We start from the raw sequence: 57,671 nt of genomic DNA, 5'->3' as shown, positions 1-57,671 counted from the left end.
GCAGGTAACCCAGTGCCTGTCTCAGCGCGAATACGAAGCGCGTCAACGTATTGAAGAAGACTTTGTCATCTCTACCGCGCGGGTCAGCGAAAAAGAAAAACCGGTGGTGGTGGTGGCGCCGTTCCCGACCGAATTCCAGCTGGAACAGATTGGTAAGCTGGTGCTGGTGGATCGTACCCGCCCCTATATGTTGGAGAAATTTTTTGATGCCCGGCATTTTCGGATTGTTGATGCGCCCATGAGCCAGTCGGATCTGTTCCGGTTATTATGCGATCAGCTTGAGAATGAAGGGGTGGTGGATGAGGCTTTCTTTGCATCCGTGGAGGAACGCGAAGCCATTGTCAGTACCATGCTGGGCGAGGGCATTGCGCTACCGCACTCGCTGGGGCTCATGGCCCGGGAAACGGTCGTCTACACCGTGCTGGCTCCACAGGGTATTCCGTGGGGCGACGATACGGCTTACGTGATTTTTCTGCTGGCAATCAGTAAAAGCGAGTATGAAGAAGCCATGGCAATTTATGACCTTTTCGTCACGTTTATGCGTGAGCGGGCGATGACGCGCCTGCGCGACAGCACTGACTTCAGCAGTTTTAAAACCGTGGCGCTGGACTGTCTGAGTCGGCTGTAAGTAGGGGCAAGGTGGGCTGGATAGCGTCCAGCCCGTTATCAGTGTTTCTTTGCTAACAGGCGGGGGATTTCGCGCAGGCACCAGGCTTTCGCTTCGCCCATACTGTCACGACGCCAGGCCATGATGATGTCCACCTCGCGAGAATATTCCGGGCTGACGACCCGTAACCGCCCCTCCGCGATATCCTGCTCTACCATGTTATAGGGCATGGTCGCCACGCCTAAACCGGCCAGAAGCGCACGCCGCTTATCGTCCATTGTACTGACGGTCAGGCGTTGCTGTTTATCCAGCAGCTGTACGGTCAACACCGGCCTTTCGCGTGCGGTATCGGCCACGGCAATCCCCCGATATTTTACCCGGGTGACCTCTGAAAGCGGCTCGGGTTCGTTATGAATAGGATGGTCAGGGCTGGCGACATAAACGCTGACGATGCTGTAGAGTTTGCGGGTATTGATCTCAGTTGAGGCGCGAAAGTGCATATCCGGTGCGATAACGATATCTGCCCGCCCCTGTTCCAGCCTTTCCCAGGCACCTGCCAGCACTTCTGTCATAATGGATATCTGGGTGTTAGCCTTGTCAGCCAGCTTTGTAACCAGCGGGAACAGCGCATCGGTAGGGACAAGGGCTTCGGTCACGATGGTTAACTGCGTTTCCCAACCGCGCGCCAGCGCTTCGGCATCGGTCGTGAGTTTGTCAGCGGCTTCCAGCAACACCCGACCGCGCTCAAGCAGCATGCGTCCGACATTCGTAAACTTTGTGCGATGGCCAGAGCGGTCAAACAGCACCACATCCAGCTCCTCTTCCAGTTTCTGCATGGTGTAACTGAGTGCCGAAGGCACGCGCCCTAACTCATCGGCGGCGGCGGCAAAACTGCCCCGGCGATCGATAGCATCCATCACACGTAAAGCTTCAAGGGTTAACGCACGGTCTTTTGCCATCCTGGTTCTCTGTCAGGAAATTTGAATATGCCCGGCAGATTAACTGGCTAACAATCCGGCGTCCAGACTTTTACCATAAGGGAATCATACCCGTCGTCGATTCTTGCCGACGGATGCAGGAGGTAAACAATGATAACCACACGCAGTGCATCCGATTGTGGTCAGGCTGATTATGGCTGGCTACAGGCACGCTATAGCTTCTCTTTTGGCCACTATTTCGATCCCAAATTAATGGGTTATGCCGCTTTACGTGTTTTGAACCAGGAAGTGCTGGCCCCCGGCGCGGCGTTTCAGCCGCGCACCTATCCTCAGGTGGATGTGCTGAATATTGTCCTGCAGGGTGAAGCGGAGTACCGCGACAGCGAAGGCAATCACATTACCGTCGGTGAAGGTGAGGCACTGCTGCTCTCTGCCCAGCCGGGCGTGAGCTACAGTGAACTGAATCCCAGTAAAGAGCGCTCACTGACCCGCATGCAGCTCTGGCTGGCGGCCTGCCCGGAACGGGAAAACCCGCGTATGCAGAAAATCAGCCTGACCGCAGGAACGTGCTCGCAACTGGTGGCTTCGCCGGATGGCCGCGACAACAGCTTGCAACTGCGTCAGCAGGTCTGGATCCACCAGCTTGAGCTGGCGGCTGGCGAGCAGCATCTGGTGCCGCTGCATGGCGCGCGCGCCTATCTGCAGTCGATCCATGGTTCGCTTGAAGCCTCTGCAGGTGCATCGCATCAGGAAACGCTCGGCTGTGGTGATGGCGCGTTTTTGCAGGAAGAGCAGCAACTGTGGCTGGCTGCCATCACACCGACGCGGGCGCTGGTAATCGATATCCCTGTCTGACGCGCTTCTGCTGGCGTGGCGTTGTGGCGGTATCACAACAGTGGATATCCGCGCAGAGACGGATAGCCGACAGCGAAGGGCGAAGTGGTTTGCGTCAGCCTGGTCATGGGATCAGACGCCAGAAACGAGAAAAGCCGTCCCTGAAAGGGGACGGCTTTTTTATTCGCGCGATTCAGGCAGGCAAGACCACCCCGACCTCCGCGTTATTTCACCATGGTAAAGGCCGTGGTGACGTGTTTCACCCCGCTTACCCGGCTGGCAATATCCGCAGCGGCTTTCGCTTCTTCCGGCGTGACCAGACCCAACAGGAACACCTCACCGTTTTCAGTGGTCACCTTCACGCTTGATGATTTCACCTGATCGCTGCCCAGCAGCTGCGAGCGGATCTTCGTGGTGATCCAGGTGTCAGCGGAGGACGTACCCAGGCTGACTTTCGGCCCAATCCGAATCTCGTTATAAACTTCGGTGGCACCGTCAACGCCCATGGCGATCTGTTTCGCGCGGTTAGCGACTTCCTGATTCGGTGCCTGGCCGGTCAACAGAACCTTGCCCTGGTAGGCGGTGGCAATGACGCGGGCATCGGTTTTGATTTGCTGATCTTTAGCCAGCGCATTGCTGACGCGTAACTCCAGCGTGCCATCATCAACCTGCGTGCCCACAGAGCGGGGATCGGTGGCGGTTTTGGTCGCGACAGCGGCACTACCGGCCACCACCGCGACGCAGCCTTGCAGCAGCATGGCGGTTAAAACAATGGCTACAGCGTTCAATGCTTTCATGGGTGCTCCTTCCGTCATTCCTGGTGGGGAAACAAGGTGTTATCAATCAGATCGCACAAACAGTTGAGTGTTAACATATGCATCTCCTGAATGCGAGCACTGCGATGTGAAGGAATACGAATTTCCACATCCTGCGGTCCCAGCAATCCGGCTAATTCTCCCCCATCATAACCGGTAAGCGCAACGATCGTCATATCGCGCGTAACGGCGGCCTCGACAGCCTTGACGATGTCACGCGTATTGCCGCGGGTCGAGATGGCGAGCAGCACATCACCGTTTTGCCCGAGCGCGCGCACCTGCTTGGCATAAATCTCATCATGCAGGCGGTCATTACTGATCGCAGTCAGCATGACGTTATCCGCACTTAAAGCCAGCGCAGGCAGGCTGGGGCGTTCGGTTTCAAAACGATTGATCATGCTGGCGGCAAAATGCTGTGCGTTGGCGGATGATGCGCCGTTACCGCAACTCAGTATCTTGTTACCGTTGAGAAGGGACTGCACCATGGTCATTGCTGCACGTGAGATGGCATCAGGTAATGCCTCAGCCGCAGCGATTTGAGTTTGGATACTTTCAGTAAAACACGCTTTAATTCTTTCCTGCACACGACCACCTGGTTCTAAACGTCTGCATTAAAGGCATTGGGCAACCATTCGAGCGCCGGGCCTGTAATGGCGATGATGTCGAAACGGCAATTCACTGTTTCAAAACTGCCGCCGCGTTGCGCCAGCCAGAGAGAGGCAGCACGCAGCAGCTTGTGTTGTTTCTGTCGGGTAATGCTGGCCAGACTGCCGCCGAATCGTGCGTTACGGCGGTAACGCACTTCGACAAACACCCAGCATTGGTTGTCTCGCATTATCAGGTCAAGTTCACCTGCGCGATAGTACACATTGCTGGCGACCCATGTTAACCCCGCCCGCTCAAGATAGCGGCGGGCGCGTTGTTCATATTCGGCACCTGTACGGCGGCGGTTTAGCTGGCCGGTACGATATTGCCCTGACGATACTGGTTCCATGTCAACTTCCTGTTGATCACGCAATCAGGCGTCGCGCTGAGCTTGCCGGTATTGCCATCAAGAGAGAAGCCAGGCACCTGACGCATCTGATTGAAGTGGTTAGCCAGCGTCCAGGCATCCATCCCCATGGCATACAGGCGCACCAGTGAATAATCGTTGTTAAACGACCGGGCGGCCTGCTGCATCAGGCCTGGATTGGCGCCGGACAGCAGAGGGATATCGCTGTACTGCAGGCCTTCCATTTCCAGACGGAAATCCGGGCCTGCGCCAGCCTGAGCACTACGGGAACTGGCGTAGAGCGCGACATTACTGCGGCTGCCGGTGCGCATGCTGATCATCGGTTTAATCAGCTGCAGTTCATCCTGCGTCGACACGATATAGGCCGCATCTACCGCACCCGATTCGCTGGCTGCCGGTGCGCTGGTTTGAGGGGCCGGTATAGTCAGCCCTGCAACGGACACGTTCTGCGGTTGGGACGCAGAAGGGATAACCACCGGCGTCCCGCTCATGCTGATTCCTGCACCGCTGTTGATGCCCTGCTTAAGCTCTGAAACCGAACCGAAACGCTGCTGGAGCACGGTGCCACCGCCCAGTGACTGCCACTCTTTCGCAAAGGCCGTTGCGACGCGATCGCCCAGGCCATTACGCGGGAGCAACAGCAGCGGCTGGCGCTTACCCTGATCCCAGATATGGTGAGCCGCATCACGCGCTTCATCTTCTGGCGACAGCGCAAAGTAGCACATATTGGGATGGTTCTGGATGTGTTCCGGCTCATTCAGGGCCAGAACGTTCAACGGTGTCTGGCTGTTGGCGACGGTTTCGACGTTGTTTTTCAACAGCGGGCCGACGACCAGTGTCGCGCCATCCTGTTGCGCCTGCTGCATCACCTGGGCGATGGGCTGGCTGCTGGTGTCATAGACTTTAACCTGCGCATTACTGGCCGGTTGCGCCGACGGCTGTTGCTGCTGTTGAGGCTGCTGGGCGGTCGTGGCAGGTTGCTGCGCCATGCCCGTCTGCGTTGTTGCCGCAGGGGCGGCTGAGGGGCTGACAACCGCGTTGGCATCAGCAGGCTGCTGCTGATTCATCGCGATGGGATCCTGTGCGCTGCCCGGCGTTGCCTGGGGTGCCGCCGGGATAACACCGTTCTTCGCGTCGTTGAAGCCTTTCTGGATGGCGCTGGCAAACATCTGAGCCTGACCGTTGAGTGGCAGCAGCAGCGCGATGGTGCTGGTGGACGCTTTGGTGAAGTTCTGCACCTGGCTCAGCTGCGTCGGCAAGGTTTTGGACGCGGGATTGTCAGGATAGCGCGTCTGCCAGTCTTTAATGGCCGACTTAAGCATGTTGGCATCCTGCGCATTGGCGTGCCAGGCGGTCAGCAGATCCAGCCAGCCCTGCAGAATGTTTTCATCGGCATTGATAACCAGCGCGTTCATGTCTTGCTGTGACAGTTGCGTCAGTGCCTGCCAGGTTGCATCAATGTTCTTCTGACGTGCGTCACCCTTCAGCAACGGTTCCTGGGCAATGTAGGCACGGAGCAGGGCCAGAGAGGTTTTCCCCTGTGCGCTGGCGATCTGCAAATCGTAGTAGCGCGCCAGTTGATCCTGAGACAGTTCACTGGTTTTCACCTGGCTCAACAGTTGCTGCGCGTCAGCCACTTTTTGCTGTCCAATCAGCGACTGGGCTTTCAGCAAGCGTAATTCCTGCTGCTGTGTTGAGGACAGTTGATTAGGCAGTTCGCCAATCGCCTGGTCGGCCTGAGGATATTTTCCCTCTTTTAACAAGGCGCGGATTGCGAGTAATTGCCAGTCGGTCTTGCTATCATCGCTGCTTTGCTGCACCTGTTGCAGATAGTAAGCAGAATTATTGGTGGCTGGCCCCTGAATGTCTACGGACTGGCTTTTGGGACCCTGGCCACTACACGCGGCTAAAATCAGACCAGCAAGAAGGACAGGCACAAAGCGTCCTGCTTTATGACGAACGATTTTTGAAGGAAGCATACTGTATCCAGTGATGTTTTTTTCAAGATGCTCAATATTAAATCGGCAATTCGGATGAAACAATGAAACAACTCGATCGGGCAGACATTTCCGCCAGCACGCTTTACATCGTGCCAACCCCAATAGGTAATTTGGCTGACATTACCCAGCGGGCGCTAGCGGTACTTTCCAGCGTCGATCTGGTCGCAGCGGAAGATACACGTCATACCGGACTGTTGCTACAACATTTCGCCATCAATGCGCGACTCTTCGCACTTCATGACCACAACGAACAGCAGAAAGCAGACATCCTGCTCGCCAGGCTGCAACAGGGAGAAAGCATAGCTCTGGTTTCTGATGCTGGCACGCCGTTGATCAACGATCCCGGTTACCACCTGGTTCGCCGCTGCCGGGAGGCCGGTATTCGCATCGTTCCTTTACCGGGTGCCTGTGCAGCGATTACAGCATTAAGCGCAGCGGGATTGCCGTCTGATCGTTTCTGTTACGAAGGGTTTCTGCCAGCCAAAACCAAGGCACGCTGTGATGCGCTGCGGGCCCTTGCCGACGAGCCACGCACCTTAATTTTTTATGAGTCGACTCACCGTCTGTTAGACAGCCTGCAGGACATGGTGACCGAGCTGGGTGCCGATCGTTATGTCGTGCTGGCGCGTGAGCTGACTAAAACCTGGGAAAATCTCAATGGTGCGCCCGTGGCGGAACTGCTGGCCTGGGTCAAAGAGGATGAAAATCGCCGCAAAGGTGAGATGGTGCTGATTGTGGAAGGCCACCAGCCTGATGAAGAGGCTTTGCCAGCGGAGGCCTTGCGCACACTGGCCCTGTTACAGCAGGAATTGCCTCTAAAGAAAGCGGCCGCCCTGACAGCGGAGATTCATGGGGTGAAAAAGAACGCCCTCTATAAATATGCGCTGGATCAGCAGGCGTAAGCCGCCTGTTTTGCCTGCGTGACAGCGCCGGCTAAACGCTCTATAATGCGCGCCGAAGCTGACCAGACAGTCGCCGCTTTGTCGTCGTCCCTCTCTGAGGGAGACGGGCAAAGGGGAGGAAAGTCCGGGCTCCATAGGGCAGGGTGCCAGGTAACGCCTGGGGGGGAAACCCACGACCAGTGCAACAGAGAGCAAACCGCCGATGGCCCAGTAATGGGATCAGGTAAGGGTGAAAGGGTGCGGTAAGAGCGCACCGCGCGGCTGGTAACAGTCCGTGGCACGGTAAACTCCACCCGGAGCAAGGCCAAATAGGGGTTCACATGGTACGGCCCGTACTGAACCCGGGTAGGCTGCTTGAGCCAGTAAGCGATTACTGGCCTAGATGAATGACTGTCCACGACAGAACCCGGCTTATCGGTCAGTTTCGACTTATTCATGCAAACCCCGCGCAAGCGGGGTTTTTGCTTTATGGCGCAGCTATGCAGGCTTTGCTGTCTCCATCAGGCACAGGGGAAAGACGCGCACGACGTTGCCACGGGAGCCACTGTTCGGCGCGAGTCACACAGGATGGTTTGACGATGCCGTGGTAAAAAAATGCGGCAGGGCGGTTCTGTACGGGCGTCCGGGCTATACCCTTTGATCGGGGAAATAAGCGGCCGGTTGCCAGAGGGTGTGTTTCTCAGGCAAATCCCATGCAATTTCTCGCCAATGCCCTATACGCTCATCCGATGTGTTACATGATGGCTTGCCATCTGTTTGGGAGGCAACGGTTTCTCTCGTCTATAGTTGAAGGCAGCTCGCCAGACGTCACTGATTTTACGTTTTGCCCCATTGGGCACGCATTCATTGAATGAAGATTAAAAAAACAGGTGGATCATGGTTACAAGAAGGGATTTATTAACGTATTCCGGGGCGTTTGCTGCCTTATCTGCTTTAGGCATTTCTCCCGGCGCGATGGCAGCAGGTGTGCTCAAACTGGGTAACAGCGAAACATTTAATTTTCAGACATTGATTGCCCGGGCTAAAGCGATGGCAGCCAAACCTTACGAAAAACCCACCGAATTCGATCCGTCATTGTTGTCCAACATCACCTATGACGCCTACATGAAGACCGTGTACAAACCGGAATATGCCCTGTTCAAAAATGCCGGGCGGTTTCCTGTCACCTTTTTCATGGTTAACGGCCTGCACCGCATGCCGGTGAAAATGCACGTAGTGGAAAATAACGCCGCGCGCGAAATCATTCAAAATATTGATTACTTCACCACGACGGATAAAAGCGTCAGGTTGCCGGCGCTGGAAGGAAACGTATTTTCAGGTTTCAGAGTGCTGGCAAGCCAGGACGCGTTAAAAACCAATCCCCAAAATGACTGGATTTCCTTCATGGGGGCGTCCTATTTCCGCGCTATTGGTGAATTAGGGCAGTTTGGTTTGTCCGCTCGCGGTATTGCTCTGAATACCGTCCAGCCCGGTGTGGATGAAGAGTTTCCTGATTTCACGGATTTCTGGTTCGAAGCGCCGAAAGATGACAGCAAAAACCTCACGGTCTATGCCCTGCTCAACGGGCCGAGCATAACGGGTGCCTACAAGTTTATCCTGCATCGTGGCAAAGGCGTGGTGCAGGACGTGGAATGCACGCTTTTCCTGCGTAAGGATATTCAGCGTTTCGGCATCGCGCCTCTGACGTCCATGTACTGGTTCTCAAAAACGGTCAAGGGGGCTGCGACAGACTGGCGTCCCGAAGTGCATGACTCCGATGGTCTGGCAATGTGGACCGGCAGCGGTGAACATCTCTGGCGACCGCTGAACAATCCGTTGCGTGTGGTCACCTCAAGCTTCCACGACGAGAATCCGCGAGGCTTTGGATTACTGCAGAAAGACAGGAATTTTGACAGCTACCTGGATGCTGCGCACTACGAGCGTCGCCCGGACCTGTGGGTCGAACCGCTAGGGAAATGGGGCAAAGGATCGGTACAACTGGTGGAAATACCGACCGATGACGAAATCTACGACAATATCGTCGCCATGTGGGTGCCGGATGCGCCAGCCAAAGCGGGTGATGAACATTATTTCCATTACCGGCTGCACTGGCTGTCCGATGAACCTTATCCCTCAACGTTGGCGCGCTGTGGTGCGACCCGACTGGGACGCGGCGGCGTGCCGGGATCTGACCGTCCGCATGACAGTCGTAAATTCACCGTTGAATTCCACGGTGGCAACCTGAATCACCTGCCGTCAGGCGTTGCGCCGGAAGCCGTGCTGTCGGCCTCGCGCGGGACGTTTGAGAACGTGCTGGTCTCTAAGCTGCCTGATGACTCCGGCAACTGGCTGGCGCAGTTTGATTTGGTGGCGGGGGACGGTGACCCGGTGGAGCTGAAGCTTTATCTGAAAGCGCAGGAAAACGTGGTATCTGAAACCTGGTGTTATCAGTACCATCCGTTTAACTCCCCCGCGAAGCCCTGGCCGGTCGCCTGCGACAAGAAGTAATGTCCTCATCACGCCCACTCACCCAGTGGGCGTTTTTTTCGCGCACTCATCCCCTGTTTTTATCCCTGCTGGCAAGAAAATGCCCAGTATTGCCGGGCAGGGCGCCATCGGTCTGGCGATGCCTGACGAACTTTTCGGTGTCGGTTTCGCCATGGGCGGAGGGCCGGTAGGGTGGCTGCCCTGAGATCAAGGAATCCAGCGTTTACCGTCAACGGTGCGCAATCTGTTGATCCTGACGGTATGGCAGCCTCCATTTTTGCTGGTACCATGACGCCCCATTGTTGTACTCGGGTACCCTTGCGGATGGCCGCGATGTCGCCTGTTCGAGTGAACTCACCTTCGCGGTTATGAACGAACAGGTCGATCAGAAGGGGTGACTAAGTGAAGGCGACATTCGTAAGTGTTTGATTGAAAAGACTCAGCGAAACCAGATGGTTACGGAAAGCGTCAGTGCGTTAGCCTGCGCTGCGTCGCTCAGCGGCAACGTGGACCATGACATTCAGGGGCGGAAAACCGTTTACACGCTCTCTGGCGGCAATATTGATTTGTCCCGGGTTTCGGGTCTCGCTGACGCATAAAGGATAAGTTATGAGTAATTCTGAAAATATTCTCAACCGGGAAAAAGCGTCGATCTGGCGTCAGTCCGATACCACATGGACACTGGGACTTTTTGGTACCGCCATTGGAGCCGGGGTCCTTTTCTTTCCTATCAGAGCGGGCTATGGCGGCCTGATCCCCATTCTGATTATGTTAGTGCTGGCGTATCCGATTGCCTTTTTCTGCCACAGGGCACTGGCGCGCCTGTGCCTGTCCGGCAGTAACGTATCGGGTAATATTACCGATACCGTAGAAGAACATTTCGGTAAAACCGGCGGCGTGGTCATCACCTTTCTCTACTTTTTTGCCATTTGCCCGCTGTTATGGATTTATGGCGTCACCATCACCAACACGTTTATGGCGTTCTGGCAATATCAGCTACTGCTGCCCGCCCTTAATCGTGGCGTCGTCGCGCTGTGTCTGCTGCTGCTGATGGCGTTTGTGATTGGGTTTGGTAAAGATCTGATGGTCAAAGTGATGAGCTGGCTGGTGTTTCCGTTTATTGCCAGTCTGGTGCTGATTTCACTGTCGCTCATCCCGTACTGGAATCGCGCCGTTATCGATCAGGTTCACCTGAATGATCTGGCCTTTACCGGGCATGATGGCATTCTCGTCACGGTATGGCTTGGCATTTCTATCATGGTGTTCTCGTTTAACTTCTCGCCCATTGTGTCTTCTTTCGTGGTGTCGAAACGGGAGGAGTACGAGCCGGAAATGGGCCGGACCTACACAGAAAACAAGTGCAGTCAGATTATCTCCCGCGCCAGCATCCTGATGGTGGCAGTGGTCATGTTCTTTGCCTTTAGCTGTCTGTTTACCTTGTCGCCGCAGGACATGGCGGATGCCAGGGCACAAAATATTCCTGTGCTGTCTTATCTGGCGAATCACTTCTCCAGTATGGCGGGTGAAAAGTCTACCTTTTCCACGGTGCTGGAATACAGCGCGTCGGTCATCGCCCTGGTCGCGATTTTTAAATCCTTCTTTGGCCACTATCTGGGCACGCTGGAAGGGCTGAATGGGTTAATCATCAAGTTCCGCTACCACGGTGATAAAGACGCCGTGTCCCATCGTAAGCTGAACACCGTAAGTATGGTCTTTATTATGGGGTCCACCTGGCTGGTGGCGTATCTCAATCCCAATATTCTTGACCTGATCGAGGCGATGGGTGCGCCCATTATCGCCTCGCTGCTGTGCCTGTTACCGATGTTTGCTATCCGCAGGGTTCCGGCGCTGGCGAAATATAAAGGCCGTGCTGACAACGTTTTCGTGAGCGCGATTGGCGTGCTGACGATTTTGAATATTGCGTATAAGTTTTTCTGACGGGCCGCGCAGCCGTTTTGACCTGACATGTCCCCCATGTCAGGTCTGCGTCATCCGGTTAACCGCGACCGTGAGGTTCATCCCAGTTGAACGCCGGGCCGACAGAGATTACGCCGTGCGGGTTGATGGTTTTATGGCTGCAGTAGTAGTGATGGCGAATATGGGCCAGATTCACGGTCTCAGCAATGCCAGGCATCTGGTAAATATCCCGCAGGAAACCGCTCAGATTCAGGTAGTCACTGATACGGTGACGGTCACATTTAAAGTGGGTGACGTAGACCGGATCGAAGCGCACCAGCGTAGTCCATAAACGTAAATCCGCCTCGGTCAACGTGTCGCCGGTCAGATAACGGTGCTGGCCCAGGATCTGTTCCAGACGGGACAGCGACTGAAAGAGTGCCGTAACCGCTTCATCATAAGCCGCCTGTGACGTGGCAAACCCCGCCTTATACACGCCATTATTGACCGTGTCGTAAATCCAGCCGTTGAGGTCATCAATCTTGTCGCGCAGTGCCGGCGGATAATAGTCGCCCGCACGTGCGCCCACGCCGTCGAAGGCGCTGTTAAACATGCGAATGATATCGGCAGATTCATTACTGACGATGGTATTCTGCTGCTTATCCCATAACACGGGCACGGTCACCCGACCGGTGTAGTCCTTATCCGCGTGCAGATAGAGCTGATAAAGAAATTCATTTTGATGCAGCTTGTCACCGGTTGCCGCCGGGAAGCTGTCATCGAAGGTCCAGCCATTTTCCAGCATCAGCGGATGCACGACTGACACATCGATCATGTTCTCCAGCCCTTTTAACTGACGCATCAGCAAGGTACGGTGTGCCCAGGGACAGGCAAGCGATACATAAAGATGATAGCGATCGCGCTCTGCCGCAAACCCGGCGTTGCCACTCGGTCCGGCGCTGCCATCCGGCGTGACCCAACTGCGCCATGCGGATTCCGAGCGCTTAAAACGCCCGCCGGTTGATTTTGTGTCATACCAGGTGTCATGCCAGACACCATCAATTAACTGGCCCATCTTGTCTCCACTCTCTGTCGTGCAATGAAATGTTCTCGTCTGATTAACCATAGGTGGTGATGCGCGACTGCGACAGCGTTGTGCGCGCATGGCGTCAGACATTTTGTGCCATCGTCTCAACGGCCTCTCACTGAGAGAAGGGTTGATGACGTAAACCGGTAACGATTCCTTTATGATGTCGGACATTCTGCCTGCCCCAGGCATCTCATTCCACCAGCCTGTCCGTGCGGAGAGGCGGAGAAAAAGGAAAGTGCAATGAAAGCCGTCGTCTTTGGATACCATGAAATGGCCTGTACCGGATTACAGGCGCTGCTGGATGCCGGATTCAGTATCAGTGCGTTGTTTACCCATGCCGATCCCGGCAACGCCACACCATTTTATGGTTCCGTTGCTGAGCTGGCGCGTCGTCACGCTATTCCGGTATTTATCACCGAGGAGGTGAATACCGCCGAGTGGCAGGCCCGTATCGCCAGTTTCGACGCGGACTACCTGTTCTGCTTCTCCTACCGTCAGGTACTGAGCGAGGCCATTCTGTCTTCGGTAACAAAAGGCGCCTATAACGTTCATGCCGCGCTGCTGCCAGCCTACCGTGGCCGCGCCCATCTCAACTGGGTCATTATCAAGGGCGAAACCCGTACAGGCGTTACGCTGCACCGCATGATTAAACGGCCAGATGCCGGTCCCATACTGGCGCAGCAGGCGGTGGATATTCTGCCGGAAGATAATGCTCTGGCCTTGCATACGCGCTTAGTGGCAACGACGGGCAAGATGTTGCCGGGCTGGCTTAAGGCGCTGGTGGCGGGCGAGCTGACAGAAACACCGCAGGATGAACGGGCCGCCAGCTGCTGGGGCAGCCGCAAACCCGAGGACGGCGAGATACACTGGCAGGACAGTGCCGTCAATATCCACAATCTGGTTCGGGCGCTGGACTTTCCCTGGCCGGGGGCGTTCAGCTTTACCCGCACGCAAAGGTTTACCGTCTGGCAAACCCGGGTGATGAACGGCGATAACAGCGGGCGTGCGGGTGAGGTTGTATCACTATCGCCCCTGATCATTCGCTGTGGACAAGGGCAACTCGAAATCCTGCAAGGGCAGGGCCCGGACGGTGAATCTGTTTCAGGCCGGGTTCTGGCCAGTCAGCTTGGGCTGGTGGTAGGCCAGCCCGTGAATGCCTGATGGGGCTCGTGGACGGCCTTATGCGGCTAGCCCAGTACCTGACCCGTAAGGTAGCCGACGGTCGCCGAAAAGCTCATTGCCAGCAGGCTCCAGAAGCAGATGCGCATGATACTTTTGCGTACGGGCGCATCGCCCGCTTTAGCTGCCAGGGCACCCAGTAGTGCCAGCGCCAGCAGGGCCGACAATGCAATCGCGGGCAGGGCGAAGGGCCCGGTAATGAGCAGGGCGACAGCAAACGGCAGCACGCTGCCGGAGGCAAAGCTGATAGCGGAAAACAGCGCGGCCTGAAGAGGTTTCGCGCTGCTGAAGTCGGTAATGCCCAGCTCGTCCCGGGCATGTGCGGCCAGGGCATCATGGGCCATCAGTTGCTCTGCTACCTGATGAGCCAGGTCAGCAGACAGCCCGCGCGCCTGGTAAATCGCCGTCAGTTCAACGGTTTCCGCCGCAAAGTCAGCCTCCAGCTCGGCTTTTTCTTGCTGTAGAGAGGCCTGTTCGCTATCTGACTGTGAAGACACGGAGACATATTCTCCCGTGGCCATCGACATCGCGCCGCCGACGATTCCCGCCAGCCCGGCGAGCAACACCGTGTGGGGGGCACTACTGGCTGATACCACGCCTGCCAGCAGGCTCGCGGTTGAGACAATCCCGTCATTAGCCCCCAGAACGGCCGCGCGCAGCCAGCCTGCGTGTTCTATTTTATGCGTTTCACTGTGTTGCATTCGTTATCCCTGTGATCAGCGACCCGACGGGTACGCTTATTTTCATAGTGCGAAAGCAGAATATGCAGCACGCCCATTGCACCGTGGCTGTAGAAATAGATTTCGACAAACGTGGTCAGGAACCTGTGCCAGTGCAGCACTGCATGCGTCAGACCCGGCGACGCGAACGATGTGCTGTTAAGTAAAAACCATAGCGCGCCCGAGCAGGCCACCACAAGCAACGCGCTAACGCCCAGCCCCTGTACGGTGGCAGCGATGCCGCCACTGTGCGCGTCGGGTAATTTCATGCGCGCCAGACAGGCGAGATCGTCCCGAATACCGCGGAAATCCAGCGTCAGCCACGAAAAGTACCAGTGTAAGCCGCGCTGCATGCGCATCCAGATCAGCATAGCGAATCCGGCGACAATCAGTAACAGGCCAGACAGGATATGAAACCAGGTGATCACCGTTTCCAGACTGTGCCCGCCCAGCGCTTCACGTTCGGTGAAACCGGAATTGATGATCTGGGAAAGGATGAGGACGGCAACGAAGAGATGGAGCCGTCGAAAAAAAGGCGCATCGTGATGAGGGAGCCACTGCCTGTAAGGCATGTTCATAGTAATCCTGAAATGAAAAGAACAGGACACTATATTTTCATGCGTAGATTAGGCTTACCTTAAGCGTTTCTCCGCGGTACCGGAGAAGCGGCGAGACGGCAGGCAGCAAAAAAGCAAAACGCACCGGAAAAAGCAGCCGGTGCGTTCAGCTAAAGCGGGATTGCTGGCGGTGAATTAGCGCGCCAGAACACCCTGTGGCTTTTTACTGATCAGGCGATCGATGCTGTACGCGCCCGGTCCAACCAGACCTAACACCAGGAAACCGCCAGCGATAGACAGGTTTTTCATAAACATCAGCTGGTTCACGCCTTCGGCAAAGTTACTGTGAAACAGGAAGGCGGTCAGAATCGTGAAGCCCGCGGTGAACAGCGCGGTGAAACGGGTCAGGAAGCCAAACATGATCGCCAGACCGCCGCCAAACTCCAGCAGGATAACCAGTGGCAACATGAAGCCGGGGACGCCCATCGCTTCCATGTAGTGCTGTGTACCTGCATAACCGGTAATTTTGCCCCAGCCTGCGGTGATAAACAGAATGGTCATCAGGATACGGGCGGCCAACAAACCACTGTCTTCGAATTTTTTCATCATCTACTCCAACGCTATAAGTTTGCAAGGCAGGAATGCCCGCAGTGAATATTCCCGTTGGCCGCCTGATAGCAAACCGCTGGGCTGATAGCTGGAGATGATAGTCGCGAGGCGTGACAGTTGTAAGCGATATAAACTGTCGATGTTATTCAGTAAATCTGACAAAAAAAAGCCAGTCACAATGGACTGGCCTGGTGATGTCAGCGCGGGGGGAAGGTTGACTTAACCATGCGCCAGGTGCTCCACAGGCCAAAGCCGCGCTTGGCCCAGCGCAACAGGCGGTTGGGACTGCGGATGGAGTAAATCGCTAACGCGCTGCTGCCAATGGCCAGATAGCGTTTAAGGCTCAAAAAGGTAAACCAGCCACGGTCGTAAGGTGCCGTGATTTCGAGCCAGCCACGCCGTGCCGCGCTGAGATCAAGGCGCTGTTGCTGAACCTGTTTAAGCAACTCTTCTATACGCGCTTCACGTTCGCGGCGGCTCATTAGCGGTTATCCTCAAGCAAATCACGATCGTTGGCCAGCTCTTTACGCGTATGACGCAGCAGCGTCGACTGGCGTGATTTACGCAGTGTCCAGAGCCCAAAAATCAACGCCAGCAGGAACAGCACGCCGGTGGTGATGGCTATCGCCATAAGACGGTATTGCGCATCGACTGCCCAGATAATCAGCACCATCAGGCTCATCAGGCCAAAAGCAGTAAAAAGCATCGTCAGGCCAAGCATCAACAACATCTGTATCAGATTGGCCTTTTCTTCTTCCAGCTCTGCCACTGCCAGACGAACGCGTGTTTCGACCATACTGACCAGCGTCGTAACGATACGCTGACCAATCGTGATCACCCCTTTAGCTGGTCCGTGGTTCTGCTGTGAATCGGTCATGGTTAACGACGCGAGATCAGCATACCGATAGCGACACCGATCGCCGCGCCAATACCGACACCATGCCACGGGTTATCACGTACATAACCGTCTGCTTTTTGTGCCGCTTCGCGCGTAGTGGCTGCCAGGCGCTCGCCGGATTCACCTAAACGCTCGCGGGAGCTGTCCAGCGCCACGCGCGCTTTATGACGCAGCTTATCCAGTTCACTTTTCGATTTTTCTGTGCCGCTGCTCAGCACTTCTTCCAGCGTATCCGCCAGGTTTTTCAGCTCAGCACGCAAATGTTCCGATGATGTGTCTTTAGACATAAAATACTCCTTTAACATCAGTAGAGTGAATCCGATTAATAGGGCTCCGCCTGTAACTTCTTAAGCTCCTGGCGTGCTTCTTCCAGCTTATGTTCGCGTTTTGCTATCTTGTCCTTATCATGACCTTCATCGCGCTCTTCCTTGAGTTCGCGTTCACGCTCAGCCACTTTCTGTTTCTGCGCGTTGATTTTTTCCAGATGTGAAGCTTTCAGCTTTTTGTCCGTGCAGCCCGCGCGCACCTCAGTAAGGGCGCGCTCAAGGCCGTTTACCCGGCGCTGATTGTTATGCTTCTTCGCCATCTCAATTTCGTGCTGTATGTCCTGTTCTTTTTGCTGGCACAGCGATTCCGCCGCCATCAATGAACCTGAAAGCGAAAACAACACGATGCCCAGCAGTAATTTATTTTTCATTAGGCGTAGTACCTTCCATTGTTGCCTGATTTACATCAACGCGGCGCAACCGCTTCACGGTGTGCGTTGAAACCCGCCTTAGTTTAAGCATAGACATCAGGTGGAAAAAGTCCAAAGATCACCGATATACGGGGAAACGTTCAGCGCGCAGTCGATAAACGCTGAACGTATAAAGAAACGCGCATCAGGCGAGAGAGAGGTGAGGCGATTGATCGTGTTGCGCGACGATAAAGCCCTCAGGCAGCAAGCGACGCAACACTTTTTGCGCGGCCAGGCTCTGCTCTTCATTGTCGAAATGAATAACCAGCGCATCACCTGCGGGTGTGATGCTTTTGATGCGAATACCTTGCGCGCTCAACTGTTGGTATAAATAAAAGCCGTCCGGCATCGGGGCACCCGCATGCGAAACGCGAATCTGTACCACATTTTCATGGCGCATCAGACCGGGCACCAGGCTTATCGCAATCAGCGCGAATGCACCGCCAATCAACCAGGGCCGCCAGTGTTTAGGTATCACCTGTAATGTTTTCATAAACCGGTCCCCCGCTGATTTGCACGGCGCTTGCGCCAGAGAACAACCAGCGAACCGATTAATCCCACCACCAGTAACACCAGCGGCAGCATCATCAGAAAGAACATCAGCTCATCTTCATAACGCCGAAAAATAGGGGTTTTACCCAGCGCGAAGCCCAGAACGGTCAGAATCACCACCCACAGGAAGCCACTCATCCAGTTAAAAAACTGGAAACGGGCATTACTTAAACCGGACAGCCCGGCAATCGTGGGCAGTAAGGTGCGGACAAAGGCGATAAAACGGCCAACCAGTAAGGCGGATAATCCGTGGCGATGAAACAGATTATGGGCCCGCTGATGATAGCGGGCGGGAAGGTGCGATAACCAGTTTTGTACGGTGGGCGTATTGCCGAGCCATCGGCCCTGAATATAGCTGACCCAGCAGCCAAGGCTGGCACCTGTTGTTAAGACCAGGATCGTCAGCGGGAAGCTCATTGTGCCCTTGGCAATCAGCACGCCAACCAGAATCAGCAGACTGTCCCCGGGAAGGAAAGCGGCAGGCAGTAAACCGTTTTCCAGAAAAAGAATCATGAATAAAACGCCGTAAATCGCCCACACCAGTGTTGGATCAGAAAGCGTTTCATAATCCTGTTGCCATAAGGCATGCAGCAGCGCTTGCAAAATTTCCATCAATCATTCCCGAACATCATCGTTGAACATGTCCCACTGGGACTAAAGCGCAGACTGACAGTTAGTTATAAATTCTGGGGTGACCGTCTGAGCATGCATGTCTGGATCCTTCCAGAACTGATTGTTAAATCAGCGATTTGATAAGCCCTTAACGCAAAAGGTAAGAAAAGGGTGATAACTGTAACAAAAATCCAGCTTCGGAGACAGAACTACTCCTAAACGAACAGGAGTTTTACCCTCTCCATTACGATGTAAAAAGGAGTTTTACATGTTCTGACACTATTGCAGATTAACTGACTGTTTTTAGGCCAGATTAGCGCTGAATCGTATCGGCATCAGGTAAGACAACCGGATTTTCGCTGAACATGTAGCGGTCGACATTAAATTCAAAATCGTCGGCGGTGGCGTTAAATAACATCTGCTTAGTATTTTCGAGATGTTGCCACATTGCCAGCTTACTGGCGGCAGGATCTTTGCGGATGAGTGCTTTAAGAATCTGATCGTGATCGTCACACCAGCTGAGAATACTGCGCTGATCGATATGCTCGTGCAGTTTGAGCCAGTAGGGATTGTGTAACCGGTGCAGCCACATTTTTTCGACAATGGCCGCGAGGGCACTGTTCTGCGTGGACTGCGCAATACGAACATGGAAGTGCATATCCCATTCTGAGTCCCTGAAATGGTCCTCCTGACGGGCTTTCTCCTGAATCGCCATCAGGTCGACAATATCCTGACGCGTTACCTGTGTGGCGGCGAATTCGGCGACATTACTTTCAATCAGCTGACGCGCCTGAAGGAGTTCAAAGGGACCAAAGGTGGCGAACTCCAACTGACTGCTGGACTCAGCCACACGGGTTTGCTGCTGGCTGGCTATCACATGAATACCCGAGCCTTTGCGTACCTCAACATAGCCTTCTACTTCCAGCATGATGATGGCTTCGCGGACCACTGTGCGACTGACCTGCATTTCTTCGGCAATCAGACGCTCTGCGGGCAGCTTGTCTCCCACCTGATAAACGCCATTTTCAATGCGCCGTTTTAATTCGCTGGCCAGTTGTTGATAAAGTCGACGCGATTCGGTGAGGTCCATAGCACGATCCAAAGTAACAAGCAGATAAGTTGTTATACCACTTTGCTGTAACTGAAGAAAAGGGCTGGCGCAGGCCAGCCCGGGAGATTAGCTGCGAACGGGCGCAGCCTGAGAAGGCGAATGTGGCGTCTGCAGTTCCGACACCGGTTGATTTTTCAGGACGGTCCAGATGACGATGGCGCCCAGCAAATCAAACACGGCCAGCGCAGCGAACAGGGGACTGAAACCTAACGTATCTGCCAGCGCGCCAACCACCAGCGCAAACAGCGTGCTGGCTGTCCAGGCCGCCATACCGGTTAAACCATTGGCGGTGGCCACTTCATTACGGCCAAAAACGTCAGAAGATAGCGTAATCAACGCGCCAGAGAGTGCCTGATGGGCAAAGCCGCCAACACATAACAACGCGATGGCAACGTACGGGCTGGTGAACAAACCAATGGTGCCCGGGCCTATCATCAATATCGCGCCCATTGTGACCACCATTTTGCGCGACACGATCAGGTTTACGCCAAACCAGCGTTGAAACAGCGGGGGCAGGTAGCCACCCAGAATACAGCCAAAGTCAGCAAACAGCATGGGCATCCAGGCAAATAGCGCGATCTCTTTCAGGTTGAAACCGTAAACCTTAAACATAAACAGCGGGATCCAGGCGTTAAAGGTGCCCCACGCAGGTTCGGCCAGGAAACGCGGCAGCGCAATGCCCCAGAACTGGCGGTTACGCAGGATCTGCAGTGCCGACATTTTGGTCGTGTTACCTGTCTGATGCTGCAATTCCTGACCTGAAATGATGTAGTTACGTTCTTCGTCGCTCAGCTTGTTTTGCTGCTTAGGATGCTTGTAGAACACCAGCCAGCACAGCGCCCAAATCATGCTCAGTACGCCTGCGATGATAAACGCCATTTGCCAGCTGTGCGCCACAATAGCCCACACGACCAGCGGCGGCGCGACCATGGCACCAATGGATGAGCCCACATTGAAATAGCCCACTGCGACGGAGCGCTCTTTTGCCGGGAACCATTCGCTACTGGCTTTGAGCCCGGCGGGGATCATGGCTGCCTCGGCGGCACCGACAGCGCCACGCGCCAGGGCCAGTCCGCCCCAGCTGCCTGCCAGCGCGGTCGCGGCGCAGAATGTGGCCCACAGTACGGCAAAGACCGCATAACCGACTTTGGTGCCTAGCAGGTCGAGCACATAACCCGCAACGGGCTGCATCACGGTATAGCAGGCGGAGTACGCCGCCACAATGTACGAGTATTGCTGGGTGGTGATGTGCAGCTCGGTCTGTAAGGTTGGCGCTGCTACGGCAATAGTGTTACGCGTCAGATAACCCAGTACCGTCCCCAGCGTCACCAGGCCAATCATATACCAGCGTAATCCTTTGATCTTACGCATTCTGTACCTCTTCCAGTTGTGTATGCGGTCAAACCGCTGTTGTTATCTGGAGCGGGACATCTCGTGATACAGCTCTGCTCACGCCCGCCGGCCCTGCCTGAGCGACCGTTATCTGCCTTGCCTTATGTCAGAATTTTGTTACCTTGCGGTAAAGCGAGAGCCTAACTTGTTATACAACTTTAAAAGTTGAAAGCCATCACAAAAACCCGTAATCGCATGTGGGATACTGTAAACAGATGAGAACACAGCCAGTTAGCGCGCTGCCGGCGGCAAAAAGGTCGCTTTTCGGGGGAAAAATCTCGCTTAAATGTGACCTGAGTCGTAAAAAAAACGGCAGTCAGTGAAAATTGGTATGATAACTTTGAGCCATTCAGGGTGTATCCCATAAGGAAGCTTTTTATGTCGCGTTTCATGACCGAGGATTTTTTGCTGGACACAGAGTTCGCCCGTCGTCTTTACCACGACTACGCCAAAGACCAGCCTGTCTACGACTATCACTGCCATTTACCGCCGCAACAGATCGCTGAAAACTACCGTTTTGCCAATCTCTACGATATCTGGCTGAAAGGGGATCACTATAAATGGCGCGCGATGCGGGCAAACGGCGTGGCTGAGGCGCTGTGCACCGGTGATGCCAGCGATCGCGAGAAATTTAATGCCTGGGCACGGACCGTACCGCACACCATCGGCAACCCGCTTTACCACTGGACGCACCTGGAGCTGCGCCGCCCGTTCGGGATTACCGGCGTCCTGTTGTCAGAAAAAACGGCGGATGAGATCTGGCAGCGCTGTAACGATCTGCTGGCTCAGGACACTTTCACCGCGCGCGGTATCATGCAGCAGATGAATGTGAAAATGGTCGGCACCACCGACGATCCGCTGGACGATCTGGTGCACCATCGTGCGATCGCCGAAGACGGCAGTTTCAACGTTAAGGTGCTGCCAAGCTGGCGTCCGGATAAAGCGTTCAACATCGAAGCGGACACCTTTTTGCCGTGGATTGAAAAGCTGGAAAGCCTTACTGATGTCAGCGTGCAACGCTTCGATGATTTACGTCAGGCGCTCAGCAAACGGCTGGACCACTTTGCCGCACACGGCTGTAAGATTTCCGATCATGCGCTGGATGTCGTGTGTTATGCCGAGGCCGATGAAACGACGCTGGACAGGATTCTGGCGCACCGTCGCAGTGGTGCCAAACCCGATGCACAGGCGATCGCCCAGTTCAAAACGGCGGTGCTGGTCTGGCTGGGCGGCGAGTACGCCCGTCGCGGATGGGTGCAGCAATACCACATTGGTGCGTTACGCAATACCAATCAGCGCCAGTTCCAGCTGTTAGGCGCGGACGTCGGTTTTGACTCCATTAACGATCAGCCTGTGGCAGAACCGCTGGCTCGTTTGCTGGGTGCGCAAAACCTCAATAATGCGCTGCCTAAAACGGTCCTTTATTGCCTGAATCCGCGTGACAACGAAGTGCTGGCAACTATGGCCGGCAACTTCCAGGGAGAAGGCCAGGCCGGGAAAATGCAGTTTGGCTCCGCCTGGTGGTTTAACGATCAACTGGATGGCATGCAACGTCAGATGACGCAGCTGGCCCAAATCGGTCTGCTGAGCCGTTTCGTGGGCATGTTAACCGACAGCCGAAGCTTCCTCTCGTATACCCGCCACGAGTATTTCCGTCGTCTGCTGTGCCAGATGATTGGTCGTTGGGTGGATCACGGCGAAGCCCCGGCCGATGAAGCCTTGTTAGGACAGATGGTGCAAAACATCTGCTTTAACAATGCGCGCGACTATTTTGGCATTGAGCTGGGAGCCTGATGATGACGCGGCTGAACCGCCACGACTTTCCCGGCGCGGTCTACCACGATCGCGTGATTCAGTTTGGTGAAGGCAATTTTCTGCGTGCTTTTATCGACTGGCAACTGGACTGGCTCAATGAGCATCAGGGAACGGATGCCGGTGTGGTGGTGGTCAGGCCGCGCAATCGCGCAGTCAGCGACACGTTAAATCAGCAGGACGGCCTTTATACGACCTTGATTCGTGGCCTGAACGCGCAGGGTGAGTCGGTGAGCGAAAGCCGCCTGATCCGCAGTGTGAACCGTGAAATCCAGCCTTACACGCAGTTCGATGCGTTTATGGCGCTGGCGCGCCAGCCCGACATACGCTTTGTTTTCTCGAATACCACCGAAGCGGGCATCGCGTTTAGCGAAACGGATCGGCTGACCGATTCGCCCGCCGCCAGCTTTCCCGGCAAACTGACGCAGCTGCTTTGGGCGCGTTATCAGCACGTTGCCGGTGACGAAAGCAAAGGCTGGCTTATCGTGCCGTGCGAGTTGGTCGATCATAATGGCGATATGCTGCGCGCGCTGGTGCTCCGCTATGCCGAACACTGGCAGTTACCGGACGCCTTTACACGCTGGGTAACGACAAGCTGTGCGTTCTATAACACGCTGGTGGATCGCATCGTCACCGGGTTTCCGGCCGACAGCGCCGCGCTTGAGGCACAACTGGGTTATCAGGATCACTTCCTGGTAGCGGGCGAGGTCTATTATCAGTTCGTTCTGCAAGGCCCCGCCGCGCTGTTTGACGAACTCAGGCTGACGGCGCTGGCACCCAACGTGCGCCGGGTTGAGGATATCGCCCCGTATAAAGCCCAAAAAGTGGCCATTCTGAATGGCGCGCACACCGCAATGGTGCCGGTGGCGTTTCTGGCGGGCCTGGAGAGCGTGGGCGAGGCGATGGAGGATACACAGGTCGCTGGGTATATTGACGATCTCCTGCGCAAAGAGATCATCCCTACGCTCGATCTGCCCGCTGATGAGCTTAACGCCTTCGCCGACGCGGTACTGCGCCGCTTTCGTAACCCCTTTATCCACCATGCGCTGCTGTCTATCGCTCTTAATGGCATGACCAAATTTCGCACACGTTTGCTGCAGCCATTACTGACTGCCCATCAGCAAACCGGCCAGTGGCCAACAAACCTGACGTTTGCGCTTGCCGCCCTGATCGCGTTTTACCGGGGCGAACAGGCAGACAAGCGCTGGACCTTGCAGGACGAGCCGTACTGGTTTCAGCGTTATTCAGAGAGCTGGGCTGCCGTCAGCGCACAACGTCTTTCTCCCGCGGCGTTGGTTCAGCAGGTTTTAGGTGAGGCATCGCACTGGGGACAGGATTTAACTCAGCTACCCGGCCTGACCGAAACGGTCAGCCACCATCTGCAACGCATTCTCGCGCATGGAATACGCGACGCGCTGAGCCACCGGAGATCATGATGCAAGACGCCATAAAAATTCATCCGCAGGACAATGTCGCCGTGGCGTTGCAGGATATCGACATCGGGACGTCAATTGCGCTGGCGGATCACCCCGTGACGTTACGACAGGCCGTGGAGCGGGGGCATAAGTTTGCCTTACGCTCGCTGGAGAAAGGCGAAACGGTCGTGAAATACGGGTTGCCCATCGCGCACGCCACGCAGGCTATCGGGGCCGGAGAACGGGTGCATTCGCACAATGCACGTACCAATCTTAGCGATCTCGACCAGTACGACTACCAGCCAGAGCCGCCAGCCTTAACGCCTCAACCTGGCGATCGCGACGTGCAGCTCTACCGCCGCGCCAACGGTGAGGCAGGCATTCGCAACGAGCTGTGGATCTTACCGACCGTCGGCTGTGTTAACGGAATTGCCCGGCAAATTCTGCAGCGTTTCCTGAAAGAAACCCAGGACGCGGCCGGAACCGACGGGGCGTTTCTTTTCAGCCACACATTTGGCTGTTCACAGTTGGGTCAGGACCATGAGAACACCCGCACCATGTTGCAAAACATGGTGCGTCATCCAAACGCGGGCGCGGTGCTGGTGATTGGCCTGGGCTGTGAGAATAATCAGGTCGATGCCTTTCGTGAAACATTAGGGGCGTTTGAAAGCGACCGCGTTGCGTTCATGGTCTGCCAGCAGCATGACGATGAAATAGAAGCCGGGCTGGAACGCCTGCACGCACTGTACGAAAAAATGCGTCACGATCGCCGTACACCGGGCAAACTCAGCGAGCTGAAATTTGGTCTGGAATGTGGCGGCTCTGATGGCTTCTCAGGCATTACCGCCAATCCGCTGCTGGGGCGTTTTTCTGATCAGATGATCGCCAACGGCGGCACAACGGTGCTGACCGAAGTCCCCGAAATGTTTGGTGCCGAGCGCATTCTGATGGGGCGCTGTCGCGACCGCGCGACCTTCGATAAAACCGTGGCAATGATCAACGATTTCAAACAGTACTTTATCGATCACCATCAACCTATTTATGAAAATCCGTCTCCGGGCAATAAAGCCGGCGGCATCACTACGCTGGAAGAGAAGTCGCTCGGTTGCACACAAAAAGCGGGGCAAAGTCAGGTGGTGGACGTACTGAAGTACGGTGAACGCCTGACGGTACCCGGCCTTAATCTGTTAAGCGCACCGGGCAATGATGCAGTGGCGACCAGTGCCCTGGCGGGCGCAGGCTGTCATATGGTGCTGTTCAGCACCGGACGCGGAACCCCTTACGGCGGATTCGTACCGACCGTTAAGCTGGCCACCAATACGCCGCTGGCTGAAAAGAAACCGCACTGGATTGATTTTAATGCCGGAAGGCTGGTTGAGGGCATGAGCATGGAGGCGCTGCTGGCCGATTTCGTGGACACGATTGTGGCCATTGCCAACGGGCAACGCACCCGTAACGAACAAAATGATTTTCGTGAGCTCGCGATTTTCAAGAGCGGTGTGACGCTGTAAATCACAAGGGCGGCACCCATGCCGCCCTTGTTCCGTGCTTTTCCTTGCCGTGCCGTTACGGCTTATTCAGCTTCTTTTTGTCATTCTGACGGTTAACCCAGGCGTTGATCAGCAGCGTCGATGCCAGAATCGTTCCGACGATGCCCAGCGATATCGCTACCGGAATGTGGTAGATATCGACAATCAACATTTTTATACCGATAAAGACCAGCACGACAGCCAGACCATATTTCAGCATCGAGAAACGTTCCGCCACGTTAGACAGCAGGAAGTACATGGCGCGCAGACCCAGAATCGCAAACAGGTTTGAGGTCAGAACGATAAAGGGATCGGTGGTGACGGCAAAGATGGCCGGAATGCTGTCGACGGCAAAAATGACATCGCTCAGTTCGACCATGATCAGTACCAAAAGCAGCGGCGTCGCAAACAGCACGCCGTTTTTCCGCGTAAAGAATTTTTCCCCGTCCAGCGTATCGGTCATGCGCAAATGTTTACGCAGCCAGCGCACAACCGGTTTGTCGCCCACGGCTGCATCGTCCTCTTTCGCCATCGCCATTTTGATACCGGTAAACAGCAGGAAGGCACCGAAGACATAGAGGATCCAGCTAAACTGCGTTACCAGCCAGCTACCTGCAAAAATCATGATGGTGCGCAAAACGATAGCGCCCAGTACACCGTAGATCAGGACGCGGCGCTGCAGGTTGGCCGGAACAGAGAAGTAGCTGAACAGCATCAGCCAGACAAAGACGTTGTCTACCGCCAGCGATTTTTCCAGCACGTAACCGGTCAGGAAAGCCAGCGTCTGGCTGGTCGCCACGTCACGCCCGGCGGTACCGTCCAGATACCACCAGAACGCCGCACTGAACAGGAGCGAGACGGAGACCCAAATCAGCGACCAGACGGCAGCCTGTTTGAAGGACATGGTTTGCGAACCGCGACGGCCCTGCAGGAACAGGTCAATCGCCAGCATGATAAGTACTACAACCGCAAAACTGCCCCAGAGGAGTGGCGTACCTACAGTTTGCATAATCGTATCCTGTCTGAAATAAAAAAACGGCTGAGGTCAGAAGACGTCAGCCGCTTATTCTGTGTAAGCAAACCTCGCCTTCCGGCAAGGTCTCACTTACAACTCAGGAATGGATTCTGGGTTGCCTGATGACCGGATGCGTACGCAACGTAGTGACGATCAATCAGCTTACAAGTTACTCCCCTTTGCAAGCCGATAAATTACGTGGCTGGCCGTCAGGAATCAATCGTCTGCCCGTCATATTTTGAAATATTTACACTCAGGCACTGTCGGCCGGAAAGACCACGCCGGTCTGACGTCGGATCTCGGTCAGTAATTTTGCAACGCTACGGGAAATGTCCAGCGCCGGATGGCTGACATGGCGCTGTTCTACCAGTCGTACAAAGGTTTCTGCTTCATACAGCAGGGTATTGATGTGTTGAGGCTGGCTCCAATCCTGTTTCTCCCCGACACGCGGAATAAAGGTCACAGATGGACACTCAGAAATACGTGTCACCACCAGCGATCCCGCTTCCCCCTGGATTTCACTGGCCAGTACCGAGTCGCTGACTTTTGAGTGCACTATCGTGACATCAAACTCACCATAATTCAGATTCACGGTGCCGTGGCCGTCCACGCCACTTTCCAGCAGGGTGGCCGAGGCAAGCACCTGCCGGGGCTCGCCCCACAGCGTGACGGCGACCGCCAGGCAATAGTAGCCGATATCCATGATGGATCCGTTGGACCAGCGAGGATCGAAGGTGTTGGGATGTTCGCCGTTCAGGTAACGCGGATAACGGGACGAATACTGACAATAGTTCAGCAGCGCTTTGCGCACTGTGCCAAGCGCAGGCAGCCCTTGTTGGAGTTGAATAAAGTTGGGTAAGCTGGCGGTCTTGAAGGCTTCGAACAGCACCACCTGATACTGGCGGGCGCAGGCGATCATGGCTTCGACCTCGTGCAGATTCGAGGCCAGCGGTTTCTCACAAATGACGTGCTTGCCCTGCGACATAAACAGCATGGCCTGCTGACAATGCAGGGCATTGGGACTGGCGATATAGACGGCGTCGATATCAGGACAGGCGGCCATGGCCGCCAGCGACGTAAAGCGCTGGTCGCAAGGATAGTCATAGCAGAATGCCGCGGCCTGCTCCCGGGTACGTGAATAGACGGCACACAGCCTCATCTTGCCGGTTTCGTGTGCCGCCTCGATGAACTGACGCGTTATCCAGTTCGTTCCCACAATGGCAAAGCGAATCACAGTGATCTCCTGCGCAGGTAAAAGTGCAGAGTAGCATCTGGCATCCGGCAGGCAACATCAGACGTTGATCCTGAGATCGCCATTCCAATACTATGTCTGAATACCGCACGTTAAGCACAAGACGGGGAGCGCAGGTGAAAGGAAGCAAACACGCATTAAACTGGACCACATTACTGATTGCCGTGCCGGTGGGCTGTGCCGCCTCGTTAGTTACTTTGCTGTTCCGCGAAACGATTGAGTTCATCAATTATCTGCTGTTTGGCCGCAGCAACGACATCACCGAATCCATCCATCTCTGGCCCATGCTGTTCTGGCCCGTTCTGGTCGGCGTGGGCGGTCTGCTGGCCGGTTTCTTCCTGCGCTACGCGGTCGCGATAGAGCGGCAGCAAACCGTCAAGACCGACTATCTCGAAGTCATTAATGCCCGCCTTGACGCCGTGCCGACGAAAACCTCCCTTTTCCGGGCGCTGTCTTCGGTTGCCAGTATTGGCAGCGGCGCGTCAATCGGTAAAGAAGGCCCGATGGTTCAACTGGCCGCGCTCTGTGGCAGCATGATCGGCCGCCTGTTGCCGCCTGGCGTGCAGTTAAAAAACAGCGACGTCGTCGCCATGGCCGCCGCAGCTGGTCTTTCCTCGGTCTACCATGCGCCGCTGGCATCGGCCATTTTCGTGGCAGAGATCGCGTTTGGTATCTCCGCCCTGCAACGCCTGATTCCGCTGGTGGTCTCCTCCGCTGTTGCGGTCATGACCATGTGGGCGCTGGGCTTTCGTAATGCGCTTTATCCGCTGGCCGAGGTGAGTTTCACGATGGATGTCAGCAGCCTGCTGATTACCGTCCTGATTGGCTTACTGTCCGGGCTGGCCGGTTTGCTCCTGATTCGCCTGATCGCCCGTGCTAAAACGCTGTTCAGTCGGGTCCGGTCCTTACCGCTACGTCTTGGGGCGGGTGGCTTTGCCGTGGGCCTGCTGGCGCTGGTCTCGACCGATATCCTGGGGAACGGCTATGAAGTCATTGTAAAGGTGATGGCAGGGCATTATGTGTTATCAGGTTTACTGCTGCTGCTGGTCTTAAAAACGCTCGCGACCAGCCTCTCGGTAGGCTCCAATGCGGTGGGCGGGTTGTTTACACCGTCCTTGCTGATCGGGGCGCTGCTGGGTATGGTCATCGCGTTGTGTGGGGTTGCCCTGCATCTTCCCCTGAATAATGTCCTGCTGTTCGCCGCTGTTGGCATGGCGGCCGTCCTGGCGGCCGTCAGTCAGGCGCCGTTAATGGCCATGTTAATGGTGCTGGAAATGACGCTCAACAGCAGCCTGCTGTTTCCGGTGATGATAGCGGCCGTTCTGGCGACAATGGTGGTCTACCGCCTGCAAATGGCCAGTACTTATCCCGTCGTGACGCACCATTTCAACCGTTCTGAAGCCAAATATGACTTCGATAATATGCGCATCAGCGAACTGATCATTCCGGGGGCGGCCCTGCAACCTGAGGCCTCGGTTGGGGAAGCACTGGCGGTGAGTTCGCTTAAGCGTGAGCGCTATGTGTACGTCATCAATGCGCAGGGCGCGTTTCTGGGCGTGGTTTCCATTCACGAAATATCCCGCCGGGTGCTGGCGCAGGAGATTAATCTGGACTCGCCGGTGCAGTGCGTGATGGATGAGGATTTCCCGGTGGCCTATCAAAACCAAAGCCTGCGGGAAGGATGGGAAGCTTTTGCAGCCGTCACGCTGGAACGTCTGCCTGTCCTGAATAATCCCCAGGAGCGCCGTTTTTTAGGCGCGCTGACCAAAACCAGCCTGATTCAGAAAGCGCAGGAGTTTCTCTAAGCCGCATTGCCCTGCAAAGCCTGTTCTGTCATCCACAGGCGGGCGTCGAATTCGAGCTGGTGATAGTCCGGTTCCATATGGCAGCACAGCTGATAAAACGCCTTGTCGTGATTTTTCTCTTTCAGGTGCGCCAGCTCATGTACCACGATCATGCGTAAAAAAGGCTCAGGCGCCTGGCGGAAAAACGTGGAAATACGAATCTCCGCTTTGGCCTTCAGGTTGCCGCCCTGCACACGGGAAATGGCCGTGTGCAGGCCCAGCGCGTGCTTCATCACCTTGATTTTGTTATCCCAAATCACCTTATTGATGGGCGGCGCGTTGCGCATGAAGCGGTTTTTCAGTGCCAGCGTAAAGTCATACAGCGCCTTATCACTCATCACATCGTGTCTGTCGGGATAGCGCTGTTGCAGCACCGGGCCCAGACGCTGGCGATCGATGAGCGTTTGCACCTGTTCAAGGATGGACTCAGGATAACCCTGAAGATAGATCAGTGAGGACATTAGAGATTCCCGGCGAAAGACAGTATACTGCGCCCCCTTTTTGGGGCGAAAATCAACCAAAGTGTACCACGCCGGAGAATTCATGAGCCAACTTGAACTGAACGATCGCACACTGATCCTGCACCGTTTCCCGCAGATGCGTGACGAAAGTCCGTTACAAGCCTGGGATGCCGCTGATGAATATCTCCTGCAGCAAAGCCTGCCGCCTGGTCCAGCGTTAATCTTTAACGACAGCTTTGGGGCGTTAACCTGCGCACTGAACACCCGTCCGCTGTGGCATATCAGTGACTCCTGGCTGAGTCAGCAGGCCACGCGTCAGAACCTGCGCCTGAATGCGCTGGACGACAGCGATGTCCAGTTCCTTGACAGCCTGGCACCGTTGCCGGCCGCACCGGCACTGGTCTTGATCAAAATTCCTAAAACCCTGGCGTTGCTGGAGCAGCAACTGCGCGCAGTGCGTCAGGTTATCACGCCAGAGACCGTGATAATGGCGGCGGGGCGTGCGAAAGAGATTCATACCTCCACTCTGCAATTGTTTGAGCAAATCATTGGTGAGACCAAAACCTCACTGGCCGTCAAAAAAGCGCGCGTGATTTACAGCCAGTTCACCCAGCCTGCGCTGCGCGAAAAATCGCCTACCCAGGTCTGGTCGCTGGACGGTACGCCTTATCAGATCCATAACCACGCCAACGTCTTTTCCCGCTCTTCACTGGATATTGGCGCGCGCTTGTTCATGCAGCACCTGCCGGAAAATATTGAAGGCGAGATTGTCGATCTGGGCTGTGGCAACGGCGTGATTGGCTTGATGGCGCTGGCACAAAATCCCGAGGCGGAGGTGCATTTTCTTGATGAGTCATACATGGCGGTGGCGTCCAGCCGGTTAAACGTAGAGATCAACCGCCCGGACGATCTGTCACGCTGTCAGTTCCGGGTCAATAATGTCCTGAGCGGTTATCCTTCCGATACGCTGCATGCGGTCTTGTGTAATCCGCCGTTCCACCAGCAGCACGCGGTGACCGATCACCTGGCCTGGCAGATGTTCCGTGACGCAAAGCGCTGCCTGCAATACGGCGGGGAGCTGCGCATTGTCGGCAACCGTCACCTGGATTATCACCACAAGCTGAAGAAGCTCTTTGGCAACTGCACCCTGGTTGCCTCCAACAAAAAATTTGTGGTGCTGCGTGCAGTGAAAATGCGTTAACTACAGCGTTAACGCCAGCGCGGTGGCCTGGGCTATCGCCCGACGGGCATCCAGCTCCTGCGCGACGTCGGCCCCGCCAATCACCTGCACGGGTTTACCGTTTGCCCGCAGCGCCGCTTCCAGCTCGCGTTGCGGCTCCTGACCGGCACAAATAATCACGTTGTCGACCGGCAGGAGCAGGCGCTCGCCGTCGCGCCGGATATGCAGCCCTTCATCATCAATCGCCAGATACTCAATCCCGCCCCACATTTCAACTCCCCGTGACTGGAGACTGCTGCGATGGATCCAGCCGGTCGTTTTCGCCAGCGTGGCACCGGGCTTGCCGGGCTTGCGCTGAAGCAGCCAGATTTGACGCGGTGAAGGCTGTGGCGCGGGCGCAATCACGCCGCCGCGCTGCGTCAGGCTCTGATCGATGCCCCATTCGCGATAAAAATCCCCGGTGGTTTCGTTTGCGGGCGGTTCAGACAGATATTCAGCCGTATCAAACCCGATCCCGCCCGCGCCAATAATCGCCACGCGTGCACCAACCGGACGCTTATCCGCCAGCACGGCCAGATAGCTCAGGACTTTGGGATGATCAATACCGGGCATATCTGGCGTACGCGGTTTAATGCCGGTCGCCAGGATGACTTCATCGGCGTCTGCCAACAGGGGAGCGGTGACCCGACAGCCTGTTTTGATTACCACGCCCGCCGCCGGCAGACGATGGCGAAAATAGCGCAGGGTTTCGCTGAATTCCTCTTTCCCTGGGATCTGTCGGGCGATATTGAACTGTCCGCCGATCTCATCGGCCGCCTCATAAAGGGTGACCTGGTGGCCGCGTTCAGCCGCCTGTAAGGCAAACGCCATACCTGCCGGACCGGCCCCTACAACCGCCAGCCGTTTGGGCATGTGCGCCGGTGTCACCGGCATGAGGGATTCGTGGCAGGCACGCGGGTTGACCAGACAGGCGGTGACGTGACCGGCAAAGATCTGATCCAGACAGGCCTGATTACAGGCGATACAGGTGTTGATACTGTCGTCATCCCCCCGTTGCGCCTTGCTGACAAACGCGGCATCGGCCAGGAACGGTCGCGCCATGGAAACCATGTCCGCACAGCCATCCTGCAAAAGCTGTTCTGCCACCTGTGGATGGTTGATTCGATTCGTTGCCACCACGGGCACGGCAACGTGTTGGCGCAAGCGGCGCGTGACCCACGCGAAGGCGGCGCGGGGCACGCAGGTCGCAATGGTCGGAATGCGAGCTTCGTGCCAGCCAATGCCGGTGTTAAACAGCGTCACGCCACAGCGTTCCAGCGCTGTTGCCAGTCGTAGCGTTTCGTCCAGCGTACTACCTTGCTCAATTAGGTCCAGCATCGACAAGCGGAAGATAATGATAAAACGGTCGCCGGTGGCCTGACGGACCGCGCGGGTGACCGCTAAAGCAAACTGCATGCGCCCGGTAAAATCGCCGCCCCAGCGGTCCTGACGCTGGTTGGTGTGCGGTACCAGAAACTGATTAATCAGGTACCCTTCGGAGCCCATGATTTCTACGCCGTCGTAGCCCGCTTTTTGCGCCAGACGGGCACAGTGCGCGAAGTCGGCAATGGTCTGCTCAACCTCGGCGTCGCTCAGTTCCCGCGGCGTAAAACGGTTAATGGGGGCCTGTATTGCAGAGGGCGCAACCAGATCGCGCTGAAAACTGTAACGGCCAGTATGCAAAATCTGCAGCGCGATTTTTCCCCCGTGCTGATGCACGGCGGCGGTGATTTGCCGGTGCCAGTCACACTGTGAATCCTGGTTCAGCACCGCACCGTGTGCGGCGGTCACGCCCTGAGGATTGGGCGACACGCCGCCCGTCAAGATCAGCGCCACGCCTTCCCGTGCCCGTTCGCCATAGAATGCCGCCAGCCTGGCCGCGCCATCTTCACGCTCTTCCAGACCGGTGTGCATAGATCCCATCAAAAAGCGGTTTCTGAGCTGAGTAAACCCCAGATCAAGGGGCGTAAACAACGCCGGGTAGGATGAGGGCAGCACAGTCATAATCACTCACAGATAAAGTGGTCGGATGAGTTAGCTTTAACCATTTTTCTGTTAAAAAAAAGTGAAATGGCATCAGGCTGTGAGAAACATCATAAAAGCGGCCTTAGCCGCCACATAAAACGGCCAGGCCGGGGAAATGCAGGGGAAGGCCAGCGGATGTGCGCGCAACCTCAGCGGCGGCGAATCCAGGAATAGCGGGAACGATAGCCACTGCCGTGATGCGTGTTGAAACGGTAGCTGGAGCCCGCCTCGGTAGTGCAATAGGTGCACTGGTGGACAGGGTCAATGTTTTCTGCCGGAATGCCTGCTTTTATCAGCATTTGCGTCGCCAGATACGGTAGATCAAACCAGACACCGCCACGGGTAGCAACGGCCTGGGGGCGCTGAGCGCCGGGATTGTGGGGCTGAACCGCATAATAGCGCAGGGGCAATGGCATGTCGGGCATCTGTTCAATCTCTGCCAGACGCTGACGATCCAGCTCAAAACAGCAGGGAGCCAGCGCCGGGCCAATCGCCACCGTCAGGCTCGCTGGCGTGGCACCGCGTTCGCAAAGATGCGCTACCGCCCGATACAGCACGCCAGCCAGGGTCCCCTGCAGACCCGCATGAACAGCGGCAACCTGTTTCTGCTGGCTGTCGGCAAACAGCACCGGTAAACAGTCGGCAGTGTAAACCGCGACGGGGCGGTGGCCGGTGGCGATCACGCCATCTGCATCACCGCTTTTGGGTGGAATAGTGTGAGTGTCGGTTAACACGACGGCGCTGTGAAGCTGATGGGCATAGGCGGCATCATCAGGAGGCGGTTCGCCTGCGGGCTGAAACGCATAATCGACCCAGTCAAGTGCATCAAGCAACGGCGAACGCGGTGTAGCGGACATCCTCATCTCCTGTTGAAACAGCGTGTAATGTTGCTGCCCTCAGCTTACGTTAACTGCTACATTTTTGAAGCGTTACCCACTTAAATCTTTCACACCTTAGGATAAAACGATGAAACATTCAGTGAATTTCGCGCTGTCGGCGGTGGTTGCGCTGGCACTGGCAGGTTGCGCGCAACCTGCCCGACAGCAGGCACAGCAGCAACTGGGGCAACAATCGGTCCTGGCCCTGAACTGGTTCCAGCAGTCCGGCGAATATCAGGCGCTCTGCTGGCAGGCATTCAACAGCGCCCGTCTGGCCTTTGATCAATCGGCTTCGCTGGCGGGCAAGCCTAAAGCGGTCATTGTCGATTTAGATGAAACTATGCTGGACAACAGTGCCTATAGCGCGTGGCAGGTGAAGAATGGCCAGCCTTTCAGCGACAAAACCTGGTCAGCCTGGACACAGGCGCGGCAGGCAAAAGCGGTGCCCGGCGCGGTGGAATTCGCCCGCTACGTCAACAGCCATGGCGGCACCGTTTTTTACGTTTCCAATCGCGATCAAAAAGACTATGCCGCCACGGTGGCCAACCTGCAGCAGCTTGGCTTCAGCGGAGTCAGTGAGAAAACGGTCAGCCTGAAAACCGACTCCTCAAACAAGCAGGCGCGTTTCGATGCCATTAAAAATGCGGGCTACAATGTCGTTTTATATATCGGTGACAACCTGAATGATTTTGGCGGCGCAACCTGGCATCAGGGTAACGCGCAGCGTCGGGCATTTGTCGACAGTAATCACGCGCTTTTCGGTACGCAATTTATTGTTTTACCCAATCCATTGTATGGCGACTGGGAAAGCGGCATGGCGGAAAATTACAATAAGCTGACACCACAACAACAGCTTTCCGTTCGTGAGGCGCGCCTCAACGCCTGGAACGGTAAATAAAATGTCAATATGAAGCGCCTGCACTGGGCGGGCGCCTTCACGTTGGCTCAAATATTTACTTACATCCGTCACTATTTTCACGCAAATTAAATTAACTATCTCTCGCTTTAATTTACCCCTTCATTAAGACGGATTCACTGCCTGCATTAAATAAAGGCGGTTAATCGTGCTATTCATAAATTCTGCATTTAAGACTAATCCTGGTCTGTGGCGTCGCTGTTATTTTAATTACTTAGTTCGCTATGAAAGTTTTGTATTTATTTGTCAATTTATAAATCATGGCGTTAATTTTATGTGTTTGATTTTAAATGAATAAAATTAAAATAACTGCAAAGTTTGGTGGTATGACCTCTTAATATTATTTACGTTTTGATGACGTTAGTTGAATAAAGCCTTACACAGGCAGGCAGTATTTTTGCGCGTGTAATATTCCATGTGCATTGAAAATGATAAGCGGCTATAACCTTTTAATGTGATGGAGTTCAGGTTTCATTAGCCCCTCGGCCAAATAAGGTGAGCGGGTTCACTCCGTGGTTCGCCTGGAAATGATATTCCCGGTAGTTAAGAGAAGATGATTGTGACGACACTTAAACCCTTATTAGCGAAAAATCGCAGTTGGGCCTTACAGCGCCGCCAACGTAACCCCGCCTATTTTGAAAAATCGCTCTATCAGCAAAAACCGCATTCATTATGGATTGGCTGCTCAGACAGTCGGGTACCGGCGGAGGTGTTAACGGGTTCCCATCCTGGCGAGCTGTTTGTTCATCGTAATATCGCCAATATGGTCGTGGCGGAAGACGACAACCTGCTGAGTGTTCTGCAATATGCCGTCTTCTTTCTTGGCGTGAAGCGCATTGTATTAAGCGGTCACTATGGTTGCGGCGGCGTTCAGGCGGCTCTGAATCTGCCCGGCAGTCCGTTAGCGACGGAGGATTCTGCACTGGCGCGTCGTATTACCTGTTTGCGCGACGGCCTGGCAAGCCATCTTGGCGACCCGACGGCGCAGGAAACAGAGGGTGAGAAACTGAACCGTCTGGTGGAGGCAAACGTGCGGGTGCAGTTTGCCAGGCTGGTGGCTTCCGACCCTGTCCGTCAGGCCTGGCAATCTGGTCAGGAACTGGATGTGTTTGGCTGTGTTTACGACCTGCAATCGGGTCATCTTAAAGAGTTGATTCAGCAATCTGCAGAGGAGTCTTCACCATGAATCTGGATACGTTACGCCGCGATGTGCCGGCAGGGCTGGTTGTGTTTCTGGTCGCACTCCCGCTCTGCCTCGGTATTGCTCAGGCCAGCGGTTTACCGCCTTTTGCCGGCTTACTGACCGGTGTGATTGGCGGGATAATCGTGACATCACTCAGTCCGTCACGCTTCGCCGTCAGCGGTCCTGCGGCAGGACTGGTCACTATCGTGGTCGCCTCGATGGCCACGCTGGGAAGTTTTTCCGCGTTTCTCACTGCGCTGATCATCGCCGGGCTTTTACAGTGCCTGTTTGGTCTGCTGCGCGCTGGCCGTTTTATTGCACTCGTGCCCGGTAGCGTGATTAAAGGTATGCTGGCGGCGATTGGCCTGCTGCTGATCATGCAGCAAATACCGGTGGCGCTAGGAGCCGGCGGCAGCGTAAAACTGGTGTCGCTGGTAAACGGTGAAATGACCTTTTCGCTCTCGGCGCTGTTGGTGTCGTTGGTGGGCTTGTTCATTTTGTTTGCGTGGACAACCGGCCCCATCAAGCGCATCAAGGCGATAGCCTGGATCCCGGGTCCGCTCTTTGCGGTTCTGTTTGGCTGTGGGGTGACAGTATTGGGGGCGCGACTGTTCCCGTCACTCACCGACGCCTTACCGCGTATTTCACTGCCCGCTTTTGACAGCGTTTCGGCGATGATAGCCGAACTTGAAACGCCGGACTGGATGGCCTGGCAAAATCCGCAGGTGTGGGTTGTCGCGGTGACGCTGGCGCTGGTGGCCAGTCTGGAAACGCTCCTGAGCCAGGAAGCCCTGAAAAAGCTACGTCCGCAAAATCCTGCGCCATCGCCCAACAGAGAAATGTTTGCTCAGGGCATTGGTAACATAACCGCGGGCTTCTTGGGTGCAATGCCCATCACGGCGGTTATTGTTCGCAGCTCAGCAAACGTCAACGCAGGCGCACAAACCAAACTGTCCATTTTGCTTCATGGTGTGATGTTGCTGATTTGCGGTATGTGGTTTAGTGAGATGCTGAATGCCATTCCGCTTGCCAGTCTGGCTGCGGTCCTGCTCTATACCGGTTATAAGCTGGCTGCACCGCGACTGTTTATCGAACAGTTTCGTATGGGCGCACAGCAGTACGTCCCGTTCCTGGCGACGATTATCGGAATTATCACGTTGGGAATGCTGGTGGGAATCGGCATAGGTATTGCCACTCAAATTATCTACAGCATCTACAAGAGTCATCGCAACGCCTTGCAGCTTACGCGCTATGACGACCACTATGTGCTGCGTTTTCAGCAAAATTTGACGTTTTTACACAACCCTAAACTTCAGGGACTGCTGGAAAAAATTCCCGAAAATAGCGTGGTAATTGTTGATAACGATAATGCAGAATACATCGATCCGGATGTAAAAGCCGTGTTGAAAGATTTTGGTGAAAATGCTGATAAACGAAACATACGCCTGAGTCAGTGGCCGGTGGCGGTGAAATAACCAGACATCGGTATTCTGGAATTTACAGCAGAAAAATCGGATATCTCGGATATCCGATTTTTTTATTTGTAAGACATAATAGGCAGGGATGTCTGCCAGCCCATTCGTTACCGGTAACCTGTTTCAATACCCTGACGTTCGCCTGTTTACTGTTGTTTTTCTCTGAATGGCGCAGACACGAATCAGGCTTTAATGATGATGATAACGCCACATACTTTGTGGGCGGCGAGGTAGTGAGCCTCTTTGTGACAAGGTCCGGACGTATGCGCGCTAAGCTGTTTGAAGAGCATAATGCTAAAAAGAGTGCCTTCTGGCTGTTTATGATTACGCTGATGTTTTGTTTCGTTGGCGGTCATCTGCGCATTCCCCACGATTTATCCCTGTTCTGGCCGGTAAACGTGTTTATTGCCGGTATGATGCTGCGTTATCCCTTCCTTCACCGAACCCGTTTTTATCTTATTTGCTTTAGTGCGATGGTATTTAACGATACGGTCTTTTCGGGCTGGACGTTACCGGCATTTACGCTCAATGTCGCCAATATTCTCTTTATCCTGATATGCGTACTAGTGATGGGAAAACAGTATCAGCATGATTCCAGCAGTGAACGCATCTCGAATGCCTTACGGATCTTCCCCGCCTGCCTGCTGGCGGCGTTCGGTTGCGCCACCTGGGGCGCGCTGGCACAGGTAGGCAGTGTCAATGCCGCGTTCGCCGATGCCTGGATGAACTGGTTCAGCGAACAGTTTTCGACCGGCTTAATGCTGTTGCCGTTTCTGTTGACCCCAAACTGGCGCGTGATGTTCTCAGGGCTACGGGTAAAGGTGGGGACGATTCTGCCGCTTATCGCCGTGGGGCTGTCCTTAACGACGGGGGCCTTAATGGGCGGCGCAGGCAGCCTGACGCTGCCGGTGCCGGCGTTAATCTGGTGCGCCATTGTCTTGCCCATCCCGCTCACCAGCCTGGTGACACTGATAACCGGCATCAGCCAGATCATTTTGGTTTCCCATGGCGTCATGCATATCCAGGGCGATTCAAGCCTGCTGCCCATCAGTCATCTGACGTCAGCGCGACTGGGCGTGGCTACGCTTGCCATCAGTCCTCTGATTGTGGCGGTCAGCGTGGATGCTATCCGTCAGCTCAATGAGCGGCTGGCTCTGCGCGCCGATTACGATTTTCTTACCCAGTTATTATCGCGATCCGGCCTGTATGAAAGACTGCGTAACGAGCCCAGCTATGCGCAACGTCAGGTCGGCGTGATCCTGCTGGATGTGGATTACTTTAAATCAGTCAACGACAATTTCGGCCATGATGCGGGCGACAGCGTGCTGGAAGAGATTGCCCGCCGCATTTCGCCGCTGGTTGGCAGTAAAGGGCACATTTGCCGTTTTGGCGGAGAAGAATTTGTGGTGGTGCAGTTCGATCTGTCTCCGGAGAAAATCTATTCGCTGGCGGAGGGGATTCGGCAGAGCATTGTCCGCGAGAAATTTGTGCTGCAGGGCAATGCCGTCACGGTCACGGTGAGCCTGGGCCTGGCAAATGGCGAAGCCCAACCGGGTACGGCCTGGGCTGAGACGATTAACAACCTGATCTCCGCAGCCGACAAAAATCTCTATATTTCCAAGCGAAATGGTCGCAATCAGACATCGCCGGGCAAAGCCCATAATGAAATGACCAGCGACGTTGCCTGAGCAGGTCGCTGGACGCACATTAATGAATACTGGTTTTCAGCAGGGCGCTCTGTTGATGGCGTGCGATAGCCAGTTCAATCAGTCGGGTAATCAGGTCCTGATAGCTCAGGCCCGCCGCCTGCCACAGTTTGGGATACATGCTGATATTGGTGAAACCGGGTAGTGTATTCACTTCGTTGATCACGATTTCGCCTTCCTCGGTATAAAACACGTCGACACGCGCCATGCCAAAGCATTCCAGTGTGGTAAATGCCTTAATCGCAACCTGGCGAATCGCCGCATCGACGTCCGGTGGGATGGCGGCAGGAATCACCGTTTGTGCGCCGGTTTCGCTGATGTACTTTGTGTCGTAGGAATAGAAGCCTTCTTTCACCACCACTTCGCCACACGGGCTGGCCTGTGGCTCTTCGTTACCCAGCACCGCACATTCGATCTCCCGGCCTTTAATGGCTTTTTCAATCAGGGCCTTACGATCGAACGTAAACGCCATTTCCAGCGCGGGCAGGAGCGCTGCGGCATGGGTCACTTTACTTACGCCCACCGAAGAGCCCTGATTGGCAGGCTTAACAAACAGCGGCAGGCCGAAGCGGGCGATGACGGCTTCGGTGTCCAGTTGGTTCAGCTGTGAAGACGTGACGCTCAGCCAGGGGGCAACCTGCAAGCCGGCATCGCGTAACAGGCGCTTGGTGAAATCCTTGTCCATGCTGACCGCCGACCCCAGCACATCCGACCCGACAAAGGGCAGCGACGCCATGCGCAGTAACCCCTGCAGCGCGCCATCTTCGCCTTGCGTACCGTGAACCACCGGAAAAATGACATCCAGCTGTGACAGGGAATGCGCATCGTCACGGGCAATGAGTGGCTGCTCAGGTTCGCCGGGAATCAGGGCAATCTGTTTTGCCGTGCGATTGAGGGCAATCAGTGACGGATTTTCTGCATTCAGCAGGAAGCTGGAGGCGTCATTGAGGTGCCATTGCCCTTGTTTGTCGATACCCAGTAGCACGACCTCAAACCGGGTCTTATCAATGGCATCAACGATATTTTTTGCTGACTGCAACGACACTTCATGTTCTGAAGATTTCCCGCCAAAGACGATGCCAACCCGCTGTTTTTTCATCAAAGGTATCCACATAAACGCAAATCACTACCATAGCATGCGCATTGTCATAAAAAACAGCCGAACGAACGAGAGCGCCTTCTGTTGTGCGTCGTGATCAGTACGCCGGGCAAGGTTGGAGAGAAAGGGGGAAGACACGCGATTCAGACCGCTTGCGACGCTTCATTACTTCGCAAGGAGTAGCGCCTGAATTTCTTTCAGCGTACTCCTCAACACGGGGTTAACGAACTGACGTATATTTAAGAAAGAATCTGCCATCGAATAACTGGATTATTTTGTTTAAGGCAAAATAATTAACTACTCTTATAGCGGTATTGCGTGCGGGGCCACTATGATTGATGCCAGCTCAGATGACGCCTCAACACGGTGAGAATCTGCACACAGGTAAAAAAGTGTCGCTTGTTGCCTGCGGATGAATTCTGCCACTCATTCAGTACTGTAGAGAACAAAAGTGACGTTTATTCTGCCCTTTGTCTGGCTGATTAGCGTTTACTATCTGCATAATTTATTCTCAGCACATCCCGTTATGTATCGCAGAAAAATCCATCTTCGAACGTTACTCACCGCGTTATCGATAGGAAGTGTCATTGTGACTTCCGGCTTGCTGCTGGGCGCGCTGTTTCTTTTTCAAAAAAGTAATATTGAAGAGTCGCTGCTGGACAGCAATATTGCCTATGCCCGTAAGCTGGCCGACACCACCGATCACTATCTTGCCATTGCCCAACGTGAACTGGCCTGGAGCGCCGGTCAGATCGCTGACCTGAATAACGTTCAGCTGTTACATCGCGAAACTACGCGCCTGTTACAACAGTCAGGTTTTTTCAACTCGGTAGTCGTGCTGGATAACCATTCCATTATCGCCTCCATCTCGCCTGAAAGCCTGTCTCTGCTGGGTGTTAAGGTGGACACCGCTGAAACGGAACAGGCGAATAAGCTACAAAAACCGTTTATTTCTTCGCCTTTTATCTCACCCTCGGGCAACTATGTGGTCTTTATCTCGCATCCCCTGTTTGCGCATGACGGTCATTATCTCGGCTTTATTGGGGGAACGATTTACCTGAAAAAACAGAGTATGTTGAGTGACATCCTGAGCCAGCATTATTACGGTGATGGCACATCGGTCAGTATTGTCAGTGATGATGGCACGATTATTTTCAGTCAGGATCCGACGCGTGTCGGGACGCGCATGGCGTTAAGTCAGCCGTTACAGAAACGCCTGGCGGCCACGATGAGCGGCCAGTTTATGATTCAGGACGCGGGCAAAAAGTACCTTATCGGTTACGCCAGCCTGCAAAAAACGGACTGGAATATCTTTATGTCCGGTACCTCAGAAACGGTAAATGGCCTGATGATGCATACGGCCAGAAATGCCTTCTGGTTTATTCTGATCATCATCGTCCTGACTGCAACCTGCATGGCCTTTCTGGCGTCCCGCATCTCTTATCCGCTGGAAAAACTGGCAGGCATGGTGCGTGACGGGGGAAGTGAGGCCAGCCCGGATCCGCTGTCATCCGTTAACACCTGGTACAACGAAGCTGACAGATTAAGAGAAGCGGTTCAGCATCACCGGCGTGCGGTCGCAGGGCATGTTGCGGACCTGAACGATAAAGCCATGACCGATCCGCTGACCGGATTAAATAACCGTCGCGGTTTCTATGCACAGGCGGCTCAGCACCGCGAGGAGCCTGTGCAGAGTGCGATTGCCATCGATATCGATCACTTTAAAATCATCAACGATCGCTATGGACACGATGCTGGCGACAAAGTCCTGGTGAGCCTGGCGGGTTTGTTAAGAAAGCGCTGCCGTACGCTGGATGTAATCAGCCGGTTCGGCGGCGAAGAGTTTGTGCTGCTGCTGCCGGGCACCTCTATGGGCGACGCGGCCGCAATGGCAGAACGCATCCGTGAGGCCGTCAGTCATACGGTGTTCCCGTTTATCAACAGCATGACGGTTTCCCTCGGCGTCGCTACCTTAAACGGTTTGGGCGACGACGCCTCACTACTCAGGCGGGCAGATGAAGCGTTGTACGCGGCGAAAGACGAAGGCCGTAACTGCGTCATGGTGAACCATGAGGGGAACATTTCTCGCTATCCTGCCAGGTAACGCCGTGGACGTGAACCCAACGGCGTCTTAACACATTTCGCGGAGTTTCCAGTGCAGCCAGTGGTCCAGTTCGCTGTCTGCCAGGGGACGGGAATAGAAAAAACCCTGGGCCTGATCGCAGCCATATTCCGTTAACGCTTCCACGGTATCGACACATTCCACGCCTTCGGCCAGTACCACATAATCCAGCTCTTTCAGCATGGTAATAATATTACGAGCAATAATGCGTGAGGCCATATCGGATGAAAGCTCACTAATTAGCGAACGGTCCAGCTTGATCACATCCAGCGGCATCCGGCGCAGATAACTGATATTGCTGTAGCCGGTACCAAAATCATCAAGAGAAATGCCAAAGCCGCGCAGTTTCAGCATCTCAAGCCCCCGCATGGACGAGGGGCTCTCAACAATGCGCTCCGTTTCCAGACACTCGATTCCCAGCAGGGAGGTGGGGAGTTTTGCCTTAAGCATTTTCTCTTCCAGACTATCCGCAAAACCGTCAAGCGAGAAATCGCGCTCACTCACATTAATCGTAACAGGCAACTGGATACAGCTGTTGCGCAGGCGCTTCAGGCGGGCGATAACGTTGTCAATCACCCATGATGTCAGGGCAGTAAGGGTTTCGGTCTGCTCAGCAAGCGGGATGAAAGTGGCCGGTGAGAGTTCGCCTCGTTCAGGATGATGCCATCGAATCAGGGCTTCAAGCCCGATGGGTTTACCGCTTTGCAGGCAAATTTTAGGCTGATAAACCAGATAAAGGCCCACATCTTCGCGCAGCGCGCGCGCCAGATCGTTGATTAACGTGAAATCCTGCGTACGTCTGATATCCGTGGCTTCACTAAAGCGTAAAGAGGGTAAACCGCGCCCAATGGCCTCGTGCAAGGCGCTGACCGCCTGGCGCAGGGTTTCATGGGGCGGGAAAATACCGGAGACGAAATCGACCTCGCCGGTGTGGGTGCTGAGCCCCACTGACAGGCCTTCACCCAGGTCGGCGCTGATGCCTTCCATCTGACAGGCGACCCAGTGCGCACTGATGCGGCTGTCCGCACGCGTCAGCACCGCAAAACGCCCGGTGGCAACAGTATAAATAATGTCACTGGCCGCAGGACGCAGCCGAAGGGGCAAAAGGGTAGCGACATCCTTGAGCAGGCTTTCAACGGGCCCCATGCCCATCGACCGGGCCAGTTCATAGGCGCGCGGCATATCAATACAGTCAATCAGGACCAGGCGGCGTAAGGTTGTGTCGCCTGCTGCCGATAAATAATGCATGTCACGAATCAGGCGCTGGCGGTTGGGCAGCCCTGTCACCGGGTCGACAAAGCCCGCAGAATGCCAGGCCTCCAGAAACGACATCACTAATGATGACAGTAACTGAAGCGTCGTAATTTGTGAGGCGCTGAAGGGGTGCGGTTGAACATCCGTGACGCACAGCGTACCCAGGTTTATGCCATCACGGTTTTTCAGTGGGACGCCCGCATAAAACCGAATAAAGGGCGCCCCAACGATCAGGGGATGGGCCGCAAAGCGGCTGTCGAGATAGGTATCAGGCACGACGACGGCGGTGTCACCATCTACCGCATAGCGACAAAGTGAATCCTCCCGGGATGAACGTTCCAGCTTAAAATTGTGTGAGGCACGCACATACTGAAACTCATCATCAATGATAGAAATAAAACTGCCGGGAATGTTCAGTGCCTGACTGGCCAGTCTGACAAATTTTCTCAGTATGTCATCCCGACTTTCATCAGGATGACGAAGTGCCTCAAGGGCACGGATGCGGCGTTCAGGATCGCCGTCGAGACTCATAAGCATGTGTGTCCTCCGCTCCGTACTGATAACGGCGCGAAATTAAAAAGAAAAAGTGTCGGATAGAAGCACCGCAACGCTGGCCAAAGGGCGCGAAAGGAAAAACAGGAAATAATTTTATTTTCACTAAATAATAGGCGTGTTCTGGGTTTATGTCTCTTTTTATTTTCTTTAATAAATATCTTAGTTATGAACGATGCACACATTTAATCAATTTTTACGTTTTATTTTTTCATTAACACTGCCACAATTATTTTTATAAAGAGTAGCGCGCTATTGTTTTGCCCGCAACTATTAGGCATGAATATTTTTATTGACGTTTTTACACAGCCACACCGGGGAAATACTATGAATATTCTAAAAAATTTTACGATAAGACGTGTCGTCTTATGGATACTCATTATCGCCGTGATCGTCATTGCGCTTGCGGGTGCCTATGGTTCGGTGATTCTCAAAGACATTAATCGGGAAGTTACACGCAGTAACAGCTTGACAGAACAGCTTATTTTCCTTAATCGTGCCAGTTTGCAGATGCAGGAGAATGCGACAGCGAATCGTGCTGCGCTGGCGGCAGACGTGCCTGCGGGTGATGAGTGGCAGCGCTACCGTGCCGCGCTGACCAGCGCGCCACAGGATTATCCTGCGGCTGCGCAGGAAAGACTCCGTGCTCTGACGCAGCAGATTTCCAGCAATAACGCGCCGCTGAGCGTAGAGCATCAGAGACTGGTAGAACTCTTTTTGATTACGTTGGCTGCGGTCACGGGGCTGCTTTTCTTTTGTGACCGCTATCTGGTTGTCCATCTTGTTCGCCCCGTAGCAAAACTGCGTGATCACTTCCGCATCATTGCTGACGGCGATCTGACCCAGGAACCCGAAGATCTTGGTCGGAATTGTGTCGGGCAAATGGTGCCGTTACTTAAAGAAATGCAACAAAGTTTGCTGAAGACCGTTCTGGCGATTCGCGACAATGCATCCGTGTTACGGGATGAGGCCAGCGATATCGCTAAAGGCAATGCCGATCTGTCGAACAGGACGGCGACTCAGGCAGCCGCGCTGGAAGAAACGGCGGCCAGCATGGAGCAGTTAACCGCGACCGTGCGCTATAACGCAGAAAACAGCCGTGAAGCGCGCGCGCTGTCAGGCATCACTGCGCAAACCACTCAGCAGGGCGAACAACTGGTGAAAACGGTGGTTGGCGCGATGGAAGGCCTGTCTGTTGGCGCAGAAAAAATACGTCAGTTTACGGCTACCATCAATGGTATTGCGTTCCAGACCAATATTCTGGCGCTCAATGCCGCCGTCGAGGCGGCGCGCGCCGGAGAGCAGGGGCGCGGTTTTGCTGTAGTGGCCAGCGAAGTACGATCTCTGGCGCAACGCAGTGCCGAAGCGGCGAAAGAGATTGAAGGATTAATTGCGGATACGGTCGCCGGTATCAGTCAAGGACGTGATGCGGCCAACACGGCGGGCAGCACGATGGAAGAGGTGTTACGTAACGTCGGCAGCGTGAACGACCTGATTGGTCAGATTGCTCTGGCTTCCGAAGAACAGAGTAAAGGTATTTCTCAGGTCACACTCGCCGTAGCGGAAATTGACCGGGTTACGCAGCAAAACAGCAGTCTGGTGCAGACTATCTCAGCCTCTGCGGAAAGTATGAGCAGCCAGACTGAGACACTGACCAGCGTCATTACACGGTTTACACTGCCCGTGACAACCTCGTCTGTTGTCCGTTCAGCCAGCCATAAGGCCACGCAACCTCTTCGTCCTTCGGTCTCTGTGGCGACAAAAGATGATGCGGCCTGGATTGCGTTTGGTAAATAAAGATATATAAGCCAGCCGGTGGTCTGTTTTTCAATTGAAAATAACCACTGTGGTTTTCATGCCCCCGCCTTATGGCGGGGGAATTTATTGTTGAACGCCCTGTTTTAAATTTATATTTCCTTACATCTTACGTTACGAAATAAACTCAAATTATTGGTTTTTTTAAAAGTCATGCCGTTTCGCTTAAGGGAAAGTGATATAAGTTGATCAAAGCATAGATTCGGGCCCATAAAATTCCTGCCAGAACGGCCTTCCCTCGATTGACATTTCCCCTGTTAAGATTAAGTATTCTTATGAAATGTGTGCTGCGGCGGTGGCTGATGACCGTGTGAGAGAACCGATACGGGCTGCGCTAAGGCACTGTTACCCTAAGTCAACAACAGGGAGCCTGGTTTGGGAAATTCAATCGTCCGACGGCCCGTGCCCGTCCAGAATAACGTCCGGGAGTTGCGTATTGCGGCAGGTCTGTCACAGGAGGGCGCAGCCGAACGCTTTGATCTCAGCTTACGCGCCTGGCAGACAAAAGAAGCCACGGCGAAAGTCGCGTTACTGAGTCAGGGCGAGTATGAATTGCTGCTGCTGTTAGCAGGCAAGCATCCCTATTATGAACTGGTGCCACAGTCCAAAAAATAGCGATTTTTACCGTTTTACACAGATAAGCAGCCTCAGACTATGAAGTTCATCTCTGAGAGGACGATAACAGTAAAAACGGGGTCGAAGTTAAAGGCGATCCCGTGATCAGAGCAGATGACTGAGATTGGGATTTTTGCTGTACAGGCGGGCCTTTGTTGCGGTTTCAGGTTGGCAGATAACGTTTACCTGGTTCTGTCTGATTGCAGGCGTCCTCTTTTTACTGTGAGATGCCCGGCCACAGTATACGACCTCAGGAGGACATACTCTGAAGCACTCAACCGAAAACGGCGCTGAAGAAGCGCGCTTGCGTGCGCTGGCCCAGTATCACCTGATGGACACGCCGCCGAATGAAGCGTTCGATCGCCTGACGATTCTGGCCGCGCGACTGTTTAGCGTGCCGGTGGCGTTTGTGTCGCTGATTGATGAAAAACGCCAGTTTTTCAAGTCTCGCTATGGTCTGCAGATTACTGAAACCTCGCGGAGCGTGGCGTTCTGCCATCATACGCTTGAGAGTGACTCGATTCTTTGTGTGCCTGACGCGCTCAACGATCCCCGCTTCTGTAACAGCCCGCTGGTGCTGGGTTATCCCTATATTCGATTCTATGCTGGCGTCCCGCTGATTACGCCCGACGGGCACAGAATTGGGACATTATGTCTGACCGACAATCATCCCCGCCCTGCAATGAGCCCAACGGATCGTCAGAACCTGACCGATCTGGCTGCGCTGGTGATGGACCGCATGGAGGTTCATCGTATGGAGGTGCTGCGCCATGCCAGTCAGCAGCGGCTTGAAGCCATATCGGTCACCTCGCCTGATGCCATTATTTGTACCGATCTGAATCGCGGGATTACATTCTGGAACCCTGCCGCGACCAACATGTTTGGCTATGACGCCAGCGAAATGATGGGAAAATATGTCGCCGGACTGATCCCGGAACGCTGCCAGACCGACTACCGCAACGAACTTGATCGGCTTGAGCATGACGATGACGCGATCGCAGTCCCTCGTACTCTGCAGATTTGGGGGAAACGCTGCAACGGTGAAGAGTTTCCGGCAGAAGTTTCTTTCTCGGGCTGGCGCGAAGGGGAGGAACGCTATGTTGGCATGATTATCCGTGATGTTACGCTGCGTTATGAAAGCGAGGCGCGACTGTGTGAGCTGGCGTCACTGGATATGCTGACGCGTCTTGCCAGCCGCAGTGCGTTTATGACCCAACTCAGTAAGCTGACGGAATCCGGCGTACCTTATACCTTGCTGATGACGGATTTAGACAGTTTTAAAGAGGTGAACGATACACTAGGCCATGCCGCAGGCGATGCCTTGCTGTGCCATGTGGCTGAGCAGATTCGCGCGGTTTGTACCCATGCGATTGCGGCAGCCCGACTTGGCGGCGATGAGTTTATTGTCCTGCTACCCAATGGTTGCGATGAGGCCATGGGGATAGCGCACATACTCACTGCGGCCATCCAGATGCCATTTGATTACATGGGATCGGTGCTGACGGTGGGAGCCAGCACCGGTGTGGCCTGTTTTCCCTTACATGGCACCGACACGTCATCGGTCATGTCAGCCGCCGATTTAGCGCTGTACCGCGCCAAAGCGCGCGGGAAAGGCCAGTCTGTTCTCTTTCAGCCTGAATTTCGTGAGGCGGAACAGGGACGACGCCGTTTTGAGCGTGAACTGGAAGCTGCGGTACGTCAGCATCAGTTCGTTCTGCATTACCAGCCGCGTTTTAATGGGGCCGATGGGACATTGATCGGCTGCGAAGCACTGGTGCGCTGGATGCATCCCGCGCGTGGCATCCTTTTTCCCGCTGAGTTTATTGATATGCTGATTAAAAGTCCGCTGTCAGTCAAACTTGGGGAGTGGATCATTCAGTCCGCTGTCAGTCAAATTAAGCAGTGGCGGCGTCAACACGCGGCCTTGCGTGTCAGTATTAATCTGTTCCCACGTCAGTTGCTGGAAACGGGCCTGGCCGATGTTATCCGTCACTGTGCCGGGGAAGATGCAGGCTTTATCGAACTGGAAATCGATGAACCGCTGCTTACCGATGCCGATGAGACAAAATTACAGGTTCTGGATGCGGTTAAAAATACGGGGGCGTTATTTATCATCGACCATTTTGGTCGCAGCCTGGCCTCGCTCAGCCTGTTGCAGCATCGCTTTGTTGCCGGTCTCAAGATAGATAAATCGCTGACGGGCCAACTTGAGCAGAGCAACAAAGCCCGACTGCTGTTTAACGCGATTGCTTCGTTAGGCAAAAATATGGGCATCACGGTCGCGGCTGAAGGCATTGAGAACCGTGCACAGCATGAATTCATTTGTGCTGCGGCATGTGACATTTTACAGGGCAAACAGATGGGGGCACCCGTCAGCGCGCCTCGCTTCGAAAAGCTTTATGTTACGCCGCTCAATTGCCCCCAACCCTGATTTGCTGTTCTTCCGGCGTTAACGCTCAGGGTCCTGAGCGTTAACGAAGATGACGCTGTCCTGACCGATGAGGCAGAAAAAACGGCACCGCGAGGGTGCCGAAGTGAGCAACGTTTGTCAGGACAATCATTGTGATAATCAACTCACACTAAGATTAACGGCCCTGTGCCAGGAAGATTGAGCGAACCGATGACACGTTTGTGAAAACGTGACGCGACGCAGGTTTTAAGCGGTCTGAGGGCATTTATCCGCAAAAAAAGAGAGAGGCATTTCAGGTATAGAGAAAATTTGTTTGATCCCGGGTGGCGACAATCCAAAGCGTGAACTAGTGTAATAACGCTGTTTGGAAGTCATTTAGGATTTCCCTGAGAACTCCGGCCCGGCCCTTTAACGAGGTTCGGGCATTTTTTTGCACTTTAAACAGCGCCTTGCCTCTCTGTTGCACGTTCAACGCGTCAGGGAAGGCCGTAAAACCTGCCTGCAGGCCAGCGCTGACGACAGCCCGTTTTCTGTGCATAACGACAGAGGACAGAGTAAGAGAGGGAAGGGCATTAACGTCAGCGTGGTAATGGTGAGTCGAGAGGCAGGTAAGCAGGCGCGTGTAACGTTTATTGCCTGAAGAGCAGCGTCAGAAGTTCACGATAATGTGACGCATCGTCCTCATTCGTTGCCGTTTCAAGACAACCAATCAGCTTCAGACAGATGATGCGTCGACTCACAGGCTTATTTTCCCGAAGAATTTCGACTGCGATCCTGCCAAGTGTTTCAAGTTGATGTGGGTGATCAATCTGGCTGAAATAATGGGCCAGGTTGCTGGTTTTTCCTGAGGGCGGCAAACCGTCCTGGCGCATAGTGTTCCTTGAAGCTGAGTAGGAGTATTTGTGCGCAAGTTAACCGATCCTGGGGGCCGCTGTACAGCAGTATTACCGATTACTGGCGAAAGAAAGGTTCCCAGCCGTCTGGCTTAGATCTGGCAGGGTAAAGCGGCGATATGTAAGGCGGGCACTGGCGCTTCAGAGCTGGCTGACAGCGGCGACTGGCTTCCCATTGTGCGTGAATATTTCAGTCTGTGATAAGAGCATAAACGCCGCTAAATGAACAGGCACAGGCATGGCGCACGTTAATAATAACGTTTTAGTGCGAAGCATTACCGAAGAGAATAACATTATCATTAGCAGGGTTTTATTCATGGGGCGTAAACAGTCGCCAGGAATTATAACCATCAGCGCCACAACAAAAAATATTAATACTGCTCTTACAAAAAGCTGAACGATAATATATCGACGTTGACGGATATCTGTCTTTACGTGCCTTTGAAAATACACGCATAACGCCGGTCCAGGCCTGGCAAGGCCTGCAGGTGTTGTCAGGCGTACTATAGATATATTCAGAATAGTCTTTATCAGACAGCATTCAGGCCAGGAATTTAATAAATTTATTGCAATTCATTAAGTTAAAACAGGCATTTCAAAAGTATCATTTTTATCACTTCAGGCTACTATTCTTTCGGCAGAAAAAGGCTTTTGTCATCTGTTTGATTATTACTAGAATGTGAAAAACAATAGTGATTAATTGCCAGATTGAGGAGCGTAAAGTGTTATTTCACGACGATGAGAAAAGTCATGTCATTCTTGGCGAAGCGGTGGTCAATCTTGCCCTCGGTGAGAAAGAAATTAGTATTGATACACTCATTGCGGAGCTCAATATGATGGCCGAGTCAGAAACCTGTGATAACAGATTAGCCGACATTTTCTCGGCGCGACGCTGGCTAAAGCAGTTCAGACCTTCACCCGTCAGGAGGGATTCCGGCCTGCGCTGGTTAATGACAGCCAGTCAGGAAGGAAAAACAGATGAAAATGTTATTCGTCTTAATCCGGAAGAGGATGACGACCGTGCATAGCCAAACGTTGGCAAGTTAGTCAAGAAAAGGTAATCAATGACCTCTCTGCCTCTGCTTTACCGCCTCGCCTCTGCCCTGTGGTGTAATCGCAACGCTGTAAGACGGTTAGCTTTCTGATATTTACGCAAGTGACTGTTAAGTATGATATAGCACTTTATGCACAATAACCCTGCCAGCCAGTTAAGAGAATTCCTGTACAATTTTCCAGATGTTGTATAAGTTTAGTGAACATTGCGTTGACTAATGTTTATACTATTTCTCATTTGGGAGATTCATGATGCGTCAGAACGAAAATACGTCCAATACGGTTCACGATATTGCCCGTTACTTTGGCAACGACACGCTCCCTTCCGAAAAAGCGACGCTGGGTCAGGTCATCGTGGAGATCCTTCATGCAGGCAAAAGCCTTAACCGTAAGGCCATTTGTAGCGCGCTGATTCGTCGACTGAGTCAGTCGGCCAGTCCGCTTGAAGAGCAACATTATCAGAAACTGATCAGTATGCTTTTTGACCGCTGAACGCTGCGACGCACACGTGCATTCACGTCCCGCAGCAGTAATCTGATTGGTCAAATAAGCAGGTCACCAGAGGCCTGAGCATTTGAGGCTGGTTTGCCCGGTTACAGGGGCACAATGTCATCAGGAATGCGGGTATGCAAAAAGATAAACAAGAGAAACTTATTGAAATTGTCATGGGCGAGGCGATTACCGCGTTGCTTGACAGCAATGACACCATCAGTGGTGCGACACTGGCAAACAGACTTAAGATCATGCTCCGGGATGAAACTCACGACGAGCGGCACGAGGCTATTGAAATGGCGCTCACGGAAGTTCGCAACGAGTTTGCCTCCGCACGTGACCCGATTGATGCCACCGTACTGGCATTTGGTCAGAGCATTCCGGACAACAGTCGTAAGCACTAAGTCTGGGCGGCCTTCAGGGCGATGCATGCAGGGTAAAAACGCAGCGGTTGCTGGTATGCACGCAGGATTGCAGCACTGAACAGTCAGTATGACGTCACTTACCTTCACAGATACAGATTAAGAAGATCATCATGCCGAATACTATCGACATTGAGCAAAACACGACAGAAGCAGAAATACTGCATCTCTTTCGCCGTGCGGGTGACACACTTCAGGCTGAAAATGCAGTGCTGGATGCGGTGATTCGTGACATCGTCATTCAGGGACAAAAGGTGACCAGTAAGGCCATCATCATACGTCTGATTGCCGAACTGGAATGCACGGAAGATAGCACCGAGTTGGCCGTGTTACGCCATTGCCTGGAAATTGTTGTGGGGCGAACATCCTCCAGGGACGATACGTAAGATACAGCCTGCGCGGTCTCGCTGAATCTGTCATGGAATAAAAGCGCATCGCCCTGTACTGATAAAGCGGTATTGGTGCCACCGCTAGTCCGGTGCTTCATCATCTTAATGAAACTGTCGGGAAAGCAGACGTATCGCTTCCTGACACGCTTTCTTTTCAAGCTGCTCTGTGCTCTGTTCACTGTAATTATGCAGTGAACTGACAATATCCTGAAGATGGAGCTCGCCATCGGGTTTAAGCAAACGCGCAACTATCGTACCAATAATGGTATAGATGTCTTGCATGGCGGTGTCATCACTCATTCGACCTCCGTCAGCGAAAACGTGCCTTTATTAATCAGCGCGTCGGTTATGTGAATACCTTTCAAGGCGCTTACTCGTGCAAAGCGTTTTTCAGAAAGTAGGGTAAGCCGCTGCCTGGCAGCGACTTAATGAAGGTGATGGATACTGAGATCACCGAGTTCTGTCGTTTGCGATTCAGCCGGACGAGAAATCATCTCCGCACGGATTTCTTCAATGGCCCGCAATGCTGCGCGAATGCGTACCTCATCACTTTCGGTATCCAGAAGCTGTTGCAGCCGCTCAAGGAGAAGGCGCCAGGAAATTGCCGCATCCTCATTCAGTAGCTGCGTCACCATCTCTCCGATGATGATGTCCGTCATTTTTTCGTCAAAAACGTTATTCATATACTCCCCGGAAGGCGGTTCTGAGACCGAAAGATTAGCACAGGTTTTTCCAGTGGGGGTTTGCTCAGCATCAAAATGAGACTGCACGGATGTGCAGGCGGCACTGCAATGGCACCGAAAACCTTTACTGGCTTTTTTTTTGCGGGCAACAGAATAAGTTTCTTTGAGCAATCATTCAATTGTACATTGACGTATTTTTCATCTTTGCCAAAGAAAGAGCCCGGGCAGTGCCGGGCTCTGGCGGTCATGCTGCTGCATCGCCGGTTAACTGAGCAGGCGGTCAGGCTGTACGAAACACAGAAACCATGTCGCGCAAATCACTGGCCCGTTTTGCCAGTTCATCTGCGGATGACGCCGACTGCTCAACCAGTACTGCATTTTGCTGTGTCACCTGATCCATCTGGTTAACGGCAATATTAATCTGGCTTACGCCGCTGCTCTGCTCTTCAGACGATGATGAGATATCGCGAATCAGCTGAGAGGTTTGCTCTATGGCCTCTACGCTCTGCTTAACTTTGCTGCCCGCATCCTGCGCCAGCGTTAAGCCTTCATTCGACTGAACGACAGATTGCTCTATGAGACCTTTAATCTCTTTCGCGGCACCGGCTGAGCGCTGCGCCAGTGCGCGCACTTCGGCCGCTACTACGGCAAATCCTTTACCCAGTTCGCCGGCGCGAGCCGCTTCAACGGCGGCGTTAAGCGCCAGTATATTGGTCTGAAAGGCGATGCTGTCAATGACGGCGGTGATTTCCTCAATCTGGCTTGAGCTGCCACGAATCTTCTGCATTGTCGCCATGACAGCGTTCATCGCATCACCACTCATTAAGGCCGCATTAGTCGCCGATACGGCCATATCGGAGGCGTAACGTGTGTTATCGGCATTCTGTTTAATAATGGACGACAGTTGCTCCATACTGGCGGCGGTTTCAGCCAGCGAGGCGGCCTGTTCCTCCGTACGCGATGAGAGGTCGTTATTACCCATCGCAATTTCTTCCGACGAGTTGGCAATGGTTGACGCGTTATTTTTAATACTGGTCACTAACAGCGAAAGACGTAGCTGCATCTGCGCCAGGGCATTCAGCAGTTCGGCGATCTCATTATTGCCCGAGACCGTTATTACGGTGGTTAGATCACCCGCTGCAACTTTACTGGCCACTGCCACCGCCTCTTTTACAGGGCGCGTGACCGAACGACTAATCATAAACGCCACAAAGACTGCTATGAGTGCTAACACCAGTAATGCGGCCAGCAGGATATACTGCGAATGACGACGTTGATCGATTTGATCGTTGAGCGTAATTGCCAGTTGCTGGCTGAGTTTTGTGCCAAGATCGTTATAGGCGTTAATCGCCTGGGTAAAGTCTTTTACGTAGTCCAGAGGCGTAATCTGCACGGTTTTCGTGATAAAGACGTTTTCCGCCATCTTAAGTACGCTGGCCGAACGTTGATAGGCGTCCTGCGCCTGCGCGGCAAAGTCAGTTTTCAGTCCTGGCTCCACGGTAAAGGCTTTATTCAGTACATTACTGAATTTTTCCAGTGCATTTCGGCCGCCTTCAAGTTGATATTCCATGACGCCACGATAGGATTCGTCAGCTTTATCCCCCGCCGCAATGATGGACGTACCACTTGCCCGGATGCGCCCGAGCGTTTCGGTCAGCTCTGGCAGGCGGCCATAAATACTCATGATAAGCTGATAAGTATTCAGGTCGGCATCTAAAGAGAGACTATACAAATCAAGAATGTCTTGATTCGTGTCCAGCAGGTTTTGAATGAGTTGGGCATGATGCGTCAGGCTGCTCGACAGCGTTAACTTCCCCGTTAACACGTCCTGTTGTAGCTGTGACCATGCGGTCTGAACATTTAAAAAACGCTGAGTGGGTTGTGCGCTGGCATCATATTGACGCAATTCAGAGGCTATTTTTTCATACATTGCATCGATCTGAGAAGCCAGCGCTACGCGTGGCGCGTTATCCAGCTTATTTTGGGAAATAGCGATGGCACTTTCCGCACGATGGCGCTGTATCAGGTTAAGTAATGTCAGGATATCTTTTTCGATCGGTACGCCCTGTAACTCTTGTGTTTTTACGTTAATCGCTTCATTACCCGTCTGAATAAATAGATAGGTAGGTAATATAAATAAAACCAGAGCAAAAATACCGAGGATAAGAAATTTTGTCGGCAGGCCGAGTTTGTCGAGAATGTTTTTCATTACTTGCGGTCCAGGTGGAGTGGTGTCTTTTGATAAAATCATCAAAATATAATTATGTTATGTTTTTACTGTAATAGAATGGAAATTTTTCGCTTATTATCAACGATCTGTTTGATTTAACGGCAGGGCGAGGCCCATTTTTCACAGTGAAAGACAGTATAGAGTGCATTCTTCTGTTTATCATGTTAAAGATTCACTAAATTTTCTTTTCAATGTGGCTAAGCCAAATTATTTTTCTTTTTTAATTTTCATCTAATTATAAATAGGTATATATGGGATGCTTGTTATAAAAAAGCAGCCTCGATCCCAAAGAATGAAAAAAAAATTAAAGTTATCCTGAGGGGTGACGATAATGGCGGTCCTTATTTTTTTAGCCAACAATAAAGTCTTCCAGGGGCTTTTACCGGGTAATATTCTGGTCAGATAATTAAAGTCATATGACTTACGATGAGTATCGCCACGTGCTCAGGACCGGTTAAACATACATTCCGCTTACTCCCGCAAGACGCTTCCGAAGCTGAGGGTTGTGTTGCAATCCCTGTGACGCGTTTTGTGTCGCTGCGTGCGTCATCGCCTGCGTGTTTTCCTGCGCTTAAGCACTGTTTACAGTGAAGAAGTGGTGCACGCTCTGACGCCGCAGCGGCAAACGGTGAGTGTTCCCTGTTAACCACGATTGAATATTTTTTTCTTATCGCCAGAAAGTAACCAATACAATGTTTTATTCTCTTTTTCTAAATTAAATTCTTCTCGTTTAGTTTAAGATTTAATATTCGTCAAATTATTTTTGTTTTTATTAAAAAACCATAATTATCAATTGCTTATTATTTTTTTATTACGGGGCTCTTAATTTTTACTGTGGATTTTACTTTTTTAACCGATACCTGTTTTTCACCATAAGCAGGGAGTCCATAATGAAAATTTCAACGCGCCTGACGATGAGTTTCGGCCTTTTAATTACGCTGTTTATTATCTGCACCTCAGTGGCCTATACCGGTATGAATAATGCTCGTAACGGCATGGATGAAGCCGTAAATGTCAAAATGAAGAAATACCGTGTGGGGATGGACATGTACGGTGGGTTACGTGACATGGCCGTCATTGTGCGTAACCTTGCCCTGATTACGGATCCCGACCAAATGCAGCGAGAGTGGCAACGTATTGTCACGCAAAAAGCGAGCTATATAGAGAACCGTGAGCGTCTGGCTGCAATGGTTGCCAGAGATTCAACGCCAAAGGCCAGAGAGGCCTTTGATAAGATAGTAAGTAGCGAGGGCCCGGTGCTGGCGGCGCTGGAACATGCCGGCCAGCTTGGCTTACAAAACAAGCAGCAGGACGCGACGTCTTATCTGATAAAAACGGTTCGGCCATTGCAAGGGCAATTACTTGAGTCGCTGAAAGAGATGACCAGGCTGCAAATGGAAGACAGTGAAAAGTCCGTTGAAATCACCAGTCAAAATGTGCGCCGGGCCACGCTGATTCTGTTGATTCTTGCCTCTCTGTCGGTGGTCGTTTCCGTCGCAGCGGGGTATATGATTATACGCGTGCTGATGCGTCAGCTCGGGGGTGAACCTGCTCAGGCGCAGGCATTATCTGCGGCGATTGCCGGCGGCAATTTAACCGCACCGGTCACCTTGCGTGCCAACGATTCAACCAGTCTGCTCGCCTCTCTGGCGAATATGCAGACCAGTTTGCGTCGTCTGGTTAGCCAAATCAAAGAGACCGCCGGATCGGTCGCCTCGGCATCCGATGAAATCGCTCAGGGCAATACTGAGCTGTCATCACGTACAGAACAGCAGGCTGCCGCCCTACAGGAAACGGCGGCCAGTATGGAACAGCTCACCGCCACGGTGAAGAGCAATACGGCCAGTGCACAACATACGGCTACCGTTGCCCGCGAGGCTGCAACCCTGGCGCGCAGCGGCGAGTCCGAAGTCCAGCGCATGTCTCATACCATGAATGACATCGCCCTGAGCGCGACAAAAGTTCGCGACATCACAGGCCTGATTGA

General features: G+C 53.8%; 53 protein-coding genes and 1 other RNA gene (1 of these 54 running past the window's edge). 26 read left to right on the top strand and 28 right to left on the bottom strand.

Annotation, left to right across the window (positions count from 1 at the left end):
- Nucleotides 1-628: the 3' portion of a transcription antiterminator gene (locus tag RAC90_RS16615; RefSeq protein ID WP_110268771.1), read on the top strand. The gene continues 1,286 nt to the left of window position 1, outside the view; 628 of the gene's 1,914 nt are visible here — the last part of the coding sequence; its start codon lies beyond the left edge, outside the window; its stop codon occupies nucleotides 626-628.
- A gap of 38 nt (nucleotides 629-666) precedes the next feature.
- Here the strand turns inward: RAC90_RS16615 and RAC90_RS16610 are convergent, their stop codons facing one another.
- Complete coding sequence (locus RAC90_RS16610; RefSeq protein ID WP_033739998.1) at nucleotides 667-1,566, bottom strand: LysR family transcriptional regulator; 900 nt, start codon at nucleotides 1,564-1,566, stop codon at nucleotides 667-669.
- Nucleotides 1,567-1,695: 129 nt separating this feature from the next.
- Here RAC90_RS16610 and RAC90_RS16605 point away from each other — a divergent pair, with 129 nt between their 5' ends.
- A complete protein-coding gene (locus tag RAC90_RS16605; RefSeq protein WP_039341859.1) occupies nucleotides 1,696-2,400 on the top strand; it encodes a pirin family protein in 705 nt (234 codons plus the stop codon).
- Between the two features lie 203 nt (nucleotides 2,401-2,603).
- Here the strand turns inward: RAC90_RS16605 and dolP are convergent, their stop codons facing one another.
- From dolP to RAC90_RS16585, 4 genes are read right to left on the bottom strand one after another with little or no spacing between them, the layout of a single operon-like run.
- Nucleotides 2,604-3,176 (bottom strand): division/outer membrane stress-associated lipid-binding lipoprotein, encoded by a 573-nt coding sequence (gene dolP, locus RAC90_RS16600; RefSeq protein WP_006118323.1) that lies wholly within the window; start codon nucleotides 3,174-3,176, stop codon nucleotides 2,604-2,606.
- Nucleotides 3,177-3,190: 14 nt separating this feature from the next.
- The gene (diaA, locus tag RAC90_RS16595; RefSeq protein ID WP_006118322.1) at nucleotides 3,191-3,778 is read right to left on the bottom strand and encodes a DnaA initiator-associating protein DiaA; all 588 of its coding nucleotides are present in this window, start codon (nucleotides 3,776-3,778) and stop codon (nucleotides 3,191-3,193) included.
- Nucleotides 3,779-3,792: 14 nt separating this feature from the next.
- Nucleotides 3,793-4,188 (bottom strand): YraN family protein, encoded by a 396-nt coding sequence (locus RAC90_RS16590; protein WP_006118321.1) that lies wholly within the window; start codon nucleotides 4,186-4,188, stop codon nucleotides 3,793-3,795.
- A complete protein-coding gene (locus RAC90_RS16585; RefSeq protein ID WP_375124563.1) occupies nucleotides 4,146-6,185 on the bottom strand; it encodes a penicillin-binding protein activator in 2,040 nt (679 codons plus the stop codon). Before RAC90_RS16585 ends, RAC90_RS16590 begins: the two co-directional genes overlap by 43 nt.
- 62 nt (nucleotides 6,186-6,247) lie before the next feature.
- Between RAC90_RS16585 and rsmI the strand changes: the two genes are divergently transcribed.
- The 5 genes from rsmI (at nucleotide 6,248) to tdcC (ending at nucleotide 11,512) form a co-directional block, all read left to right on the top strand.
- Nucleotides 6,248-7,108, top strand: coding sequence for a 16S rRNA (cytidine(1402)-2'-O)-methyltransferase (gene rsmI, locus RAC90_RS16580; protein ID WP_006118319.1), 861 nt, complete (start codon nucleotides 6,248-6,250; stop codon nucleotides 7,106-7,108).
- 54 nt (nucleotides 7,109-7,162) lie between these two features.
- Nucleotides 7,163-7,538: RNase P RNA component class A (gene rnpB / locus RAC90_RS16575), an RNA gene on the top strand.
- 446 nt (nucleotides 7,539-7,984) lie between these two features.
- Nucleotides 7,985-9,595, top strand: a complete 1,611-nt coding sequence (locus tag RAC90_RS16570; RefSeq protein ID WP_058708641.1) for a glucan biosynthesis protein — start codon at nucleotides 7,985-7,987, stop codon at nucleotides 9,593-9,595.
- 431 nt (nucleotides 9,596-10,026) lie between these two features.
- On the top strand, nucleotides 10,027-10,173 hold the full coding sequence (locus tag RAC90_RS16565; RefSeq protein WP_155550063.1) for a hypothetical protein: 147 nt from the start codon (nucleotides 10,027-10,029) through the stop codon (nucleotides 10,171-10,173).
- A 10-nt stretch (nucleotides 10,174-10,183) separates the two neighbouring features.
- Nucleotides 10,184-11,512, top strand: coding sequence for a threonine/serine transporter TdcC (gene tdcC, locus RAC90_RS16560; protein WP_039341878.1), 1,329 nt, complete (start codon nucleotides 10,184-10,186; stop codon nucleotides 11,510-11,512).
- A gap of 58 nt (nucleotides 11,513-11,570) precedes the next feature.
- Here tdcC and RAC90_RS16555 read toward each other — a convergent pair whose 3' ends face one another.
- Nucleotides 11,571-12,545, bottom strand: coding sequence for a glutathione S-transferase family protein (locus RAC90_RS16555; protein WP_006118315.1), 975 nt, complete (start codon nucleotides 12,543-12,545; stop codon nucleotides 11,571-11,573).
- Nucleotides 12,546-12,800: 255 nt separating this feature from the next.
- Here RAC90_RS16555 and RAC90_RS16550 point away from each other — a divergent pair, with 255 nt between their 5' ends.
- Nucleotides 12,801-13,721, top strand: a complete 921-nt coding sequence (locus RAC90_RS16550) for a formyltransferase family protein (RefSeq protein ID WP_054633049.1) — start codon at nucleotides 12,801-12,803, stop codon at nucleotides 13,719-13,721.
- Nucleotides 13,722-13,747: 26 nt separating this feature from the next.
- Here the strand turns inward: RAC90_RS16550 and RAC90_RS16545 are convergent, their stop codons facing one another.
- The 11 genes from RAC90_RS16545 to RAC90_RS16495 form a co-directional block, all read right to left on the bottom strand.
- Nucleotides 13,748-14,440, bottom strand: a complete 693-nt coding sequence (locus tag RAC90_RS16545; RefSeq protein ID WP_006118313.1) for a VIT family protein — start codon at nucleotides 14,438-14,440, stop codon at nucleotides 13,748-13,750.
- Nucleotides 14,413-15,036 (bottom strand): cytochrome b/b6 domain-containing protein, encoded by a 624-nt coding sequence (locus tag RAC90_RS16540; protein ID WP_375124562.1) that lies wholly within the window; start codon nucleotides 15,034-15,036, stop codon nucleotides 14,413-14,415. The genes RAC90_RS16545 and RAC90_RS16540 overlap by 28 nt, the downstream gene beginning before the upstream one ends.
- Before the next feature lie 174 nt (nucleotides 15,037-15,210).
- On the bottom strand, nucleotides 15,211-15,621 hold the full coding sequence (locus tag RAC90_RS16535; protein WP_033739992.1) for a DoxX family protein: 411 nt from the start codon (nucleotides 15,619-15,621) through the stop codon (nucleotides 15,211-15,213).
- A 200-nt stretch (nucleotides 15,622-15,821) separates the two neighbouring features.
- Nucleotides 15,822-16,106 carry a YqjK-like family protein gene (locus RAC90_RS16530; RefSeq protein ID WP_006118310.1) on the bottom strand — a complete coding sequence of 95 codons (285 nt, stop codon included), beginning with the start codon at nucleotides 16,104-16,106 and terminating at the stop codon, nucleotides 15,822-15,824.
- Entirely contained in the window at nucleotides 16,106-16,501 is a 396-nt protein-coding gene (locus RAC90_RS16525; protein ID WP_006118309.1) for a phage holin family protein, read from the bottom strand. Before RAC90_RS16525 ends, RAC90_RS16530 begins: the two co-directional genes overlap by 1 nt.
- Before the next feature lie 2 nt (nucleotides 16,502-16,503).
- The gene (locus RAC90_RS16520; protein WP_006118308.1) at nucleotides 16,504-16,809 is read right to left on the bottom strand and encodes a YqjD family protein; all 306 of its coding nucleotides are present in this window, start codon (nucleotides 16,807-16,809) and stop codon (nucleotides 16,504-16,506) included.
- Nucleotides 16,810-16,844: 35 nt separating this feature from the next.
- Nucleotides 16,845-17,219, bottom strand: coding sequence for a DUF1090 domain-containing protein (locus RAC90_RS16515; protein WP_033739991.1), 375 nt, complete (start codon nucleotides 17,217-17,219; stop codon nucleotides 16,845-16,847).
- A gap of 184 nt (nucleotides 17,220-17,403) precedes the next feature.
- Nucleotides 17,404-17,751 carry an EnvZ/OmpR regulon moderator MzrA gene (mzrA, locus tag RAC90_RS16510; RefSeq protein WP_282498233.1) on the bottom strand — a complete coding sequence of 116 codons (348 nt, stop codon included), beginning with the start codon at nucleotides 17,749-17,751 and terminating at the stop codon, nucleotides 17,404-17,406.
- Nucleotides 17,748-18,422 (bottom strand): DedA family protein, encoded by a 675-nt coding sequence (locus tag RAC90_RS16505; protein WP_006118305.1) that lies wholly within the window; start codon nucleotides 18,420-18,422, stop codon nucleotides 17,748-17,750. The genes mzrA and RAC90_RS16505 overlap by 4 nt, the downstream gene beginning before the upstream one ends.
- 313 nt (nucleotides 18,423-18,735) lie before the next feature.
- Entirely contained in the window at nucleotides 18,736-19,512 is a 777-nt protein-coding gene (gene exuR / locus RAC90_RS16500) for a transcriptional regulator ExuR (RefSeq protein WP_006118304.1), read from the bottom strand.
- Nucleotides 19,513-19,599: 87 nt separating this feature from the next.
- Entirely contained in the window at nucleotides 19,600-20,904 is a 1,305-nt protein-coding gene (locus RAC90_RS16495; protein ID WP_039341892.1) for an MFS transporter, read from the bottom strand.
- Between the two features lie 399 nt (nucleotides 20,905-21,303).
- On the opposite strand from RAC90_RS16495, the gene uxaC reads away from it, so the two are divergent.
- From uxaC to RAC90_RS16480, 3 genes are read left to right on the top strand one after another with little or no spacing between them, the layout of a single operon-like run.
- On the top strand, nucleotides 21,304-22,719 hold the full coding sequence (gene uxaC, locus RAC90_RS16490) for a glucuronate isomerase (protein WP_039341898.1): 1,416 nt from the start codon (nucleotides 21,304-21,306) through the stop codon (nucleotides 22,717-22,719).
- 2 nt (nucleotides 22,720-22,721) lie between these two features.
- A complete protein-coding gene (locus RAC90_RS16485) occupies nucleotides 22,722-24,173 on the top strand; it encodes a tagaturonate reductase (protein WP_375124571.1) in 1,452 nt (483 codons plus the stop codon).
- On the top strand, nucleotides 24,173-25,663 hold the full coding sequence (locus RAC90_RS16480; RefSeq protein WP_006118300.1) for a UxaA family hydrolase: 1,491 nt from the start codon (nucleotides 24,173-24,175) through the stop codon (nucleotides 25,661-25,663). Before RAC90_RS16485 ends, RAC90_RS16480 begins: the two co-directional genes overlap by 1 nt.
- A gap of 55 nt (nucleotides 25,664-25,718) precedes the next feature.
- Here RAC90_RS16480 and RAC90_RS16475 read toward each other — a convergent pair whose 3' ends face one another.
- Both RAC90_RS16475 and RAC90_RS16470 read right to left on the bottom strand, forming a co-directional pair.
- Entirely contained in the window at nucleotides 25,719-26,690 is a 972-nt protein-coding gene (locus RAC90_RS16475) for a TerC family protein (protein WP_033739986.1), read from the bottom strand.
- Nucleotides 26,691-26,949: 259 nt separating this feature from the next.
- Nucleotides 26,950-27,930: a Gfo/Idh/MocA family protein gene (locus RAC90_RS16470; protein ID WP_375124561.1), complete on the bottom strand. Its 981-nt coding sequence runs from the start codon at nucleotides 27,928-27,930 to the stop codon at nucleotides 26,950-26,952.
- Nucleotides 27,931-28,064: 134 nt separating this feature from the next.
- Here RAC90_RS16470 and RAC90_RS16465 point away from each other — a divergent pair, with 134 nt between their 5' ends.
- Nucleotides 28,065-29,753: a chloride channel protein gene (locus tag RAC90_RS16465; RefSeq protein ID WP_185200445.1), complete on the top strand. Its 1,689-nt coding sequence runs from the start codon at nucleotides 28,065-28,067 to the stop codon at nucleotides 29,751-29,753.
- Here the strand turns inward: RAC90_RS16465 and RAC90_RS16460 are convergent.
- Nucleotides 29,750-30,253 carry a M48 family metallopeptidase gene (locus RAC90_RS16460; RefSeq protein WP_006118297.1) on the bottom strand — a complete coding sequence of 168 codons (504 nt, stop codon included), beginning with the start codon at nucleotides 30,251-30,253 and terminating at the stop codon, nucleotides 29,750-29,752. The genes RAC90_RS16465 and RAC90_RS16460 overlap by 4 nt on opposite strands.
- Before the next feature lie 82 nt (nucleotides 30,254-30,335).
- Between RAC90_RS16460 and rlmG the strand changes: the two genes are divergently transcribed.
- Nucleotides 30,336-31,454, top strand: coding sequence for a 23S rRNA (guanine(1835)-N(2))-methyltransferase RlmG (rlmG, locus tag RAC90_RS16455; protein ID WP_033739973.1), 1,119 nt, complete (start codon nucleotides 30,336-30,338; stop codon nucleotides 31,452-31,454).
- Here rlmG and RAC90_RS16450 read toward each other — a convergent pair whose 3' ends face one another.
- Together RAC90_RS16450 and RAC90_RS16445 are read right to left on the bottom strand one after the other, a co-directional pair.
- Nucleotides 31,455-33,476, bottom strand: coding sequence for an FAD-dependent oxidoreductase (locus tag RAC90_RS16450; RefSeq protein WP_375124560.1), 2,022 nt, complete (start codon nucleotides 33,474-33,476; stop codon nucleotides 31,455-31,457).
- 170 nt (nucleotides 33,477-33,646) lie between these two features.
- Nucleotides 33,647-34,354, bottom strand: a complete 708-nt coding sequence (locus tag RAC90_RS16445; protein WP_375124559.1) for a polyphenol oxidase family protein — start codon at nucleotides 34,352-34,354, stop codon at nucleotides 33,647-33,649.
- Between the two features lie 109 nt (nucleotides 34,355-34,463).
- Here RAC90_RS16445 and RAC90_RS16440 point away from each other — a divergent pair, with 109 nt between their 5' ends.
- The 4 genes from RAC90_RS16440 (at nucleotide 34,464) to RAC90_RS16425 (ending at nucleotide 39,637) form a co-directional block, all read left to right on the top strand.
- On the top strand, nucleotides 34,464-35,273 hold the full coding sequence (locus RAC90_RS16440; protein ID WP_205953708.1) for a 5'-nucleotidase, lipoprotein e(P4) family: 810 nt from the start codon (nucleotides 34,464-34,466) through the stop codon (nucleotides 35,271-35,273).
- A gap of 571 nt (nucleotides 35,274-35,844) precedes the next feature.
- Entirely contained in the window at nucleotides 35,845-36,477 is a 633-nt protein-coding gene (locus RAC90_RS16435) for a carbonic anhydrase (protein ID WP_033739968.1), read from the top strand.
- The gene (locus RAC90_RS16430; RefSeq protein ID WP_006118229.1) at nucleotides 36,474-37,949 is read left to right on the top strand and encodes a SulP family inorganic anion transporter; all 1,476 of its coding nucleotides are present in this window, start codon (nucleotides 36,474-36,476) and stop codon (nucleotides 37,947-37,949) included. Before RAC90_RS16435 ends, RAC90_RS16430 begins: the two co-directional genes overlap by 4 nt.
- A 263-nt stretch (nucleotides 37,950-38,212) precedes the next feature.
- Complete coding sequence (locus RAC90_RS16425; protein WP_033739966.1) at nucleotides 38,213-39,637, top strand: GGDEF domain-containing protein; 1,425 nt, start codon at nucleotides 38,213-38,215, stop codon at nucleotides 39,635-39,637.
- 19 nt (nucleotides 39,638-39,656) lie between these two features.
- Here RAC90_RS16425 and ddlA read toward each other — a convergent pair whose 3' ends face one another.
- The gene (gene ddlA, locus RAC90_RS16420; protein ID WP_033739964.1) at nucleotides 39,657-40,754 is read right to left on the bottom strand and encodes a D-alanine--D-alanine ligase; all 1,098 of its coding nucleotides are present in this window, start codon (nucleotides 40,752-40,754) and stop codon (nucleotides 39,657-39,659) included.
- Nucleotides 40,755-41,280: 526 nt separating this feature from the next.
- Here ddlA and RAC90_RS16415 point away from each other — a divergent pair.
- On the top strand, nucleotides 41,281-42,858 hold the full coding sequence (locus tag RAC90_RS16415) for a diguanylate cyclase (RefSeq protein ID WP_033740108.1): 1,578 nt from the start codon (nucleotides 41,281-41,283) through the stop codon (nucleotides 42,856-42,858).
- A 27-nt stretch (nucleotides 42,859-42,885) separates the two neighbouring features.
- Here RAC90_RS16415 and RAC90_RS16410 read toward each other — a convergent pair whose 3' ends face one another.
- Entirely contained in the window at nucleotides 42,886-44,667 is a 1,782-nt protein-coding gene (locus RAC90_RS16410; protein ID WP_006118233.1) for a GGDEF and EAL domain-containing protein, read from the bottom strand.
- A gap of 342 nt (nucleotides 44,668-45,009) precedes the next feature.
- Here RAC90_RS16410 and RAC90_RS16405 point away from each other — a divergent pair, with 342 nt between their 5' ends.
- The 3 genes from RAC90_RS16405 (at nucleotide 45,010) to RAC90_RS16395 (ending at nucleotide 49,543) form a co-directional block, all read left to right on the top strand.
- Entirely contained in the window at nucleotides 45,010-46,479 is a 1,470-nt protein-coding gene (locus tag RAC90_RS16405; protein ID WP_325992424.1) for a methyl-accepting chemotaxis protein, read from the top strand.
- Between the two features lie 393 nt (nucleotides 46,480-46,872).
- The gene (locus RAC90_RS16400) at nucleotides 46,873-47,112 is read left to right on the top strand and encodes a hypothetical protein (protein ID WP_033739962.1); all 240 of its coding nucleotides are present in this window, start codon (nucleotides 46,873-46,875) and stop codon (nucleotides 47,110-47,112) included.
- Nucleotides 47,113-47,443: 331 nt separating this feature from the next.
- Nucleotides 47,444-49,543 (top strand): EAL domain-containing protein, encoded by a 2,100-nt coding sequence (locus RAC90_RS16395; protein WP_375094076.1) that lies wholly within the window; start codon nucleotides 47,444-47,446, stop codon nucleotides 49,541-49,543.
- Between the two features lie 608 nt (nucleotides 49,544-50,151).
- Here RAC90_RS16395 and RAC90_RS16390 read toward each other — a convergent pair.
- Nucleotides 50,152-50,394, bottom strand: coding sequence for a biofilm development regulator YmgB/AriR family protein (locus tag RAC90_RS16390; RefSeq protein ID WP_033739960.1), 243 nt, complete (start codon nucleotides 50,392-50,394; stop codon nucleotides 50,152-50,154).
- Nucleotides 50,395-51,137: 743 nt separating this feature from the next.
- On the opposite strand from RAC90_RS16390, the gene RAC90_RS16385 reads away from it, so the two are divergent.
- The 4 genes from RAC90_RS16385 (at nucleotide 51,138) to RAC90_RS16370 (ending at nucleotide 52,768) form a co-directional block, all read left to right on the top strand.
- Nucleotides 51,138-51,443, top strand: a complete 306-nt coding sequence (locus RAC90_RS16385; protein ID WP_033739956.1) for a hypothetical protein — start codon at nucleotides 51,138-51,140, stop codon at nucleotides 51,441-51,443.
- A gap of 277 nt (nucleotides 51,444-51,720) precedes the next feature.
- On the top strand, nucleotides 51,721-51,960 hold the full coding sequence (ycgZ, locus tag RAC90_RS16380; protein ID WP_033739954.1) for a regulatory protein YcgZ: 240 nt from the start codon (nucleotides 51,721-51,723) through the stop codon (nucleotides 51,958-51,960).
- Between the two features lie 134 nt (nucleotides 51,961-52,094).
- On the top strand, nucleotides 52,095-52,364 hold the full coding sequence (locus RAC90_RS16375) for a hypothetical protein (protein ID WP_033739952.1): 270 nt from the start codon (nucleotides 52,095-52,097) through the stop codon (nucleotides 52,362-52,364).
- Nucleotides 52,365-52,495: 131 nt separating this feature from the next.
- Nucleotides 52,496-52,768, top strand: coding sequence for a biofilm development regulator YmgB/AriR family protein (locus RAC90_RS16370; protein WP_375124558.1), 273 nt, complete (start codon nucleotides 52,496-52,498; stop codon nucleotides 52,766-52,768).
- A 105-nt stretch (nucleotides 52,769-52,873) separates the two neighbouring features.
- Here the strand turns inward: RAC90_RS16370 and RAC90_RS16365 are convergent, their stop codons facing one another.
- The 3 genes from RAC90_RS16365 to RAC90_RS16355 all read right to left on the bottom strand — a co-directional run bounded on the left by RAC90_RS16365 (nucleotide 52,874) and on the right by RAC90_RS16355 (nucleotide 55,663).
- The gene (locus RAC90_RS16365) at nucleotides 52,874-53,071 is read right to left on the bottom strand and encodes a hypothetical protein (RefSeq protein ID WP_033739941.1); all 198 of its coding nucleotides are present in this window, start codon (nucleotides 53,069-53,071) and stop codon (nucleotides 52,874-52,876) included.
- Nucleotides 53,072-53,196: 125 nt separating this feature from the next.
- Entirely contained in the window at nucleotides 53,197-53,454 is a 258-nt protein-coding gene (locus RAC90_RS16360) for a hypothetical protein (RefSeq protein WP_033739939.1), read from the bottom strand.
- A 280-nt stretch (nucleotides 53,455-53,734) separates the two neighbouring features.
- Entirely contained in the window at nucleotides 53,735-55,663 is a 1,929-nt protein-coding gene (locus tag RAC90_RS16355; protein ID WP_367143621.1) for a methyl-accepting chemotaxis protein, read from the bottom strand.
- 911 nt (nucleotides 55,664-56,574) lie between these two features.
- Here RAC90_RS16355 and RAC90_RS16350 point away from each other — a divergent pair.
- On the top strand, nucleotides 56,575-57,671 hold a 1,097-nt coding region (locus RAC90_RS16350; RefSeq protein ID WP_375124557.1), incomplete at its 3' end, for an MCP four helix bundle domain-containing protein.

It is taken from the genome of Pantoea sp. CS_6 (assembly GCF_041954745.1).
In the GTDB taxonomy this organism is placed as follows: domain Bacteria; phylum Pseudomonadota; class Gammaproteobacteria; order Enterobacterales; family Enterobacteriaceae; genus Pantoea; species Pantoea stewartii.
Note: the sequence above shows the minus strand (reverse complement) of the source record. Positions and strands in the feature narration are given on the sequence as shown.

Coding starts and splice junctions, on each gene's coding strand:
- RAC90_RS16610 (WP_033739998.1), bottom strand. CDS start 1,566: ATGGCAAAAGACCGTGCGTTAACCCTTGAAGCTTTACGTGTGATGGAT.
- RAC90_RS16605 (WP_039341859.1), top strand. CDS start 1,696: ATGATAACCACACGCAGTGCATCCGATTGTGGTCAGGCTGATTATGGC.
- dolP (WP_006118323.1), bottom strand. CDS start 3,176: ATGAAAGCATTGAACGCTGTAGCCATTGTTTTAACCGCCATGCTGCTG.
- RAC90_RS16590 (WP_006118321.1), bottom strand. CDS start 4,188: ATGGAACCAGTATCGTCAGGGCAATATCGTACCGGCCAGCTAAACCGC.
- RAC90_RS16585 (WP_375124563.1), bottom strand. CDS start 6,185: ATGCTTCCTTCAAAAATCGTTCGTCATAAAGCAGGACGCTTTGTGCCT.
- rsmI (WP_006118319.1), top strand. CDS start 6,248: ATGAAACAACTCGATCGGGCAGACATTTCCGCCAGCACGCTTTACATC.
- RAC90_RS16570 (WP_058708641.1), top strand. CDS start 7,985: ATGGTTACAAGAAGGGATTTATTAACGTATTCCGGGGCGTTTGCTGCC.
- RAC90_RS16565 (WP_155550063.1), top strand. CDS start 10,027: ATGGTTACGGAAAGCGTCAGTGCGTTAGCCTGCGCTGCGTCGCTCAGC.
- tdcC (WP_039341878.1), top strand. CDS start 10,184: ATGAGTAATTCTGAAAATATTCTCAACCGGGAAAAAGCGTCGATCTGG.
- RAC90_RS16555 (WP_006118315.1), bottom strand. CDS start 12,545: ATGGGCCAGTTAATTGATGGTGTCTGGCATGACACCTGGTATGACACA.
- RAC90_RS16550 (WP_054633049.1), top strand. CDS start 12,801: ATGAAAGCCGTCGTCTTTGGATACCATGAAATGGCCTGTACCGGATTA.
- RAC90_RS16545 (WP_006118313.1), bottom strand. CDS start 14,440: ATGCAACACAGTGAAACGCATAAAATAGAACACGCAGGCTGGCTGCGC.
- RAC90_RS16540 (WP_375124562.1), bottom strand. CDS start 15,036: ATGAACATGCCTTACAGGCAGTGGCTCCCTCATCACGATGCGCCTTTT.
- RAC90_RS16535 (WP_033739992.1), bottom strand. CDS start 15,621: ATGAAAAAATTCGAAGACAGTGGTTTGTTGGCCGCCCGTATCCTGATG.
- RAC90_RS16530 (WP_006118310.1), bottom strand. CDS start 16,106: ATGAGCCGCCGCGAACGTGAAGCGCGTATAGAAGAGTTGCTTAAACAG.
- RAC90_RS16525 (WP_006118309.1), bottom strand. CDS start 16,501: ATGACCGATTCACAGCAGAACCACGGACCAGCTAAAGGGGTGATCACG.
- RAC90_RS16520 (WP_006118308.1), bottom strand. CDS start 16,809: ATGTCTAAAGACACATCATCGGAACATTTGCGTGCTGAGCTGAAAAAC.
- RAC90_RS16515 (WP_033739991.1), bottom strand. CDS start 17,219: ATGAAAAATAAATTACTGCTGGGCATCGTGTTGTTTTCGCTTTCAGGT.
- mzrA (WP_282498233.1), bottom strand. CDS start 17,751: ATGAAAACATTACAGGTGATACCTAAACACTGGCGGCCCTGGTTGATT.
- RAC90_RS16505 (WP_006118305.1), bottom strand. CDS start 18,422: ATGGAAATTTTGCAAGCGCTGCTGCATGCCTTATGGCAACAGGATTAT.
- exuR (WP_006118304.1), bottom strand. CDS start 19,512: ATGGACCTCACCGAATCGCGTCGACTTTATCAACAACTGGCCAGCGAA.
- RAC90_RS16495 (WP_039341892.1), bottom strand. CDS start 20,904: ATGCGTAAGATCAAAGGATTACGCTGGTATATGATTGGCCTGGTGACG.
- uxaC (WP_039341898.1), top strand. CDS start 21,304: ATGTCGCGTTTCATGACCGAGGATTTTTTGCTGGACACAGAGTTCGCC.
- RAC90_RS16485 (WP_375124571.1), top strand. CDS start 22,722: ATGACGCGGCTGAACCGCCACGACTTTCCCGGCGCGGTCTACCACGAT.
- RAC90_RS16480 (WP_006118300.1), top strand. CDS start 24,173: ATGCAAGACGCCATAAAAATTCATCCGCAGGACAATGTCGCCGTGGCG.
- RAC90_RS16475 (WP_033739986.1), bottom strand. CDS start 26,690: ATGCAAACTGTAGGTACGCCACTCCTCTGGGGCAGTTTTGCGGTTGTA.
- RAC90_RS16460 (WP_006118297.1), bottom strand. CDS start 30,253: ATGTCCTCACTGATCTATCTTCAGGGTTATCCTGAGTCCATCCTTGAA.
- rlmG (WP_033739973.1), top strand. CDS start 30,336: ATGAGCCAACTTGAACTGAACGATCGCACACTGATCCTGCACCGTTTC.
- RAC90_RS16450 (WP_375124560.1), bottom strand. CDS start 33,476: ATGACTGTGCTGCCCTCATCCTACCCGGCGTTGTTTACGCCCCTTGAT.
- RAC90_RS16445 (WP_375124559.1), bottom strand. CDS start 34,354: ATGTCCGCTACACCGCGTTCGCCGTTGCTTGATGCACTTGACTGGGTC.
- RAC90_RS16440 (WP_205953708.1), top strand. CDS start 34,464: ATGAAACATTCAGTGAATTTCGCGCTGTCGGCGGTGGTTGCGCTGGCA.
- RAC90_RS16435 (WP_033739968.1), top strand. CDS start 35,845: ATGATTGTGACGACACTTAAACCCTTATTAGCGAAAAATCGCAGTTGG.
- RAC90_RS16430 (WP_006118229.1), top strand. CDS start 36,474: ATGAATCTGGATACGTTACGCCGCGATGTGCCGGCAGGGCTGGTTGTG.
- RAC90_RS16425 (WP_033739966.1), top strand. CDS start 38,213: ATGCGCGCTAAGCTGTTTGAAGAGCATAATGCTAAAAAGAGTGCCTTC.
- ddlA (WP_033739964.1), bottom strand. CDS start 40,754: ATGAAAAAACAGCGGGTTGGCATCGTCTTTGGCGGGAAATCTTCAGAA.
- RAC90_RS16415 (WP_033740108.1), top strand. CDS start 41,281: ATGTATCGCAGAAAAATCCATCTTCGAACGTTACTCACCGCGTTATCG.
- RAC90_RS16410 (WP_006118233.1), bottom strand. CDS start 44,667: ATGCTTATGAGTCTCGACGGCGATCCTGAACGCCGCATCCGTGCCCTT.
- RAC90_RS16405 (WP_325992424.1), top strand. CDS start 45,010: ATGAATATTCTAAAAAATTTTACGATAAGACGTGTCGTCTTATGGATA.
- RAC90_RS16395 (WP_375094076.1), top strand. CDS start 47,444: ATGGACACGCCGCCGAATGAAGCGTTCGATCGCCTGACGATTCTGGCC.
- RAC90_RS16390 (WP_033739960.1), bottom strand. CDS start 50,394: ATGCGCCAGGACGGTTTGCCGCCCTCAGGAAAAACCAGCAACCTGGCC.
- ycgZ (WP_033739954.1), top strand. CDS start 51,721: ATGCGTCAGAACGAAAATACGTCCAATACGGTTCACGATATTGCCCGT.
- RAC90_RS16375 (WP_033739952.1), top strand. CDS start 52,095: ATGCAAAAAGATAAACAAGAGAAACTTATTGAAATTGTCATGGGCGAG.
- RAC90_RS16370 (WP_375124558.1), top strand. CDS start 52,496: ATGCCGAATACTATCGACATTGAGCAAAACACGACAGAAGCAGAAATA.
- RAC90_RS16365 (WP_033739941.1), bottom strand. CDS start 53,071: ATGAGTGATGACACCGCCATGCAAGACATCTATACCATTATTGGTACG.
- RAC90_RS16360 (WP_033739939.1), bottom strand. CDS start 53,454: ATGAATAACGTTTTTGACGAAAAAATGACGGACATCATCATCGGAGAG.
- RAC90_RS16355 (WP_367143621.1), bottom strand. CDS start 55,663: ATGAAAAACATTCTCGACAAACTCGGCCTGCCGACAAAATTTCTTATC.